Below are 57,671 nucleotides of genomic sequence, written 5' to 3'. Positions count from 1 at the left end.
TCCTCGTGGGCTACTTGAGGCTAAGCTAAGTGGGGTGGCTATTGGTCATGACGAAATCGAGCCGTTAGACTGGCTAGCCCAACGCAATATACTGCTATATTGTCGCACGGGAGGGCGTTCCGCGCTGGCGGCACAATCGCTGACGCGTATGGGGTTCACCCATATCTACTCACTCGCAGGGGGAACCCAGCGCTGGTGTGAACTTGGCTATGCTATTGCTCAAGAATAAGTACGAAGCACATGCCATTCGTTGTAGTGTGTTAACTAATAAAGGTGTTAACTAATAAGAGTGATAGATAACCAGCGTGTTGAATAAAACCTGTTTGCATCAAAGCGCAAACCAAGTGCTAGCGCAATGGCTAACAGCAATAAGCAGTTTTAACGGTGAGTGCTTGCGCTTGCGTTAAGGGTATAACTTGACGATACCGCTTTTTCCTTCCCAGTCCCCCACCATCCATATTTGTTCAAAGGGGTGTGCTGGGGGCACATCAATTTCATGCTGCAACGCTTCAATTTGCTCACGATCCCAAGCCGGGTGCGCATTACGGATAACCAGCCAAACACGTTCAGAGCGGTAATACTTGCCTGACTTATTAAGTAATATTCTGTTCAACGCTTTAACTAAACGCGCCTCAGGCTCGGTATGTGCTGTTAGCTGCCTGAGCTCGGCGCATGTTTTGTCATCAAGGTGACGTCCTAAAATCTGTTTTGCTTCTAGCTCAGTTCCGTATAAATGCGCAATTTCGAGATCTAAGCGTTTACCGTCTAACTTACATGACACATCTGGTTTTCTAGGCTTATTATGCCAAAGATGCCTGATTTCATGGCCGCTTTCACGTTCATAACAACGCATAAAAATTTTAGCCGCCTGATGTTCAAGCCCAACCTTTTCTTGCTCGCTACTACTGAGCTGCTTCACGCGTTTCTCCCGATATTGTACTTCGTTTCATTTAAAACCATTTTCAATAGGTAATTTCGCAAGACCCATTATTTTATTTCAATCATGAACCAACCCTTGAATATTTACCCTATGCAGTTAGACACTAGGTTAATGGTCTGTTTAACAAGTAAATAAATATAATCAAAATACTGAATTAATGTACATATTCTTTAAATAGGCTATTAAAAACAATAATGATTCGATATTACCGAACGGTAAAGTCTATTTATTGCAGCAATAAAACTAATTTTTTTGATTTTTCGTCCCTATCTAGTAGTCTCACATTATCTTAGCTAGAGACACACACATGCGTACACTTCTTATTATTATTGCCTTACTCGGCAGCTACTTTGTTACCCCTTCTGCTCACGCCACAAAGCAAGGCATCGCGGTTGATTACCTTTTAGGCTCAGATGACATTCAAGGCATACGATTAGCCTATCGCCCTTATGCAACACAGTTAACACAAATTAAATGGTTGGGAAATTTAGACATTTACTGGGAAGTCAGTATGAACTTCTGGGAAGTGGGTGAGCAGAACCGCCATGAAACAAACTACGCTGCGGCGATATCACCGGTCATTTCTAAGCAGTTCGCGACCATCGCCAACAAATATCCCCTAAGATGGGAGTTCGGTATCGGTGTTTCGTTAGTAGAAGACACCCGGTTTGCAGGTAAAGATATTGGCTCTCACTATCAGTTTGAAGACCGCTTGGGCTTAGTGACCGATTTTGGTGAGAACATGAATCACTCAGTGGCATTACGCTACATGCACTATTCGAATGGCGGGTTGAACGATCATAACCCAGGCGTGGACTTTCTTAACGTGTCATACGCGGTGTACTTTTAGTTGTTACCTTTACAGCGTCAACACATCGCAAACGGCTCGCCCAAAAGCTTAGCTAAAGTGGGTGGGCGAGCGTATTACTGAGTTACCCTAGCACGTGCTATTTGCTATCATTTTTTACACTTTCAGCATAATCATGAGCTTGTTGTAACACTCTAAGGGCATTGCCGCCCCAAATATCTGCTAAGTCGCTTTTGCTGTAGCCTTCATCAAGTAGACGTTTTGTGATCTTAGGTAGATTAACCACATCCATCATGTCATCAACACCACCGCCGCCATCCCAGTCTGCGCCAATACCAACATGCTTAGGCCCAACAACATTTAATGCATGAAGAAAGTGTTCCATATACACTTCAAACGATGCTTTAACAGCGGGATGCTCATGATCGATTTCTCGTCGTTTCTCGAGTAAAACACTGCGCTCACTTCCCTCTTTAACCAACTTCATCAGCCCTTTATAGGCTTCTTTACGCTGTGGATCGTCAGGCAATTTTTCAAGGTACTCACTGTACGCATTCATCTGAATAACACCGCCGGACTCAGCTAGCTGTTTAAGCAAAGCATCGTCAACGTTACGCGGATGATCGTAAATCGCTTTACTGCCAGTGTGCGACAAAATAATCGGTGTCTTTGACAAGCGGATCATGTCTTTTACCGTTTCATCATGAGCATGGGAGCCATCAAGCACAATCCCTAAACGATTAGCTTCTGCTACCAGCTCTTCGCCTAAAGGCGATAACCCATCCCACTGTGTGCCACCAGGATCGGTGGAGCTATCGCCAAACTGATTGTTTTTGAAATGCACTGGACCTGCCATACGCAAACCAAACTTATAGAATGTTTCAAGCAAGCTAATATCCGTCCCTAGCGGGTAGGCATTTTCCATGCTCATGTACACAATATGCTTGCTGTTCTTCTTTATTTTTGCGGCATCAGCAGATTCAGTGGCAAATTCAAACACTTGTGGGTTTGCCGACACCATAGTACGAATCGCCAAAGCACGCAGTAAGGCGGTATCACGACTTTGCTCATAGCCCCCTTTGGTCAGCTCACCTTGGGGAGAATACACAGCCCAAAAACCGCCATCCAACGCGCCTTCTTGCATACGCGGCACATCCACTTGAGAATAATCATGCCCATAGGAATGCCGTTCAAGAATATTAAAGCCAGGCACAACCAGATTTGCCGGTGTATCTAGATGGGTATCCAAAGTGATTAAGCTGCGCTGAATAGCCGTTGCATCTTCTATTGATACAGCGGCATTTGCTGCCTGACAGCACAATAAACCAAGAGTAATGGAAAGCACCTTTTTATTAAATTTATACATATGTTTACTCATATTTATTAAAACGCCACGGTTAAAGAGGCTTGAAAATTACGTGGATTAAGGGGGCGATAAAAGGCCGAGCCGACAAACGCAAAGGACAACACTTCTTCGTCAAATAAGTTGTCCACATTGAAGCGAAGACTCACGTTTTCCGGCATACCAAACGGATTGACGCCGCCTAAATCCACGTACGCGCTGACAATAGTGTAACTGTCCATCGAATAGGTTTCAGCGTAATCGGTAAATCGGCTACCCGTATACTTTGCTGACATATTCGCCACTAACCATTCTGTTGGCTCATACGTGATCCCAGCGGTCATCAACCATTCTGGGCTGTCCGCTAAGCGGCTTCCTTCGGGATTACTGCCAAAACCATCAGCCAAGGTAGCATCTTTGTAAGATATGTTAGCGTTCAAATACAGTTGCTTGTTAAATGCCTCGGGTTGATACACACCACTTAACTCAAAACCATAGGCTTCTGATGCGCCGCCGTTGATGTAGAAACTTTCTGGTTGCTGAGTCGCGGGGTTAAAAACGTTGCTGGCAAACAGGCGGTTATCGAATCGCGTGTAGAAAAGTGCCAATGCGGCATTAAACGTTTCTTGATTGGTTCGGTAACCCACTTCAAAGTTATCTGCTTCTTCCCCCTCAGGTGTTTCAGGCTCAAAACTCAAGGCGTTATCGTAAATATCGTCGGTGCCGCTGGGGAGCGCATAGTTTTTAGAGTAAGACGCAAAGACTTGATCCGTGTCATTTACACTGTACACAGCGCCGATAGAAGGTAAAAAGTGTTTACTGAACTCTCCGCCGACAGATTGCGGACCATAGCCAGCTTCGCTGTTAATTTCATAATCCGCATAATCTCGATAGCCATCTAGGGTGTAATCCACACTTAAAGACTTAATACCCAGCTCTAGCTTCAACGCATCATCGAGTAAGCTTATGGTGTCTTTTAGGTAAAACTGGGTGGTTTCTCGTACTGCAGTGTAATCACGTCTGTAATAGGCGACTTCATCCCAAATCACATCCCCATCGACGCTACCGCCGGTTTTGTTCAAGCGTTGTTGGGTTCGATTGTAGGTGTCTTTTTCTTGCCAACCACCAAACTCAATCACATTGTTTTCAAGCTCTAAGGTAAAGTCAGCCACAAAGCCTTTACGATCACCGCCCACCGAAGAAAGACCATATTGCACCCCGCGTGGGTGCACTACATCAAGCCCTGCTGCGGCTTGGCGTTCATAAATACCCAGAGTATTTGTATAGGAATCAGGTGATACGCCGTACCCATCCTTGTCTTCAAAGTAATAGGTACCGGCAAACTGCAGATTGTCGGTTAAGTAGGTTTCAAGTTGCAAAGAATAGAGTTGATCGTCTCGTACATTCACTCTGTCTTCATAGTAACTTGTACAATTGCTACCAGTGAATACAGGGGTGAAGTCGCTATCATTTATCGAGCCATCTTGATTGAAATCATATACTTGTGGCATCGCCCCGATACAACCTTCGGGGATCGATTCTAGGTAGCTGTAGTAATAGTCGTTATCAAACGTGGCTTCGGTGCCAGAGGGTGAGTCATAGTCGAAAAAGTCGTTTGAAACATAATTAAATGACAGTTTGGTATCAGCACTAAACGCGTAAACCGCTTTGGCCTCAATATGTTCTCGGTCAATGGTGCCGGGGCCGCGCCATAAATCACTGTCGGTTTTTGAGCGGCTCACAAACGCTTTAAAACCATTGAGATCACCCGTTTCTAATTTAATGAACGAGCGCTGTAAATCGTCATCTCCCACGGTTAGTGACATCATACCGCCCATCTCATCTGATGGGTCAACCGAGTAGTAAGACGCGATAGGGCCAAGTGTGGAATAACTAGGCGCTGACACATCTCCTGCACCGGGTGAAGCAACTACAGAGGCTAAGTTCTCGTTGTCCACGTATCTGAAAATCGGACTACCACCAAATGCGTCTGAACGCCCCATCGGCACGCCATTTAATACGAAGCCCATTTGGCTCAAGTTAAACGCACGCACATTGACCGAGTTACCAAATTCATATAAACCCAAAGCCCCATCTGTTTGCACGTTAAAACCCGGTAGACTCTCAAGCATTTTTAAGCCTGAAATTCCCCCAGGGGCTGACAGCAATGCTTCACGGGTCACGGCCAGCGTGTTAGTTACCTCTCCCGTTCCTATCGCCACTTCGGTTTCAGATATTCGGCGGCCCATCACCTGAATTTTTTCAGGCGCATCTTCCATTGCATTGTCATCAACCTCTTGGGCTAATATAGGGTTAACGGTGAATAACGCGGCAAGCGACACGCTAAGTAAAGTAGGACGAAAATATTGGTTGGCTGTTTTCATGTGCGTGGTTCCTGGTCTATTTACATTGGCGTTAGCTACTTTCAAATACCATTTCGTGGAATAGCGTTTCGATAAATACCTTCTGCGAGGATTAACCAACCCATCACAATAAATGTACCAACCGGATTAAAAGTGCCTGTAAAAAATCAACCGAGGCACGAAAAAACGCGTTTTTACTGCGATTGAACACAGATCTGACGAGTAAATAAACCTTAAACAAAAGATGGTACTGACGTACCACGGTCAACCGAATACCCAACCCCTGCACCACAAAGAATAAAAACGCACCAAAAATGCAAATTGTAACAAATAATAAATTCGGGCAATATAATTGGCGAAAACCCCGTATTTATTAGCCTGAGCAAGGTCTAACCAGTACTAGAAGTGATTGCGCGGCGTGCAAAACAGGTCGAAACTGAGCTGTTAATCCAATCGCGACATTCCTACAAAGCAATAAGAAGGGATAAACCCTCGAGCATATGCAGGTCCGTCATTTGGGAAATTAACAAGAACGCGATAAAGCGATAGGCATCGCTAAAAACAATTCATTGAAAGGGACACACTATGCAAAGCACACACACAATAGATTTCACCTCTACATCTGTCAGTTCATCTGCCGGTCACTCCTATAGCACCAGAATATTACGCCATTCAGCCCTAGCACTGATGGTCAGCGCGGCCTTAAGTGGAACCAGTCTGCACGCTCAAGAAAACAGTGCCCAAGCACAAAAAGAGGCTGAACCCTACGAGCGAGTCATAGTCACATCACGTAAGCGCTCAGAGTCAATGAACGACGTGCCCATTAGTATCAACGTAGTGGGTGAAGGTTTGATTGAAAATTTAGGCGCCGCTGACTTCACTGATTTGCTTGGTGTGGTGCCCAGCCTTACAGCGTACGAGAATGGCCCAGGCCGGACGCGCTTATCTATTCGTGGCGTAGCAAACGGCGGGGGTAATGACAACGATACCCAAAACCAAGAAACCGTGGGCATATACCTAGATGAAATTCCCATTTCAATGGGCGGCATGAACCCAGAATTGGCTTTGTTTGATTTAAAACGGGTCGAAGTATTACGTGGGCCACAGGGCACACTGTTTGGCGCAGGCTCAATGACAGGCACCGTACGCTTAGTGTCTAATGATCCAGACCTATCCAAATTTGAAGGCAAGTACGAACTTAGCGCATCAAAAATAGAGCATGGTAGCAATAATAAATCCGTTAAAGCGTTAGTCAACGTGCCCATTATCGAAAACGAATTGGCCGTACGCGTCAGTGGTTATTACCTCGATAATGGCGGCTATATTGATAACAGCTTAACCGGTGAAAAAAACCTTAACGATGGATTATCTAAAGGAGCCAAAATAGCGGCTTTATATATTCCTACTAACGAATTAAGCATTGAGCTTAGTTACTTACACCATGACTATTCAGATGATGGGCGTCCTGTAGATATCGACTCCACGCCCCTATTTGTGCGCGATTATCCCTCCTTCGATGGTTACGACGATACCATGGACATAGGTAACCTGACCCTAACCTACGATCTAGATTGGGCTGAGTTAACGAGTTCTACATCCTACTTTGACCGTTCTATCGTTAACCCTCGTTCACTGGATCTGTTATTTGAATCAGCCCTACCACCGGGCATAACACCTCATGAATTGGTTGACTTAACGGACTCAGAAGTCTTCGTGCAAGAGTTGCGCTTAGCCTCAACCACCGACAGCGATTTACAATGGACGGTAGGTGCATACGCTGATAAAAAAGACGTGTTTTATGAAAATACCTTCCCTGTTCCTGGGGCTGATGCAATTCTAGGGGTGCCCTCTTCCGCCTTTGGTGCCCCCGAGGATCACTTATTTTATGGCTTTGATGATTTAACCGTGAAAACCTACGCCTTTTTCGGCGAACTCTACTATGACATTGGTGACCTATCCATCACAGCAGGCTTACGTTACTTTAACTGGGAACAAGAGATTGAATTTTATCAGTCAGGCTTGTTCAATGGCGAAGCCAACAGTGACACACGTCCTAAAGGCAAAGTCGATGGCTACAACCCTAAGCTTAATGTGTCGTATCATTTAAATCGCGATAATTTAGTCTACGCGCAAGCCGCAAAAGGCTTCCGTTACGGGGGGATCAACGGCGCTATTCCTGAATCAGTGTGTGCCGATGAGCTGGCACAGGTTGAACGTGATGGTGGCGATACACGCTTCTTCGACCCGGATGAAATCTGGAACTACGAAGTCGGTGTAAAAGGCAGTGACACCCAAGGCACCGTGAGCTACAACGCCACATACTTCCACATTGACTGGAGCGACATGCAAACCAGCCGCAGCTTTGAATGTGGTTTTGGTTTCAAAGAAAATGTTGGGGATGCCACCAGTAGAGGCCTTGAACTAGAAGTCACAGTGAAACCTCTTGATGGCTTGGTGCTATCGGCTGGCGGCGCTTACATCGACACCACGTTGGATGCAGATGTACCCAACCTAGATGCGCAAAAAGGCGACCCAGCCCCTTTCGTACCTGAGTTCTCTTTCACGACATCAGCGGAATACTCAACTGAATTAAACGAAGATCTTGAAGGTTTCGGTTGGGTCAATGTGCAATACACGGATGATCGCTCAACCGAATTCAGTGAGCAAAACTCGAACTATCGCAAAATGGACGCCTACACAGTGGCAAATATGCGCGTGGGTATTCGCTTCTCTGGTTACGAGATATCCTTGTTTGCCAACAACATGTTTGATGACGATGGTGTAGTCAGAGCCATTGGTCGCCCACCGTTTGATCCACCTGCCAGCATACGTGTTACACCGCGTACCATAGGCATGACTTTTAGAGGTGGTTTTTAAGACGTATTACGTCAATCATTAAGCGCGAGATAACCCTATGCGGCACAAGTGCATAGGGTTATCTTTGTGAGTATTATTAGTGAATGACTGAAGTGTGAACCCACAACAGAACAAATTCTGTTGTGTGAATAAAAAGAATAAATAAAGACCACAGCCAAACACAACCACATTCAAATGGAGTGACTGATAATGTTTAACCCGCTACGAAAAGGCGCCATACCATTCATGCTCGCCGCGCTACTATGCTGTTCGTTCAGTGTATTGGCCGACACTAAGAGCGCCCCCAAGGCAACCCAAGCAGTCAATAACGTACTCGATGGCTTGCATGAAGCCGCCAGCCAAGCAGACCTAAGTAAATACCTAGGCTCATTTACCGATACCGGCGTATTTATGGGCACGGATGATTGGGAGCGCTGGTCGCGTCCAAAAACATTAGACAAATACGTGGCTGAACGCTTCGCAGGTGGCACCGGTTGGACGTACAAATCCGTGGAGCGCAACATCAATTTCTCTGCAGAGCAAAACATCGCTTGGTTTGACGAGATTACCGTGTCTGAAAAGTGGGGCCGCTTTCGCGGAACCGGTGTGCTAATAAATGAAAACGGCCAATGGAAAATCGCCCACTACGCCATGTCTGTGCTCGTCCCTAATGAGGCATGGGAAAAGGTCGCCGAAATCAATATTAAGACCTTTGCAGAGCGGGCAAAGAAATAGTTCTTTGAAACATGCAGCACGGTAAAAAAGGAATTTCATGTTAAATAGCCCAGCTTTACGCTGGGTTTTAACTTCGCAAAACTGGCTCCGTTATTTAGATCCATACCCCCTTTCTTGATAAGCTGATCGCTGAACGTTAATCAGCAAAGAGCCTTTATGCGCCAAACACTCATTTATTGTTTACTCAGCCTGCCGATAGTGATCATGCTGGGCTGGTTTTATTTCGACAAGCGCAAGCTAAAGCGCAAAGAAGCGCGGCGCGCTGTATTAAGTGCTAAACCGTTAGCACCTGAATATCTGCAGATTTTAAAAACCCAATACCCACTATATTCGCGCCTGCCTAACGAACTGCAGCGTAAGCTCGTTGGCCACATGCAAGTGTTTTTAGATGAAAAAGACATCATTGGCCGAGGTGAATTTGACGTCACCAACAAAGTGCGCGTGTTAATCGCTGCACAAGCATGCACCTTATTGCTCAATCGCCCGGGTGATTACTACCCAGGTTTTCGGACGATTTTGGTTTACCCCGACACTTATGTGGCCAGCAGCACCCAACATGATGGCTTGTTGCAGGTCACGTCCACCAGCACTCGCGCGGGTGAGTCTTGGCATCGCGGGCCAATTGTTCTCGCTTGGGAGCACGTGTTACAAGGCGCCCTTGATAGCCGTGATGGGCACAACGTAGTAATGCATGAATTCGCCCACAAATTAGATGAAGAAAATGCCGCCATGGACGGCCTGCCATTATTACCCGCAGCCGAGCAATACCAACAATGGTCACAGGTGTTAGGCGCTGAATTCGCCGTGCAACAACAAAAATTGGCCAATGGCGATAACGATGTGATTGACAGTTATGGCGCAACCTCCCCGGCCGAGTTTTTCGCTGTTGTGACAGAAACCTTCTTTGAAAAGCCGCATCAACTGCAACGCCACCACCCGAAACTGTATGAACAGTTCAAGCAGTGTTACCTGCTTAACCCATTGGAGTGGCGGGAATTGAAACAGTCGTAAAACATACGTCCTTTTTAATTGAAAATGGCCTATTCGAGCGCACAATAACGTTTCTATGTATAAGGCTTAAGAGCAAAGGAATGAAATGAATATAAACCTAAGGCCAGTAACTAAAGATAATTTTGAAGAGGTAAGTGATCTAGCGGTAAGTGAAGGGCAACAAGAGTATGTGGCTGATAATAGCTGGTCATTGCTGGAATCAAAATACCATACAGGCTATACCTGTCGAGGCATATACCAAGGTAGCACGCCCGTCGGCTTTTTTATGTGGGTCGCTGAAAGTCCCCGTAAAATATCTATTTGGCGCTTTATGGTAGACGAGCAGTATCAAAAAAACGGTATTGGCCGAGTTGCTATGGAGCTTGCGCTACATGAAATAAAACAAACAACGGGTTTACAAGAAATAGAGATTTGCTATAACCCCGACAATCCTGTGGCAAAGTCGTTTTACCAAAGCTTTGGCTTTACCGAAGTAGGAATGGATGAAGACGACGATGACATGCTTGCCATCATCAGCTTATAGGAAGTTGCCCTTAGGTTGGGGATCTAGAAAGCAAAGTGGTAGCTAGCAAGAAGTGAAACAGGCGCAAAAAACACCAAAGCTGTAGGAAGAATCAAAAGAGCGTGACCATAAGCATCTCTTACGATCACGCGCGATATCTGAAGCGGTCTTGAACAATTACTCTGGCAAAGTAATGTTCAACTCCAAGACAGAACAATCTTCATTATTGTCTAACTGAACAATCACTTGCTCTTCATCTATGTTTACGTATTTACGAATAACGTCCATGATTTCTTTTTGCATCAAGGGTAGGTAGTCAGGCTGTTGGCGCTTGCTGCGCTCGTGCGCCACAATAATCTGCAAACGCTCTTTGGCCAGCGATGCTGAACTCTTTTTCTCTTTCTTTAAAAAGTAATTGAAAATGCTCACTATTTACCTCCTAGTAATCGCTTCAAGAATCCTTTTTTCTGTACATCAAGGAAACGGTGTTTGACGTCTTCGCCAAGCAACCGTGACACAGCATCAAGATAAGCCTGACCCGCTTCAGACTCTTGATCTAAAATAACCGGTGCACCTTGGTTAGATGCTTTTAATACCGCTTCAGACTCAGGAATAACGCCAAGCAAAGGTACGGCCAGAATATCTTCAACATCCGCTACACTGAGCATTTCTGCTGAGGCAACACGTTCTGGGTTATAGCGGGTAAGCAACAAGTGCTCTTTGACCGTTCCGCCCTGCTCTGCTTTAAGTGATTTACTTTGCAAAATACCGATAATGCGATCTGAATCTCGCACCGATGATACTTCAGGGTTCGTTACTACAATCGCTTCATCCGCGAAGTACAAGGCCATTTGCGCGCCTTGCTCAATCCCTGCTGGTGAGTCACATATGATGTACTCAAAGTCTTTGGCTAGGTTCTCTAGCACGGTTTGCACGCCTTCCATTGACAGGGCGTCTTTGTCCCGCGTTTGCGACGCTGGCAAAATAAACAAACCTGGGGTGCGCTTGTCTTTGATCAGCGCTTGATTCAATGTGGCTTCTTTTTTGATGACGTTCACAAAGTCATACACCACACGGCGCTCACAACCCATGATCAAGTCTAGGTTTCGCAAGCCCACATCAAAATCGATTACCACGGTTTTAAAGCCACGCATCGCTAAGCCTGTTGCTATCGCTGCGCTGGTTGTTGTTTTCCCTACGCCACCTTTACCGGACGTTACCACTATAATTTTAGCCACTACATTCCCTCACTAACTGTTTTAGCCAACCCACTGATTGCAGTTTATCGACGACACGTGTTTCTCGCTTTGTTCTCGCTTAGCTCACACGAAATGCCCGTTAAATCACCGCAACCTGTATGGATTCACCCTCTAAAAATGCATGTGCCGGTTCTTTCCAGCACAGCTCACGTAATTTTTCATTCATCACAAAGTAGCCAGCAATCGAAACCAGCTCAGCTTCCATCTGTCGACAAAAAACCCGTGCATTTGTATCACCCTTCACACCAGCCAAAGCGCGGCCTCGTAAAGGACCATAAACGTGTATATGTCCATCGGCTAATACTTCAGCCCCTTCACTGACTGCCGCCATCACGATTAAATCGCAACCCTCTGCGTACACCTGCTGACCAGAGCGCACCGGTTTAGTGATCACCTTACTTGGGCGAACGACCGGCGCCGGCTCGGCAACGGTTCGTTCTGGCTCAACCTGCTTCACTTTCGCTTGCACTGGTTCAGCCGGGATCTCAGTACTTCTGGTCTTGGCTGCTGGCAGTGACGCAAGCCCCAACCCCATTACGGTGTAGCGCAATTCGGGCGTAGCGCCTCTACATGCGATCGGCTGTAACCCTTCCTCACGACACACGGCAACAATATGTTCAAGTTGCTCATCTTCAAGCTGACCTTCGAATGAAGCTAAGTTGAGCACCAAAGGAGACGCATTGAAAAACTGTGGAGCGGTATCAATTTTTTGCTTTAGCTGCGCACGAAATAAGTCCGCGGAATACGCCTGAAGATCCATCACCACTGCTGTAAACGCAGTGCCTTTCATCTGAAAACACACTTTTGCCATTGGGCAACCTTAACCTACGAATAAGAACCAACGCACCTGTCGCAATCTGTGAATTCCCTAGTTACTCAGTAAAATAACTAAAAGACAGCGAAAAATAGCTAACAAGTACAAAAACTGGACGCCACTTTAACAAATAGAATTAACATCCGGAAATGAAACTACAAGAAGAATGAAAGATTTATGCCGAAATGGCTAAAGTCATAGATTTAAGGGCTTTTTAGCGCACATTACGCGCCAACAAACCCCGTTTCGTATCAATTCGGTAACACCAACCGATAAAATATTAATGTCTCAGCCGGATCATAGGATATTGAACGCGACACGTTTTGTCGTAGGGAGGTAATAAGATAGCTCCATTGTAAATTGAAAGGAACTTGATATGTGTGGTTATTGTATTGAAACATCTGCGTGTGAAACTTGGGAATCAGGAACCTTCGAAATAGGGAGCTTAGATGAAAATCTACGAGACACTTCAGCTTTCAATGCTCATATGTTGCCAGAGTTTACTTTTTACCAAGATTTAGGTTTACCTTATCTCCTTGAATACAAAAGTGACTGTGAATTGCTTCCTTGGTTACTTTACAAAAAAAGCATAAACACCCCTCTTTCCAAAGAAGAGATGAACTGTGGGCAGAACCTTTTAACCCAACATAGTATCGCGTTAAATCGCTTAGCCGAAGACGACTTACTATGGGCTTTTCCAGTACTACGTCATTTTCTAAGTAAATTTAATTTCAACTCTCAGATTTCCCCTAAAAATGACGGCTTACAGCAACTCTTACACGAGTGCGAACGATATATAAAAGAAATTTCGAATCATTTTAAAACTCATATGGATAAAAAATACTTCAGAAATGAAACTCAAGCACCCAAAATTCAACAAGAAACCACGGCACAAATTTTTCTACTAGTTGGCACTAATGAAGATGTCATACCCTCTCACCCCGCATTCGAGCAATTTCCACTAGCGTTATACTTTGCCACTGAATTGCTAATGCAATTTAAACCTCATTCAGTGATGCTGGTCAAACCGATATTAGCTATTTTCGATGCTCCTAGCTTTTGCTCGCATATGATGGCTTGGCAACGCTATCTTGCTACTCATGCAATATTACATTTAAAGTTAGCCAACCAACCGCATAACTTGATAAAAGTGCGTTTGTTTCTTCTCTATTACCTTGGACTGCGCTTTTCAAGTAACAAAATAATATTGAAAAAAATAATACAGGCGATTCGAGAAATTCCAATGCCAGATTCTGATTACATATCAAGAGAGCAAGCATTGGAAAAATTGATTCAATTTAATTTTGACTAAATCTTTTATATTTACTGTTACTGTTTATAAAAACTTACAATTTTCAAGAGAAAATCGCTATGCCATCACTATTAAGTTCTTTACGAAAGCAAACATCAACCACTCAACAGAAAATAAAACATCTACATCAGTGGCTTAAGGGAGAATGCCTTGAATCAGCTAGATTAGATGATTTGTTAAATCAGTGGGATGACATATTAGAGGATATATTTTACTTTTTTGAAAGTCAGATTGAGGAATGCATTAGCTCAAATGAGGCTTGGAAAGAAAATGAATTAGATAGAGAAGAGCTATATGAAAACTTTTTAACATTGGGCGATGAACTTAATATCGAGGATGAAATCGAGAACTTGTTTACTATGCGAGAGATCGAAAAAAGTGCTATTCATGCGAAAAAAATTACTGAAATTTCACTGAAAGAATTTAATATATTGCGTGAAAAAATACTGTCGAATATATCAATACTAATCGAAACTGTTTGTAGCATTGTTGAATTTGATGAGACTTGACTGTGAGAATTAGATAAGTCGTAGGGCTACCGACCAGATCTTAAACTAAAATTTCGAATCTGTTATAAGCTCCGCCGAGCTGCTTAATTTAGCGAAATCTTCTAGTTGTTTTTTGTTCATTTACATCCGCCTATCCTTAATTCTGATTAGAGTATGTTGCGATAAGCAGGCACACTAAATTAAGTACAGCGTCTTTCGGGGTTGAATTCGCGTTATAAACTTCTAATACGCCAGACTACGACATGTTCATCACGATAACTTGCCTTTTCAGAATTCTTATATTCAGCTATAGGGATTACTACATGAGGTTTTATTTTTACACTATGTTCTTCAAATCTACTATCTAACTCTTTTTGAAAAAGTTTCCATCGTTTTTTTATGGTACTCTCAGTTGCTCTCGTTACGACAATAAGATAACTATCTTTTAGTGACTTTTTCTTACCTAACACTGCAAAATCAGCTAACCGAACCACATCTTTAATTACAGATCTAAATCCGAGCCTTAATTTTATTTCAACTAAAGTCAATATAGATTTATTTATTGGACTTTGTATAACGAGATCTATACGCCCAGCCCTCGAATCATTCGGTAATTTTATCCCAAGCTCCGATTCCAATTTAGAAGTGCTTTTTTCTAAATCAAAAGCTAGTTTATTTCTTTTAATAGCTTCAGCTAGTTTCACGGTTAAATAGTACTCTGGAAGCTCCCAAAGACTTTTCCCAGTCTGATTTATCGCCTTATTTGATATTTTTCTGACCTCTTCACCTAAACAAAATTTCATATATTTCAATCCTAATTTATTAGTTTACGGAGTAATTAAATGGTAACTATTAATACTTCTATGTTAATAGAAAATCGCTTCTTTTAGTGTTTTATAAACACTACACTTAACTGCTTCAGGGCCGACAATTTTTATATCCTGAATATAACCTTGTAACCAATGCTCAAGCTCCCTAGTGTGAGTTACTTCAACCGTGACCTTGCTCCAAATTGTGTCTAGCTCAGTTATCTGTTGGTTTTCACCGATAATTGACTCTTTCAACAGCCGAAGTACATAGCCTTTAACCTCTAACTTGAGCTTTATGACTCCCACCGATAGCCCACCGCCGACTTCCCCGGACTCAACATACTTAGGCAGATCAAATTGGTTGTCGTAGTGCTCGTTCAATAGCGTTGCACTTCGCACTCTGTGGGCCAAGATCATTCGCGTGTCTTCATACCCCTCATATTGACAAGCAAACACTAATTTATTGTCTCGAACGATAAGTCCTAACAACTTCACCACCGAGCTGCGCTTACTGTTTTTATATTGAAAACTAATTTTTTTGTTTTCAAGTAAGCCGCGATAGAGCGTATCTGTAATATCAGAAGCGACCTCATGTGGTCTGACAGCAATACCCGGAGGCACAATAGCTACTTTATCCAGCCATGTTTTATAGATTTGATTAGATTCAAGGGTCTTATCTGATTTTTGAAACAAAGAAGTTAAGGCGCTAAAAAGGTGCAGAGGAAGATGCTGGCAAAGATGTTTTTGAACCAACTTAAGAGATATGGCCTCTTCCGGAGATAGTGCTGGTAAGTAATTGAAGTTGGAATGCTGTGAATAAGACCATTTGTTACCCTCTGGTGACTCACCTGACACTAACCCAATAAGTGTTGAAAACGTGTTTAAGTCCCGCTCGACAGTTCGCTTCGATACAACAAAACCTTCATCCATTAGTTTATTAAATAATGATTTAGCCGATGTCCATCTAGGGTAGACAGGGATCAAGCGCATCATTGTCAGTATACGTAGTAATGAATCTTTCTTAGCCGCTGGCACTTCGTTCCTCCCTTTGATCTGCATAGGATAGTAGAACAAATTTGCGACACATTACGTCGCTAGCAATCAATGTAGGTATAATTTTTTATACGGCAGACTGAAGCCAAGAAGGTTTCAACATGTTCAAATGACAATACTGGCTAAAATCTGTATCGACTGATGTAGTTAAAGCGCTTAAAGTCAAAAGAAAAGCGATGATAGAAAGAAAATCTACACGCTTTAAAAATCGAGACGTAGTGTAAAGCGCCAAACGCACAAGTTACGCCTTTACTTCACACATCTAACTCGAGCGTGTCTCTGGGGGATAAAAACAGTACAGGTACGCCGGGTTTGACCATTTTTTCGGTGTAGTTTACCCAGTCAATTCTGTTTTTCTGGTCATCATGCAGCTTGATCACGTCCCCTGTATTCGCTAGTCGAATTTTACCGAGCTGTTTTACCACTGTTGATTCACCCGGCTTTAACGTGACCTGCCCCACTGCAACAGCGTTGTCTTGATTGTCAGACAGGCTCCAGCCTGTTAGGTCAATCGCATCCGCGCCGAGATTAATCAGCCCTATCCACTCATTGCCCTTGTCGCTGCCTTTAGGGTTAACCATGGCAGCACTGATAAATATATCCACCACGTCGTCTTTTACCGTTTGCCTAGGCCCTGACGTGTTTTGGATATCACTTGGCTTGGCCACTTCAATCAGCTCAGGCGTTAAAATTGGCTCACCATTAACACTGTTCGGCCCGCGGGTATGAGTGCTCGAATCGCAATGGGTCATAGGGTTAGCGTGGTAAACCTGTGGCTCGAATTGCAACCCTGTCAGCTCTTCAATGTAAGTGACTGTGGTTTGATAAGTTTGGTTATTGTATTTTTTGCGCCCAGATTTGTCCGCTAACGCTTTTTCGTCTTGGAACATGACAAACGCGCGCACCTCCAATTCATTCGCCTGATTAACAAAGCACACAATTTTGAAAAAGCCCGCAGGCACCAATGCCAACGCATGGCCACTTGGGTGCACACTACGATCATAATCCGCATAAAAAGGGCCAGAGAACGAGCTGATCTTACCGTCTTTATCTAAGTCTAAACCGCACACCCAGTCTTCAAGCCCTAGCCATTCATCTTGGTTTAGATTGGCATGTTGCAGGCACGCATTTGTGTAGTAAAACGTTTCGTTAGACGCGCGCTGGGCATCAATTGCGTTATCACCCCACGCGGCCGTGGTGCGCCTTGCCATATGGCCGCGATCCCAGTCGTTATTGCGATAATAGGTATTATCTAACTGAAACTCCCTGCCAATACGGCCGTCAATGCGCCAGCGATTACTGCGACTGGTTTGCTTGTGTTTATTCTGATCAACGTTAAGTGCCACGTAAACAGCGGAGCGCCTTTCTGGCGCACCGTTCATGACCAATGAATAGTGCACATAATCAGCCACATAATGCTCAGTTAAATCATCATCTCGCACGATGTTTTCATCAAGGTGCGGCGCAAAGCTTGGTAAGGGTAAAAGAAAGCCATCAAGAAAATCAGGATCGTAAGCGCTCATCAGCAAAACTCCTTCCACAAATGAATGAAGAGAAGACTGCGTACTACCAACTCTGTAGTGATACCTCAGATATGTTTATGACTAAGATTAGTAAAGGATCTCACTTTACGATGAAACAAATATGAAGCTAAGTTGAAGAGCCAGAGGTAAAAAACGAAAAACTGAAAGGTGAAGAGCTAAAAAGGGAGAGGCTACAAAAACAAAGGATTCTGGTAAATTTGTATGCCCTTTAATAACTCACCAATGCCAGGGGCGTTAATCTGTGCACTTTGGTGGGGATCTATTCTTTTGTACTGAGCAACTTAACGACGTCAAGACGTATGAGAGGGCATTAAAGAGCAATAATCAATATTTGATTAAGGTGCGTGTTTCTATGCTCTTACGGGGGACATTCACGTTCCCGTCCTCTTTCATATCCAGTGCGCTGTGAGCCAAATGTGGCCGCCCTTGGTTGTCATATATATTGAAAATAATCGCTTCATCGGGTCTCATGTGTGATTGATAAAACCACTCATGCTCAGGGTTTTCGGCCACCCCTAATATTTGCCCAGTGCGGTCAGGGTAAATCAACTCGATGTTCATCCAGTCATCTAACTGCATAGAGCTTGGGCGAATAAAGCCAAGTGGCGATGACATTATCGGTTGCGCAACAGGCCGCCACACATTCACAATGCCATAATGCCCTTGTTGAAATTCTTTGGCGCGCTCTGCCCCCACTATGTCAACCAAACGTCTATTAACGCCCGCCTCACTATAATCATTATGCACATTACGCGCAGGTCTGCGCGTAGCGTTTGGGTCATCAACTCGCACTGTGTGATCAAAAATCACCACCTCTTTTGCACCAATAGTATGCTTGAGTAAGCCACTCAGCTCTTGCTCATAAAGGTCTTTCCAACTATCGCCATGTTCAAAATCCTTTACCTGAGTATTCGCCTCAACAAACACAATGCCATCTTGCGTAAAATTGACCGAGTTAGCTTGGCTGCGCACATCACGAACCATTACATTGGCTGGCGTTAGCTCGGGTGAAATAATATTGCCAACAATACCATCAACATCAAATTGGAACGCCTGAGGCGCATCACGTCTAACGTGATAATTAACCCTTGCGGTCGTCATAGTCACCCTCCTCAATCGACTGAAATCAGGTCAGTCATTTGCTTAAATATTTTCCTATATCCTAGGCTGCGAAATATAAGGAGTTAAGCGGCCGGGATAAACAGCAAGCGCGTATAAACAGAATCTTTAAATGAATGATAATGGCGGGGTTAAATCGAAGCTCTGACACTGAGATAGTTTATCTACGTTTGTACTCTATGTTTTCTTTCGGACCAGACGGCCTAATTAATCACCTCACTCGATAAGCGATAAGCGATAAGCGATAAGTCAATGATTAGGCGCTCTATTCATGAAAAAAAGTACCATTGTGCCCGGTAAATCTATAAAAACGAGTACTCACGCTTTTTTAGCAACGAATTTCAGGGGACAGCCATGACAGACTTCAGAGTCAAAACACGCATCACAGATATGCTCGGTATTGAAAAACCCATCATACAAGCAGCAATGGGGTGGATTGCACGCTCACAGCTTTCATCTGCGGTATCGAACGCTGGCGGCATGGGCATAATCGAAACCAGCTCTGGAGAGCTTGATGCCATTCGCGAAGAAATTTTAAAGATGCGTGACCTAACCGACAAGCCGTTTGGTGTAAATATCGCTCAGGCGTTTGTTAGAGATCCTAAAATTTTGGATTTCATTATCGACCAAGGCATTAGGTTTGTAACCACCTCTGCGGGTGACCCAACAAAATACACCACCCAGCTAAAAGAGGCTGGCCTCACCGTATTTCATGTTGTGCCGCACCTTAAAGGCGCATTAAAAGCGGTTGAAGCAGGCGTTGATGGGCTTATCGTTGAAGGCGGCGAAGGCGGCGGTTTCAAAAATGCGGATGACGTATCAAGTATGGTGCTTATTCCGCAAGTATGTGAAGCGGTAAACGTACCTATTGTTGCAGCGGGAGGGATTATGGACGGGCGCAGTATGGCCGCCGCCATGGCATTAGGTGCAGAAGGGGTGCTTATGGGAACGCGTATTTTGAGCGCAACAGAGAGCCCGGTGCACCAAAACTGGAAAAACGCCATCATAGATGCCGATTCAACTGACACTGTATTTCTTAATCGAACTGGTCCTGGCCCTGCCCTTCGTGCCCTGCGCACAGAACGCTCAACGCGTATCCTGAATGAAGGCTCAGCAAATATTTTCAGCGAATTTCAAGATACCCAAGCCGTATATTTCGGCGGTGACTTAGAAGCAGGAATAGCACTAACAGGCCAAGTTGCTGGGCGGATAAAAGAAACAAAATCGATTAGGCAAATATTCGATGAGACAATGATGGAGTTTGGCGAAGTGACCGGACGTTTAGCCGCCTTAAGCAACCTATTAGAGCGTTAAGCAATTGGAGTCATCACAAAAAATAAAGCAGGCACATAGCTGCGCCTGCTCGTTTGGATAAAGCGCTTTAATTAAGCCGAGAGTTCTTTGCGAATAATCTCAGTGCCGGCGCTTAACGCATTCAGCTTAGCGCTTGTTACCTCTTGGGACAAAGGCACCATGCCGCAGTTGGTGCACGGATAAAGATTTTCGGCATCAACATACTGCAGTGCGTTTCGAAGGGTATCGGCCACCTCTTCTGGAGTTTCTATGGTATTGGTTGCCACATCAATGGCCCCTACCATGACTTTTTTGCCACGAAGTAGCCCGATTAATTCCATGGGCACTCGGGAGTTTTGGCACTCCAATGAGATAATATCGATATTGGATGATTGCAGCTTAGGGAAAATCTCTTCGTACTGTCGCCACTCTGTCCCTAAGGTCTTTTTCCAATCGGTATTGGCTTTAATGCCGTAGCCATAACAAATATGGACTGCAGTTTGGCATTTAAGCCCTTCTACTGCGCGCTCTAACGCGGCTATACCCCAATCATTAACCTCATCAAAAAAGACATTAAACGCTGGCTCGTCAAATTGGATAATGTCCACGCCTGCGGCTTCAAGTTCTTTCGCTTCTTGATTGAGTATCTCAGCGAATTTCCACGCGAGCTTTTCGCGACTTTTATAATGATCATCATAAAGGGTATCGACCATGGTCATAGGCCCGGGCAGCGCCCATTTGATCGGTTGCTTAGTTTGCGAGCGTAAGAATTTGGCATCTTCTACGAATACCGGTTTTTGCCGAGTCACGGGGCCCACTACCATGGGTACGCTGGCGTCGTAGCGGTTACGTATTTTAACCGTCTTACGGTTCTCGAAATCTACACCACTGAGGTGCTCGATAAAGGTGGTCACAAAATGTTGCCGCGATTGTTCCCCATCACTGATGATATTAATGCCCGCTTGCTGCTGATTTAACAATGACAAACGCAACGCGTCCTGCTTCCCCTGAACAAGTTCATCGTCTTGCAACTTCCAAGGTGACCAAAGTGTTTCAGGTTGAGCGAGCCAAGACGGTTTAGGCAGGCTACCGGCGATGGTAATAGGTAAAAGTGTTTTCATGCTCTCTCTCTAATCGGGTCTTCATCATTCAGCTTTAATATTCCCAAAGCTGGTTTATTCAGTTTCTATTATTCAATTGCTATTAGTTAAATTGTCAGCCAATGCATTAAAAGGCGCTGTTTGCAGACCACTGCTCAAGAATAGGCTTATAGGGTTTGATGAAGTGCTCTTCAACAAACTTGCCTTGCTCAACCGCTAACTGGTTTCGCTCTTCTCGATCGTATTCAATTTGGGTCAGCGAATGATCTTGATGGCGTAAATTAGGTTGGTAATGCTTACCCGCTACCGCGTTAGCGTTATAAATCTCAGGGCGATAAATTTTCTGAAAGGTTTCCATGGTGCTGATAGTGCTGATTAACTCAAGATTGGTGTAATCATTGAGTAAATCCCCTGAAAAGTAGAACGCCAAAGGCGCAACACTGTTCGCAGGCATAAAGTAGCGAACCGTTAAACCCATCTTTGCGAAGTACTGTTCTGTTAACGACGAACCGTTCGGCTTATATTCATAGCCTAATACAGGATGTTGATTTTCAGTGCGCTGATAGGTTTTGTTTTCTGACACGCTCAGGCAAATAACAGGGGGTTTACTAAAGTTTTTCTGGTACACGTCTGAGTCTACGAAATGCTTAAACAGCTTGCCGTGCAAATCGCCAAAATCATCGGGAATACTAAACGACGCTTTGCCTTTATTGTGCTGTGACAAAATAACGCTAAAGTCATAATCACGCACATAAGAGGAAAAGTTATTACCCACAATACCTTCAATACGCTGGTTGGTGACGTGATCAACAATATTGCTTTTTAAGATCTCAATGGTAGGGAATGTTTGGCCATTTCCTTCAACGTCTATATCTACCGAAATAATCTCAAGCTCAGCCGAGTAACGATCGCCTTTTTGGTTATCCCAAAATGCTAAGGCATTGAAACGGTTATTGATCATCTGTAAAGCATTGCGCAAATTCTGTTGGCGACGCTTCCCTCTGGCCAAGTTAGCGAAATTCGTGGTGATACGGGTATTGTCCGACGGATGGTAATTTTCATCGAAACAAATACGCTTAATGGAAAATGTAAAATGGTTATTCATCGTGACCTGACAATCCGTTTATTGAAATAAAATCTATCGTGTAACTGCTGATAGGTGCACTGGGCGCTCAAGCAAACTCGTCGCTAAAACCCAAATGTAAAAAATGCTAATAACATCAAACGCCTCAAGCGTTAGCAGCAGAGTGTGTTTTATACGTGGAAGGTTAGATGAATAAAAATGATTTGATCTCATTAATGCATGAGCAAAACTCATACATTGAAATTATCAATTGTGGTGGATATTAAATATTATAGGCTCCCCACTGTGAATTCAGCTAAGGGGGCTGGGCAAAGGGAGAGTTTCTGACAGCATCGCCAAAGTCAAAATCAGGCAGTCTAAAACCCCATGCAACAACAAGCCCCATGAAAACGTAAGGCTCCAGTCATTATTTTGCAAAAAGCGAGTGAATCCCTTTCACCGCGCTACAGGTCATAGAATTCATGTTTTTAAGTTCATGTTTTTAAGTTCATATAATGTAAATGTGTCAGAGTAAACTTGCTAAATAACCTTGGAAATTATCAGCTAATTCACTGCCCCAATGGTCTCAAGTTATTTTTATATGTAGAGTGACTCAATACATGCTAGTGATGAGATTCTATTTGAATACAGCTGAAACGATACATGTGTCAACGGCGACTTTTAATGGAGGGATCGTTTGAATATAAATTTACGCGAAAGCCATCTTTGCGATTTGTCAGAATAGTCCAAGCGTTTATTTTAAACGGTAATACGAAATTAAATTAATACCGTTAAAACTTTCATGCAGATAGACCTCCAATAAGTAACCAGTGTTCACCAGATACTCCCTCAGGCTTGTTATCATTATCAAGTAGACATTGTAATTTGAGCATTGACTTCGTTAAAAGAACGTCTTCCGCCATCATTGATGTATAGCCAACATTAGTAACAATATCCACGTTGTCATATTGAAGTAAAATTTCTGCTAACTCATGGGTTTTCATTTCGTCAATAACACCTTACTGGTTTAGTCTTATTTAAAATTGAATACGTCACAATAACTTGCCAAAAGCGTTTACTGTAGCCAAAATTTTTAAACAAAGTGCTTAACCTGATTAGAATAACTCACCCTTTTTTAATATGTTTAGCGTAATAGTTAATCCTGCTTAGTTTCTTGACCCTCATCAATTTTATCCATTTTAATAAACTCCTCTAGCGCTGCGCCAGGGTCTTCTTCTCCCGCGATAGACTCTGCAATCGGACTTGCCGCCTCAGCTTCGGAATCTTCGAGTACAAGGTCTTTTTTATCTTTTACTTCATCATTTTTATTCATCATTAACGTTCCTATATTGGGTTGATTAGACTTGCTGTTAACACTGCTCTGACTGAGTTGCGGCTTTCCTCGCTTTGAGTCCACGGATAAGCTCCTCTAAATAGGGTATGAGCTCCAGCGCTACCGCGATAAATAATACTGTTATTAGATAGGTCGTGGGCAGGGGGGCTTCCTTTAGAGTAAGTGAAAGATCAAGAGGAAAACCACTAGCCGAAAACAGTGACGTAAAATGAGGCCAATGACGTGCAATGATTAGCACTAACGCTAGAAGAGGAATCATTTCTAAAAAGCTGTGCACATGCTGTTCAATAGGACCCACGCGCCTTTTGCTGACTGCATAGGAGACATCCCAAAGTGCGGTTAATTCGTGAAGAATGAAGAGCAAGATACTGATACCAATGATCAGCGCATTAACCTCAAATAATAGGACGAGCATGAGTGGGATCCCGACCTCAGCAAACATTAGTAAATGAATGAAGGACTCTTTTGCACCGCTTGTTTTTGCAATATTGCTGCGTCGATGACAAAACCAGTCTACAACTCCTGCTAGAAGCCAAACCGGAATGACAAAATACATTAAAATCACAAGAGTAGGATCACTCATAAAGACTATCTCCCTACATCTAATAGACGGGGTGTTCACGCGTTATCAGCGAGTACACCACTAAGTTCACTTTAAAATTTCATAATTAATTGGTTTGTATTTAAAGTTATTCGATTCGCCAGCTGAGCACGCCGTTAAACCTACTACTAGGTCCATGGAGGCTTCAAATATAGTGTAATCACCGGCTTTACTTTTCGGTGGAAGAACTTTGAAGCTACCGTCCTCACCCACCTCAACATTCATGAATGTGTTGAAGGTCGTTCCGATTAAATGCTCAGGTATACCGAATTCAGAAAATGCATTCACTAAATTTCCATGACACCCGGGAACAGGCTTTTCATTTGGGTAAAAATGCTTGAATGTATCAACACTGCAAGGCGTTAATAGAAAGTCGTGATCTTCAACCATGTCTTCAACAATTTTCAGCATAACGTTGCTTTGATTGGAGTAAAGTTTACTGCCCACCTTAAATGTCAGTGACTCGTTATAATCTAACGAACGACCAGAAGACAAAAACTCTTTAAAATTATGCTCATTGAAGCAATATATATCGGCGACTTGCTCCCCTAAAGGATCGGTAACTTTCAACCGTTCCCCTTTCTTCAATTTAAATGCTGTGCCACTTCTAGGTTTTATTTCGTTACTCATCTTTTTTCCTCGTTGAAAATGGACATCTCCATGAATTGCTGACCGCCCTACCGCTGTATTGCCGGGCTTCAGAAAGTTCACCATGGTCGTATAAATTTGGGTTAGGTGAGCCAGAAAAAACTTCTTCATTTGTTCGGATTCTGTCTCTTAATGCCGTGAACTTGTTTGTTTCCTTCAATATTTGAAATTGGCTATGCAGGTTAAAAACGATAGTGGGGTGTTCGAATCTTCTCGCTCTTCGCTCTGCAAATGGTGAGAGACCTATGATGAAAAATGCTTCTCCGCCGAGACTAAAGCTAAATTCACTATCATCCGGGTTATCACTCACTCTTCTATCCCACGTGTGGGTCATTGAGTCTCGGTTATACAAATTTTGGAGCTTACTCCACAAGGCGTCTTCAAACTCTTTCTCACTCGTTAATGTCGAGTTTTTAAAAGTGGCCACAAAGCTAAAATATAAAGGCTTACTCGAATTATAAATAGTTATAAATTGATATAGCTCATCAAGTATATTTTGATTATTTTGATTTGAGAAAATATCACCAAAATCACGTGTGACGATTTGATCTTTATTTAATGCTATCTTTGCTCCGACACAGGGAAAACCATCTTGCTTAATGAAGTTTTCTATCGATGAAGGTCGTTCTCCTTGAGAATTCATAAATTAATTCCCCCTCTGACTTAAGTAAGAAATAACAATGAAATTAGGAGTTATTCATTGAAAAATTAAATAATGCTTGTGATCTTGCTGCTGTCTTAAGAAGTATGAGAATTACAATTCAATTGATATGCCATATTTATTGAAGTGGCTCAATTTCGTTGTGGCACAAGGCAGCACAGTAATTGAAGAATTAAAATTTGAGGCTGGGCGTAAATTTCACTAGACAGGTAGAAAATAATACCCCTTCACATGTAAGTTTTTCATTTAATCTTTTTCAATTCGGTAGATATTAATAACTATTTTTAAGGCCGATAGCATCTTAGGAAGTAAAATTAACCCGGCGGTAACTCAACACTCGCGCAACCTATTCGCCTCTTAAGTTGATAAACAAAATGATCGGCCCTCTAGGAGCTCATATTTGCGTCTTTGGGCTTTGGGCTTTGGGCTACACTGCTCGCTTCTGCGCGATACAATAGAGTCTTTTAGCACTGCGGAATGATTGGGGGGATATTGTTATAAGTTTTCAGCCGTATAAGACGTTTATGGCTTGAGAAATCGCAAGAGTGTGGTGGGTTAGAAATAGTGTGACGTGGTGAGAGATGATGTGACGTGGTGAGCTGGGCCCACCACGTCGTGTACTTACACTTCGTGCATTGTCCCGTCGTACTGTTACGCACTAGCAACTTTCACGTCGTCAAAGTGTTTAAATGTTTCTTTAATTACATCTTTTTGATCACTGTTGTCATAATGCACTCCGACTAGCACAGAGCCCTCTTCAATCGCGTCTTCGTAAAATTTCACTTCATGCTCAGGGATTGCTAAGCCTATCGCTCCACCAATGATCCCGCCTGCAGCCGCGCCCGCTCCGCCTGCCGCTAGAGCTGCCACTAATGGACCACTCGCAAGTACCCCTACGCCGCCGGTCGCAACCACTCCAACAGCGGCAAGCCCCCCGACAATCGCCGCCAAGACACCACCTGATGAAGCACCTATGGCAACTCCCTCTGGTAATTTGGATTGGTCAGTCAGGGCGAAACTGTCTTTGGTAATTGAATCGTTAGCCACTAGCGAAATATTCGCGTCGCTGAAGCCTTTGTGTTCAAGCATGGTTATGGCTGCACTTGCTTCGGCGGGATTTTTGAATAGTCCTGTAATGATATCACTCATAATTATCTCCTTTGATTGAGAGCGTTATTGCTCTTGACTTACACCTAGCTACAGCAACCTTCGAGCCATTAATATAGGCAACAAAATATCAGGCTGAAGTGGGCGTAATATAAGGACAAAGCGAATTTTCTGTTAAAAATTAAGGCTTTCAGTAATGGGAATAAATTACCTGACCCATGTGCTTCACCGTGTAAAAAAGTGCTCAAAGCCATTGATTTTTATGGTACTCACATATTTTATACAGTGCCTTTGGGGCATATCAGGCGCTTTACCATGACGTTATGCTGGTAGGTTACAACGCGGTCAACGTTTGCATGATGACCCAGCCTATCTGCCTTTTGGAATTTAGCTAACTGACTCGCACCTTTCATTTGCTTTGATTAAGTAAGATTGCTGCTGGGGTCTTCGGCTCGTGCGCAGTGCGACTTCAATACCAAACTTATGGCGCCGAACTTAAGTTCTTTTGAGTTTTTCGTTCATCTATAACGAACTGCATATAGAACAAACTGCATTTTTAGCGCTATCTATTGAAGTCAGCGGACCAATTAGCCACCACGTGCTGGTTCTGACTGTCATTCATTTATCAATGTGGCTTGCTCTTTGCTGCATAGGCTTAATATTGGCAACTTAAATGCGCTAATAAAATCACTTTCAAGCGTCACCTCGTCGCAATGTGACCTAAAACAAGAACAACAAATTTTATGCATTGGGAGATTAAATGAATGTAAAGTTGGTCGCAAAGCGCGCACTCGTGCAGGCTGTTACAACAGTAGCCGTATTGCTTTTTACGTGGTTGATAATAGGAAACAGCAAAATATTCCTTGTTGCTTTCGGAGGGATCTTGATTGCCGTAATGTTTTCTGGATCTGCTCGTTGGCTAGCGAAAAAGACAAACATCACGGCGAAAGTATGGCTTCCAATTTCTATGCTCGCTCCTGTATTGCTGTTAGGCCTTTTAATGACTTACGCTGCCCCCAAGATATCAACGCAAGCGAATGAATTAGTCGATAGAATGCCCGAAGCGCTAGAGTTCGTTCGAGGCCAATTCACAGAATTCAGCTCAATCGGAAAGTTTAACGATAATCTAGACAAAATCACCAACTATGATCCAAAGATGAGTACAGTAATGAATGCTGTCTCTAGCTTATTATCATCAACCATAAATGGCTTCGGAAACTTCATATTCGCTATTATTTTGGCAATATTTTTATCTATAAACCCCAAGTGGTATGTTAACGGCGGCCTAAGTTTAGTTCCTTTACAGCATAAGAATAAAGCGCGAGATCTTTTAAAGCGTTGCGAGACTGCTTTAGCAGGTTGGCTACTCGCTAAATTAGCATCAATGGTCATGGTCGGCCTGTTTACAACTGTTGGCCTGTGGGCATTGGGGATCGATTTAGCGTTAATACTGGGGATTATTGCTGCTCTTTTATCTTTCATCCCTAACCTTGGGCCTCTGTTGGCATTTATCCCCGCAGGTTTAGTAAGTATTCTTACTGGGATTGATACATTGCTTTACGTTTCAATTTTGTATGTTGGAGTACAAACTATAGAAAGTTACGTTCTAACACCAATACTTCAAGCTGAGATTGCAAGCTTACCCCCCGCTTTAGTTCTGTTGGTTCAAGTGTTACTAGCCAGTATGGTGGGTATGGCGGGTGTGTTACTAGCTGCCCCATTGACCGTCTTACTCATCGTTATTACCAAACAACTTTACGTAAAACGCCTTCAAGGTTATAAAGAACAGGATAGTAGTTAGCATTTTACAACCCGTTTCTTGATAGCCAATGTTGCATGACATCTACACAGCGTAATTAAGGAGATAGACATGTTTGTTAACGATCCACTAGCCGACCTTTTCCTGCGAGCAATAGTGTTAACGGGAATAGCTATGTTCTGGGTCGTTTTACTTGTGCGAGTAAATGGTTTGAGGTCGTTTTCTAAGATGACCAACTTTGATTTTGTTATGACAGTCGCCATTGGCTCTTTGCTGGCAGGAGCGAGCCAGTCAACCGACTGGACCAGTTTCGTGCAGACAATACTCTCTATGGCAATGCTCTTCATCGTCCAATTTACCACCGCCACAATTCGTAAAAAATCATCAACGTTCGAGTCTATAATGCAAAATCAGCCCGCTTTACTCATGAAAGACGGAGTCATTTTGCATGCCGCCTTGAAAGCGACTCGTGTTGCAGAAAATGATCTCATTGCGAAGCTTCGAGAAGCAAATGTTTTGCACCTCTCACAAGTTCGTGCTGTTGTGCTGGAAACCACTGGCGACATTTCTGTCATCCATGGCGACAGCTGCTCTGATGCCATACTACAAGGTGTTCGAACGGTGAAGTGAAAGTAGATGTGGAAGTAAAATTGAAAGTGAAAGTGGAAGCCAACAATCAGTGCACTACGTGTTTACTATCGCAACGACTTGTTAAGCCAATATTCTTCTATGGCTTTTTCCGCTACGGCACTTAACACATCTCTATTAAGGGCTTCTGAGTAACCCATAGTTGATCTTGCTAATTCTCTATCGACAATTGCAGTCGCGACCAAATCGACAGCGTCGTCTAATGACTCACCTACTTCGCAATAACGAACGTGATGCTCACAGTTTGAGATGTGCTGTTGATTGCCAGCAAACCACTTTTTGAAAACCTGTAGCGCTAATGCCTTATATCTAGGTTGGTGTCCGCCGAAGACGATCATAAAGATGTTAGAGCTGGGGTAATCGTCCTCACTGCAGACCCTTTCAAGGTTACTCACAAGGTTATCTATCTCATCATTAACGGCTTCGGTCATCAATTTGGCATATATTGACTCTAGCTCTTGTTGGTACAGGCTCATTGCACTGTGAGGTAGCACATTTGAATGTTCGATTCGTTCTAGCAGTTTCGTGGTTACATCGGCGACTTCTTTACCTAGGCTCAGCGGAGCCTGTTGGCGAATTTGTGACACCCACCTATTCACCTGACAAAGAGTGGCCTCATCTACTGAATGACACAGTTTATAGTACACCGCCAATGTCCCATGACTCATCGCTTTCAGGCTTTGATAGCGCTCATCGTTTATGACATATTCTTTTACCTTACTTCCCGCTTTAACGATAAGCCTGCTATCAATACGACAAATTAGCATGACCTCCCCATCATTAATGCTTGCAACCGCTTTTGCTTTCTCAACTTGGTAAAGTCGATGAAATTGAGCATTAATTTCTCCTAAAGGATTGCCTTTAGGTTCTTGTATCGAGTCTTCAACAATAATTGCCATTATATTCACCTCAAGCGTTCTGCTTCGCGCACAATAATGTGCTCACCTTTATCTTCGCCCTCAACGTAAAAACGAATCCACAGCAAGCTTAGTGCTGTTCACTGAATTGCTCTTGTCATCACAGTAGGCGGTATACAAAACGCATTCCACAACGATACATAATCGTCCATTACATCTAAGTGGCATACAGATTGCGTTGTAGATACGGCAAATTCAATAATATCTAGGAGGACTTTATGAGTAATCAATACGATAAAAATAGTATTTCGGAAACGTTTGCAGATGCCATAAGTGAAGAGGAGAAACGCAAGTTATACCAAGCGGTTTCTAACCAACGTCACAAAGCGATGAGTACGCTAACTGGGGTAAAAACCTTTGTCAAAGCCAACCCTATCAAGGCTACTGGGCTAGCGGTATTAAGCGGGTTATTAATTACGTCCATTTTCAAAGGTAAATCCCACCACTAATTTCACGGTAATCTATGCAGCGGAGCATCCGTGGCTCTCACCACCTGTTTCGCTGCAGTTCTACAATTCCAATAATGTTTTCAATGCCGCCGATACAAGCGCCACTTGACGTATATGACGCATACCATAAACCGCTCAACCTCCCTTATCAGTAGCTATTATTTTTAGCTTAAATACGGCATTGACGTGTAATTTTTTCCTCATGCTTATGCATTAATGACAAAAACCCTTCCACACCTTCATGCTCTGTATTTGGCAACAGTACCAATGAATAGCTAAATCACTCATCGCAAAGTACTTTCACTACTAATCGAGGCCTTTGGCACATCTATTGCTGAATTTCATGTGAGATACCAAACAAGTGAATAGTCATAGCTCTTAAACTGTTAAAGGGGATACAAAGTGAAAACATTCCAAGATAGATATAATTTGCACGTTGATATTGATGCCATTGAAAATCACATAGACGGCACATTTCGCAAGCTCAACCGTACTACCCGCTCATTACATAAACCTATCCCCAGCCACCGTAGAGACAAATGGCAAGACCATAACCTAGAGCGATTATCGAGCCGTTAATCACGTTCAAATAGATCCTATTCATCCATAACAGTTACATTGTGTGAAGGAGTTTTCGAAAATGAAAAAAAATCAATTTACGATGCAGGATCCCAGAAGCCAGTATCACATGAGCGATACTGAAAAAGACAGCGAACAACCTGACCCCGGCTTAGATGAAATATTAAAGCCGAAAGCGGATCATGGTGAAGATACTTATCTTGGAAGTAACAGGTTGAAAGGTCGAAAAGCATTAATAACCGGAGGGGACTCTGGCATTGGCCGAGCTGTTGCCATTGCGTTTGCAAGAGAGGGAGCTGATGTCGTTATTAACTATCTGCCAAGTGAAGAAGAAGATGCAAAAGACACGTTACAGGTCCTAAAAGCAAGTGGCATTAACGCTTTTGGGATCCCTGGGGACATATCTGACGAAGAGTTTTGCAAAAGCTTAGTCACTCAGAGTGCAGAATGCCTCGGGTCAATCGATATATTGGTAAACAATGCGGGGAAACAACAGTTCGTCGCCGACTTAGAAGATTTAACGACTGAGCAATTCTGTCAAACTTACGCGACTAATGTGTTTGGTATGTTTTGGATAACCAAAGCTGCGGTAAAACATATGCCGCCGGGCGCCAGTATTATCAACAGTACGTCAATTCAGAGTTATCAGCCTTCAGCTGGTCTACTGGACTATGCATCAACTAAAGGTGCAATCACCAGTTTCACTAAGGGCTTAGCAAAAATGCTGATTGATAAAGGCATTCGAGTTAATGGTGTTGCTCCCGGTCCCATTTGGACACCGCTGCAGCAAAGTGGCGGACAACCAGCAAAAAAATTACCGAAATTTGGTGAGAACGTTCCCATTGGCAGGCCTGGACAACCAGCTGAGTTAGCGCCTGTTTATGTGTATTTAGCTTCACAAGAGTCTAGTTATGTCACCGCTGAAATCATGGGTGTAACGGGTGGACAACATCTCCCCTAATTGACATCCCCCTGAGCGTGTAGACATTTTTGCTTAGAAATTAAATAAGGGATGTTGAGCATAAAATGGCTTAATGCTCCTAAACTTAGGCGGTAGTGGTTTTATGATGTTCTGGCTCATTAAACCATTACACGCCTTGAATCCACTCCGATGTTATGGGGGACTGTAATGGCTCACTGAGCATCGGAATCAGGGTCATGTTTATTCGTACTCTATAGTTTGCTTGCACAGTAGTACATGCAACGCTATTTCCGCGCTGCAGTGGTGTCGAAATACTCATCAATCATATTGGGTATATAGACTTTTGTTTCACCATCGCTCCACTGCACTTTGACGCTCTCCACGTGTGTACAGTTTCCTAAACCAAACAACAGCTGATTGTTGTAAGAGTCTGCGTAGGCAGAAGATGATGCACCTACTTGTTGCTGCCATTGTCTACCGCAGGCTTGTAGCGTCGCTTTAGCCGCCAATTGCGTCGCCTTACCTGACGGAGAGCCACCTACTACAACACCGAGAAAATGATGGCTAGATTGACCGGATGTGTGATTTTCAAAGAGCCGCCATGTGCCGCGTTCATTGGCGGTAACGAGATCAAGGTCGCCGTCTTTATCGAAATCGATAACGTCTGCGCCTGCTCCCGTTGCCCCTAAGTCGTTAATAACAATGCCGTGCTCCTTATGCTCAACGAAGCCATTTCCTTTATCGTTCATATACATAATCGGCTTGTGAGGCTTCGCCATGTTGCCGTATTGCATAAACAATAAGTCCGTCCATCCGTCATTATCAAAATCAGCGGCCACCACGCTCGCCGTGGGCTGTTGGATATCAATGCCTTTAACGGCAGTCACTTCAACGAAATGCCCATTTTGGTTTTCTAATAATTTAACCGGCAGTCGCTCGATAGTGGTTGGCGTTGGTCCATCTGTCACATTTAACACAACCCCAGCAGTGGGCGAGCGCGTTTGGCTACAGATACGCCATTTATCATCACCTAAATAGCCGATATACAGTCCAGGCTTAGACTCTGGTGATAAATACTTCATCTTAACGCCTTCAGGACAGATATCGCTCGGCCAGCCAAGCGCTTGCTGAGGTTCAATATTCAGCGCCCGACTGCCGCTTAAGTCCGACTCATAGCTTTTGATGTCCTTTCGCCCGGCAATATTAAGCTTGCTTTTATTTTGGCCGAGGTAAATGTCAAAATCAGGATAAGCCATTTGCAAATTAACGAGATGAAAGTTGCCATTAATGGATAGCTCTTCAATATACAGTGGCTGAAACCGGGAAAAGAAGGCATAGCGTTGCTGCGCTTTATCATAAAAAAGTTGATGACTAAATTGGTGCTTAGCGCGACTAATCGCTAAATCAAGATCCCCATCGTTGTCGTAATCAAGCTGAGCAATGGCACTAACTTCAGTCGTCTTGTAAGCGCTACCTAGCACGGCTTTAGTTGCATCGATGAATTCAAAATCTGGCCCGCCGAGGGCAGCTACCATTTTCCCTCCGCCAAAAATAATGACATCGGGGTCATCATCATCGTTAATGTTCGTCACTATGGTTTTATAACTTAACCGTTGTGAGTAGGGTAAATTCCCCTCAAAGGTAAATGCGCCGGTGCCGTCATTTGAATACAGGTGATTCGCACCTGCTTTGGCCTGTTCAGGTGTCGCAAAGCCCGTCAGGAAGAGGTCGACACTGCCATCTTGATTTGCATCCAGCGTTTTCACCGACCGCCCTCGCCCCTTTTCAAAGTGGCTTAACACTCTGTTTTCAGTTAGTTGGCGCGCTTTTGTTATCTCAATATGTTTAGGCTTTCTTGGGTTACTGCCATTGCCGCCGCCTTGAGCAATAATGACCTCAAGTAGGCCGTCGTTGTCAAAATCAGCAATACCCGTGCCGTGCATATCCCCAGTTTGTAACGTGTCAGGTTGGCTAAACTTACCCTTCTCATTCCAAAAAATAAGGATTTTATCGGCGTGTTCCGTCAGCAAAAGATCTTGCCAGCCGTCACCGTCTAAATCACCGACTATGGGGCCGTCCCACTTTCTACTTGCTCGCTTAGGGGATGGCAGTGCATCTTGGTTTTCTGAGAACAAAGTCTGGGCTTGGTTAGATTGTTGCGCCAGTAGTTGACTCGCAGCTTCGTTAGTAGAAGAGCGAGATGGCGACTCACATCCCATCACTATCAATGAAGAGCCAAGCAGTAAAAAGACTTGAGCTGAGATCTTGAACGTCATCATATGTGTCTCCGGTAGTTGCTAGCTAAGCGTCGAACCGTGATGCCTTTTGAGTAAATGACTCAGGCCCAGCTCAGAGCAAGTTAAAGTGCAAAGTTAAGTGCAAATTAAAATATTAAATAAAGGTGAGAATCACTGTGCAAAGAAAAATCAAGCCTTACTTGCTTGCCAAACGGGCCTGGGAATAAGCCAAATATAGAAAAGGCCAATCAAAACGTGAGTGGCGCTTCGATTAGCCTAACGGTGCACATCACCGAAAAAGGGTTAAATCTCTAGAGGCTATTTCCACACAACAGGAACGAACACGGTCATCTCTGCTGTGCCCCTGTTACTCCACGCGTAGTAAGGTATGAATTGCGCCTGGTGTGATCCCCAGGTAGGTTTTTGTACTTCATCATACATGTTTTGTGTATTGTCTTGACGCACCAACAATTGGGTTTTGATAGTCGTCATGCCGCCCAAAAAGCTTTGGTCGAACTGAGCGTCAAACTGTGCGTCAGAAGCGATATAGGCATCCAAAATCCCGGTATTCTCTGGCAAGTCCGGTGTCTCAATACAATAAACAAGTGGCCCACGTTTAACCGCAACTTGATTACGTATTTCTTCTATACGGGGGTGCCCTTCAACAAACGTGGTGTTCATGGGTAGGTCAATAGCAATTTTGTCGCCTTCGCGCCATTGGCGAGACAACGTCAGGTATTCACCGTTCTTAACGCCGTTTATCGTTTCGCCGTTCACGGTAACGGTTGCGTCTTTTGCCCACCCTGGAATACGCACTGCGATGTCAAACGATTCGGTCTTACACGCCTTTACATCTATGCAGATTGCGCCATCCCAAGGGAAATTAGTGACTTGGCTTAAAGACAAGTCACTGCCATCAAGCAGTTTTGTGTTTAAATTATTGCTGCCGAATAAGTTAACCGCTACGCCATTATCCGTAAGGCTGTAAGCCCATGCAGATACTTGCGCTATGGTCCTAACCAAATTTGGTGGACAGCAGAAACATTCGATATAAGCTTCTCTATCTGGAGATTCAGTGCAATCACAGTGGTCAGAATAGTCACGCTGGCCGAAGTTCATACGCAATGGATTGGCGTAAAAGTACTTTTCACCGTCAGCACTGATCCCCACCATCGCACTATTGTGCAGTACTAACTCAACGTTATCTGCATGCTTAGCATCACCGGTTATACCAAGCATGCGCCAGTTGAACATAGCGTTCGATATATTCGCGCAGGTTTCGTTGTAGGCGGTCGAATTAGGCATAAGGTAATCATCAATAAACCCTTCGTGGATCATATTCTGATCGTCATACGCACCGTGATGGCATTGACCTAACGCACCCGTAACATACATTTTGCGCTCGTTGGCACTTGACCAAATGCTTTGCAGCGAGTCAATTAAGGCGGTTTCACCTGTTTCTGCATATACGTCTGCCGCACCAGAGTACAAGTACATGCCGGTAACAGCATGGCCAACCGCTTCTGTTTCTTCCCTTAACGGGGTTTTCATTTGGCACTGATCGCCCGTAAACCAATAAGGCACCGAGTCATGTAATTCCATCGGAACAGAGCCGCGCATTGTCACAAAAATATCCGCTAACTCAAGGTACTTGTTCACACCCGTTTCACGGTAAAGCTCAACCAAGGCCATGATTTGCGAGGGGTTAAATCCGAAACGAGCGAGTTCTTCGTCTTTAGAGGTAAATACACCGTAAAGGTAATCAGCATGCTTGATAGATAAATCGAGCCAATTGGTTTGGCCGGTAACGCGGTGGTGAATAACCCCCCCTAGAATAAGGTGACCACTGTTGTAAAGCTCATGATCACATACCGCTTTCCAGCGAGGCTTGCCGAGTATTTGATTATGGGTATGCAAATAGCCATCGCTACACATGGCGCTTGCGAGCACACGGATGATCTCATCTAATTCCGTTAATAATGCGGTGTCTTTATTGATTCCGTACACATAAATGCAGGCTTCCATCCACTTATAGAAGTCGCCGTCGTGCCACAACATGCCTTTTGCTTCGCCGTCCTGCATTTTCGCAGCAATTTTGAAATTGTTGTAAGCGTGACCAACATCCCCTTTAAGCAATTCCCCCATATGTGGCACCATGATGGTCTCGGCTTGCTTGAATTTGTCAGCCCAGAATCCCTCTGTCCACTGGCAGTCACCAATATTGATGCTTCGAAACTTTACAAACGGGCTTTTGCTATTGGCGTTAATCGCTTTGTTGTGGGCATATTTTGTGTTCACAATACGTTTCCTATTCATTCAGATGCTTTCGCGCCCTTGCAGGTTAGGTTTAACTCAACCTAATTCTTGGGTGCCACACGTCATTCAAATTGTTCATCAGCTATCAATACGGGATAGCATACTGACTGTTCAACAATACATTAACGTGGTTGTATCATAATTGCAAACATATGATGTTTAAATCATTCGAGAAATTTACTATATAGACTAAGTGTTATTTTGCTGTCTACTTGCCAAGATGTGTAACAGACTGAAGTGCTGATTTGCTTAGCGTGTCGGCACAAAAATGAAGAGAGGAATGAGCACATTAGCGAGGGTTGCGTCAAAAGTGCGTGGGGTCAATCAAAAGGCATCGTCGTGATAGCGGCGTATAACAGTACGCTGTTGGCACACACTTCGTTCGCTGGGGCGCAAAGCTTAGCGTAAGAAATTATTATAGGTGGGTGTCAATGTTAGCGTTTCTTTAGCTGTCTCTGTCCATTTTGGAATTATTTCTTTTCTCCTGTTAATTCTACCTAAAATGAAAATAGTCACCATAAGTTCAAATTGGGAAGCTCTACTTGGCGCAATCTTTGACTTATTTGTTGTCCTTTTAACGGCTGGTAAAATCATTTATATTAATAAAAAAACTCCTAGTTTGAATTGGATTTTGGATGAGGATATAGATTGAATTTTTCTATCGACAATAGTTTTATTGATACGCTTTAATCTTTATTTTAAAGCTGTTTATGCAGAGTTTACTCTAAAGCAAAAAACTTGCCCCTGTTAGCCTGCTTTTTTCGCTCCTACTTTATTTATATTCTTCCAGCTAATCCTTTCTTTTTTTGGTAATGGTTCAAGCTATGATATTGATAAATTATTATATCAAGCATTAATGTTAGGAGTAGAAGAAGAACTTATATTTAGAGGTCTTCTTTTATATACCTTCTCACTTGCAATTATCTCCACTCGTTTTGATATGCTTGGTGCACAAATCAATGTTGCAGGTTTGCTATTGTTTGGCTTAGTCCATGGGATAATGTATAACGGTGGAGAGTGGTGTTTTCTTTAATAATTTTACTGCTTACTGGCTGTTATGGTTTTATTTATTGTGGTTAAGTGAAAAAACTGAGAGTTTAATTTCTAACAAGGCGTTCAAACGGACAAAAAACAGCTAGCGGTTGTTCGTGCCTTACACATTTTAGCCCACTAGAATTTGTTCTTAAGGGGCGTCAGGGCTTAGTATTGACTCAATTAGGGGTAACCTTTGACTAAATTGTACTTATTGTTAACGGTACTTGGTATTGCCATTCCTTTTGGCGCATTTATCCCCTGGTTGGTAACCAACGGTTTAGACTTTATCGCTTTATTCAATGCGGCCATTGCCAATCCAATTAGCATTTTTGCTTGGCTTGACGTTTTGGTTTCTGCTTTGGTGCTATTAACATTTATCGTTGTAGACGGTAAAAGAAATAAGGTTAAATACCACTGGTTAGCAGTTCTTGGAACTCTAAGTGTTGGGGTGTCATTTGGTTTTCCCCTTTATTTGTATCTAAAAGAAAAACAGCACCTTAATTCAATAGAGCCTTAACGCGGCGCTGGGGGATCCCCTCATAGAATTGGTCTTCCTTCTTTGTGAACCCAGGTAATGTATTGGGCGATAGCCCATGTCATTTGGGCTGAGTTCATCCTGTAATCTTTTGCCCTTTTCCTGACTTCTCTGCCTAGTCTAATGATAGATAACACGCGCCGATGTCGAGTCGTGTTAGCTTGAAACTCTCTTTCCCAGTTTTGCTTCACGGCGATGATACCGAGTAACCGTAATAGCCATTCTGCGAGCATCGCAATCAGCAGTAATATGTCGAATCGTTTGGTACAGCGACTGTTGCTGTGACGAAGACCCATTCCGTATTGAGGGCTTTTAATATCACGGAAGGTTTCTTCTATTTGCATCCGTCTTGCATAAAGGGAAACCAGCTGTTTTGAGTTAAGTTTATCGTTCTCGGGAAGATTAGTGGCGAGTAGCCAAGGCTCTTTGCTACCCGCACGATAGCTTTGCTGGGCGGTGTGGTTTCGACCTGCCTTTGAAGAGCGTTTATCCTTTCGATGTTTGGCCTTTGCTTTGTACAAATGCAGGTGTGCATGAAGCGGGCTTTTACGCCCCAACTCACCGCAGCCAAGGTATTTGGCGCGAGAATTTGCACTGGGGTAAAACGACTTATTACTTTGCCATGATGCTTGCCCATCACGCTTAAATCCCACATCTCCGCGCACTCGGCCTAGCCAGAACCATCCATGCTTTTCGACTTCTCGAAACCAAGGGTTACGATAGCCTGCATCGGTCACAATCAACGGGCAACAACCCGACGGCAGGATACTCGCCAACTCCCGTAAAAACGGATTATGACTAACAGGTGAATTGTATTCACCGAATGAAAATACGCGCTCATAAAGCGTGACAGAGCGCCCCTGAACACTGACCGATGCACGTAAGGTTAAATGCCTGAGCTGCTCACGCACATCAGACCAATCCACAAGAACAACCGGCATGGGGTTAGCGCCGCAAAGTAGCTTTGCGTGCCAACGATAGATGTCGAGCCGTTCATTATGTAGGTTGTTATTACCAAGCAGCCTGTCGATGCGTTTAATGTTGTGTTTCGGGGCCACGGAGCCTGAGATATTGCGTCCTAATTCGGTCAACGACAGTTGCTGACCATCTAGCAAAGATTGGGTGGCAACCATCAAAGAGGAAAGACGTTTGGCATGTAGATTAGGGCATTGTTTTTTAAGCAAATCGTGTAAGATATGAATATCACGCATGGTGTTGTTATCTAGTTGGTTTTTGGCGAAATTTATTAGATCAAATGGCGCTATGCGTGTCTATATTATTGTTTCTGCTCATAATTATGAGGGGATTCGTTAGAACGCGGCGTTATGTGTAGTGAATTATATAGACACCGAATTATATAGACACCCATCTTTAGAGTTGTGTAAAAAACTCTCCTGCTTAGAACGAAAAAATCCCCCTCAATGAGCGTCAAAGTACTTTTGGGTTTAGTGATTGAGAATTTTCTGGAATATTGAGTGTTGAGTAAGTAAGTGGCGCGTAAGGTCAATTTTTAGGCAAGGGATTAGGCTACAAGATATGCATGATATGTGTTAGTTGTAATGTGTTAGGCGCGCCTTAATAACTCTTTTGCTTTGGTCATTCCTCGCAGCCGTTGATGGTAGGTATGGCGCTTAGACGCATTCATGAATTATATTGACACCCATCTTTAGAGTCGTGCAAAAAACTCTCCTGCTTAGAACGAAAAAATCCCCCTCAATGAGCGTCAAAGTACTTTTGGGTTTAGTGATTGAGAATTTTTCTGGAATATTGAGTATTGAGTAAGTAAGTGGCGCGCAAGCTCAATTTTTAGGCAAGGGGCTAGCCTAAAAGATATGCACGGTATGTACTGTTCGAATGATTTAGCCGCGCCTTAATAACTCTTTTGCTTTGGTCATTCCTCGCAGCCGTTGATGGTAGGTATGGCGCTTAAACGCATTCATCATTTGCTCCGCGCCTGCAGCGTAGCAGAAGTGTCTTTCAAACTCGGTCGTTAATGTTAACCACTGAGCAGCGTCTAATCCCAATCCTTGAAGAATAGGACTGTGAGTGTTATCAATATGACCAGCCTTACCATCACGAATACAGTTTCCTGTGATATCTAAGAGCTCACAATAGTCTTTGGGTGAGTAAGCGATACCTCGAGGCATATTTTCACGATGATTTCCTACAAACGGCATTAAAACACTGGGTTGCTCTCGTTTATTTTTAACCGCCTGAGCACGCTTTTTGATACTGGTGTGCTTTGACGTTTCGGGTGTTTTTGCCATTTTTGCCCGAATGGGGTTTAAATCTACATAGGCCATGCACGCCAGAAGGGCACTCTCATCTAACAGTGCTTGAGATTTAAAACGCCCCTCCCAGAAGCGGCCAGTGCAGCCGTCTTCTTTATTAGCTTCACGAGCAATATACTCATTCAAATCGCGCATAAACCAGCTCATGTCGTATAAACGTTGTCGATAGGTTTCAACGGTTTCATCAAAGGTGATTAGCTCTCCTTGGCTCAGTGTATCGCCGTTCATGAATTTCTGAGTCAGCAAAGTGCCTCTGTGCAGCTTATGATAACGCCTCAACACTTCATAGCTATCCCAATTATCAGCCATTGTTTTATCCACACATAGCACCACATGCGTGTGATTATTCATGACTGCATAGGCACAAATATCGATGGAATATACCGTAGATAAAAACAACAAACGCTCTTCAACCCAGCCTCGGCGATGTTCGTAACTTTGGCCAGAATGCGCATCGACTCCGCACAAGAATGACTGGCGTACGCAGCGGGAAACACAATGGTAATAAGGCGTATCGATTAAACTAATTTGGCTTTTTCGAGGTTGAGGCATAGTCCATCGACCTGATAAAAATGAGACACAAACCAAGTCTAGTTCAGCCCTGAAAATTGACCATTTTTATTATGGGTGTCTTTATACTGTTTATACTGAAGGATATAAATTAGCTATTAACGCTATAGTCTCTTGTTATGCGTTTTTTCGCTGGGCGATATTGTTTAAGACACTATTTTTAAACATGTTGGCAACAGTTATTACTGCTGCTTTTCGTGAAACAAAGCGAGGTACTAATGATGTTAAATAATTAACGCATCCAGATACTACGTATACACGGTTTTTCCCATATGCACTTAATGCATTGTTTACAACTTTTTCTGTTGATGAAAACTTCATTTTTGATGTATCTGCATTTGCTCTTTTCATAAAGTTAGATTCGGTTACACCAGGGCATAAGGCCATAACTCGAATGTTTGTACCTAACAATTCACCTGATAAAGCTTCTGAAAAGTTCAATACGAAAGCCTTACAGGCGCCATAGACTGCTTGATAAGGTAATGGTTGAAAAGATCCTGTAGAGCCAACATTAATAATACCACCACTGTCTAGCTTTTTCATATGCGGGAGAAACAAATGAGTAAGCTCGGCAAGGGCATGCATATTGAGCATCATCATTTTATGATAGTTTGAAAAAGTTTCGTCTGAAAATTCACAAAACTTTCCAAAGCCGGCATTATTTATTAAAAAATCTACTGTTAAACCCATGTCGTCAATTTTTGAAAATAGCAATTGGGCACCATCAGGTTCACTAAGATCAACATCTATTGTTTTTACCCAAATACTCGAATTTTTAGACTGTAATTCTTTGGCTATCTCAACAAGAACACTGTTTGTTCTGGCTGTAATGATTAAGTTTGCATTCTGGCTGGCAAGTTGATGGGCGAACTCTTTACCAATACCAGAAGATGCTCCAGTGATTAGTACCGTTTTGTTCTTGAAAGTTAAGTTTTTCATTATAATTATCTTTGTAATAAATTTAGAAATAAAATATAACCCTTGTCCCTAAGGGCAAGGTCAAGAAAACTTTGTCATTAAATCGATTTTAAATTTTTTTAATTCTCTAATCTTAGATTGTAAGGCTTCGGATTCTTTTTCTAACTCGATTACTTTTTCATCTATATGAGCAGAAACAAGTGGAATAGGAAGTTTTTTTTCAGTGATTTTTTTAGATACAATCTCTTTCAATTCATTGAGACTAAACCCTAGGAATTGAGCTCTTCGAATCATGCTTATGACCATTACATCATGTTCGCTATAAGTACGATAAGTCCCACTTCTTATTGGAGAGGGTATTAATTCTATGGATTCATAATAACGAATTGCTTTACGAGTAGCGCCTGTAATTTCAGCAACTTTACCAATTAACAAAATAGAACTCCCAGATTGATAAACACATAACGCCTCATCCTAATGAATCCCCTCATAATTTTTAGCAGAAACAATAATATAGACGTGCATGGTGATATTTCTATCTTACACGATTTGCTCAAAAAGCAATGGCCTAATCTACATACCAAACACCTTTCCTGTTTGATGTTTGCCACCCTATCCCTGCTTGATGGTCAACACCTCTCGTTAACTGAATTGGCACGAAATATCTCAGGCTCTGTGGCCCTAAATCACATTAAAAACGCATCCACAGATTGCTTGGTAATAGCAACCTACATAACGAACGGATCGATATCTACCGTTGGCACGCTCGTGTGCTTTGCGGTGCCAACCCCATGCCTGTTGTCTTTGTAGATAGGTCTGAAGTGCGGGACCAACTTAGGCATTTAAGGTTACGCCCTTCGGTCGGTGTTCAAGATCGCTCTATTGCGCTTTATGAGTGCGTATTCTCCTTTGGTGAATACAACTCTCCTATCAGTCACAACACCCTATTACGTGAGTTAGCGAGTATCCTGCCATCTGGGTGTTGCCCATTGATTATTACCGATGCAGGTTATCGCAGCCCCTGGCCTCGTTTTGCTTTTGCTTTTGCTTTTGCTTTTGCTTTTGCTTTTGCTTTTGCAACTCAGAGTGGTTTTACTCGCACGATAGTAAAAAATACGGAATAAAATCAGAAGCTAGGAACTTAAAATGACGAAAGCAACAATCAAATCGAGAAGTTACATATACGATATGCTCGGTAATAGGCGTTAGAAATTAAAGGTAAACATCAAGTATGAATAGCGTTTTAGTAATCGTTTTAAGTTTGATTTTAGCCGCATGTGCCGGGCCAATTGCGAAAGGTTCTAAATTCATTAAACATACAGATATAGCGAACAATGCTTCGCTGGTTTATTTGTACAAACCATATAATAATGATGGTGTAACGGTATGTTTAAAGGTGCTTTTAAATGATATTGAACGTGGGTGTTTAAGCGGTAAAGGCTTTATTCGACTCAACCTTGAACCAGGTAATTATAAAGTGGTTTTAAAGCCAAATGCATTTCTGACCCACAACTTGATGGAATTTGATGTTTCACTTCAACCAAATCAGGTCAGCTATTTTGAATATACCACTACATCAGATACTCCGCCCAAAGATGCAGTTGCAAAAAGGTTCTATTCATTTGCAGGTATTTCTGGTCACAATCTAATTGTGGAAATAGAAGAGAATGACGCTTTAAAAACCCTCTCGGGGCTATTTGAATCAAATTAATTGCTAACATGTGCATCATAATGAGAATTTTAATCGCTGGTAAAGCGCTCCTCAAATCCCCAAATGCCAAGCTTAAAACCATCAAGCTAGAACGGCTGTTATATGCTCTTTTAAGCCTTTAGAGGCTGCCCCGTAACGACCAGTTCGGTGCATCAAATAGTGGTGTATCTTTGGGGTAAAAATCAGCCGATAAACCTCTTATAAACAAAAACACCAGCCTAAGCTGGTGTTTCATTATTTGTCGCTTACTTACTGAGTCATGTTAGCTGCGAGACTATTTGTACTTAGCGACTTTATCAAGCAAACGGTGATCTGCATCTTTAAGCAGGTTTGCAGTTAGCTCTTCTGCCAAGTTCGCATTACGGCTGGCAATGGCGTTACACACTTCACGGTGAAATGGCACTGAGGTTTTATTTGCTCTTGGGTCTTTGTTGGTTAAGCGAATACTAACTAACAAAGCAGAGTAAATGACGCCCTCCATCGCTTTTAAAAACTCGTTGTGGGCGGCTCTCAAAACGGCGCGGTGAAACTCAGCATCAGCGATAATGAAGTTCTCCACCGTGCCTTCTTCTTGCTCCATAGCGACACAAGCGGCTTCGATTTCAGCTATGTCTTCATCTGTTGCACGCTCAGCTGCCCAGCGAGAGGCTTTAGGCTCAAACGCTAAGCGGATTTCCATCAACTGCTTTAAGAAAGAAGGGTTAGGTGGTGCAGATAAGTGCCATGCAAGCACATCATCATCCAGCATGGACCATTGATCCCGAGCGCGCACGCGGGTACCAATCCCTCGGCGTACATCGAGTAAGCCCTTGCCGACTAATATTTTGACTGCATCGCGAATAACCACTCGGCTGACCTGGTAACGATTCGCTAAGGTGTTTTCTTCATCGATAAGTGTGCCTGGCTCATAAGTGCCAGCAACAATGCGTCTGCCTAATTCACGTGCCACTTGAACCGGCATACTCGGTGTCATGGTCGCCGTGCGCTTAAGATCGTAATATACGAGTTCGCTCATGATAATTGTCTAAACATAATATGTTAAGTGATGCCATAAATGTATCACGCTTACATCATGATACAAAGCACATTACCCATCAGCCTGGGTAAATTATTGCGAAGTCAATTGTTAACCATACGCTCCTATGGACTGAGACTGTTCATTTGTCATCCACTCACACCTTGACTAAATCACGTTCGATGTCTTCAATGCTTTTGCCCTTAGTTTCCGGCAGTATTTTTGCCATAACCAACATGCCAATAAACGCGATAATGCCGTAGTTTAAGAAGGTATTCGCCGCACCTAAATTCTCAAGCTGCCAAGGGAAAAACTGCTGTATTACGTAGCTTGAAATACTCTGCACGAACGCTGCAACAGGTAAGGCCACGCTGCGCACGTTGTTCGGGAAAATTTCAGAAAATATCACCCACATAACAGGCCCTATCGACATATTAAATGCCGCTAAGAATGCAAAAAGTCCAAACAGAACAAAGAACGCATTGATGCTTATGGTCGAGTTAATAATCGCACCACTGACCAAGGGTAAGTCCTTTTTACTATAAATGCCGGTTAACTCCCGCTTAAGATCGACGTCCGTGGCGTAGGTTTTACCTACTAGCGGTTGCAGAAGTGTCACGTCAATGTCGCTTTGCTGAATTTTTACGATTGCCTCTTGGCTCAACTCATAATGGGCGGACTTAAATCCGTACCAGATAGAAGTATGAGCAATACTGATGAATAGCAACCCGATGAGGGTCAAATTCCGGCGCCCCCATTTTTCTACAAAACGAATGGCGACTAAGGTAAAAATAACCGCTACCAAACCGAGAATAACGGTTTGCATAAAGGTGTCTTCCACCGACATGCCAATTTGCTCGAATACCGTAGGCGCATAAAACAACACAGCATTCATGCCACTTGCACCCTGCACAATGGCATACCCAAACGCCACACATAGTACGAGTGTAAAGCGCTTACTGAAAAGTGTTTTTAACTGAGTAATCGGTGTGTTTTTCGACTCTTTGTTCAGGCTATCTTGCACGGCAACAATTAAGCTTTCTATTTGCTCTTTATGGGCTATTTTTGCAAACGCTTCGCGGGCTTCTTCCAAGTGACCTTTAGCGACCAACCACCGAGGCGAGCGAGGCACAGTTAATAGGAGCAGAAACCAGATGATGTTTGGTACTAGCTCAAAACCGAGCATCAAGCGCCATACGTTTTCGTTGTCAATCCACGCGATAGAGTCCATAGATAAAACAAGGCAATAGTTAGCCAAGAAGGCCATCAAGCTACCTAGTGTGATCAATAGCTGGTTGATAGAGACAAACTTGCCCCGTTTGTCCGCTGGTGCAATTTCACCAATATACATGGCCGACACCGTAATCGAGGCAAACGCCACACCGCCAATGAAGCGCCCCACCACGAGCATGGTGTAACTCGTGGCAAATGCAGAGAGCAAAGTAGACAAAGAATACGTAAGAGCAATGGCAAGCAAGACCTTACGACGACCAAATCTGTCGCAAAAAGACCCGGTGAACAAAAGCGCTAAAATAACGCCTAAAATAGCCACCCCAACCACGGTGCCCGTTTGCATGCTGCTGAGTTCGAATTGCGAGTTTACAAAACGCAGCGCACCCGAAATATTAGCAGCATCTAAACCGAATACAAAGCCGCCAAAAGCAGCGATGATCGCGAACTTAGTGACATTCCTGTCGACTTCACTGTTGCTCATGTTGAATTCCAACTTGGTTAGTGGTCAGTCGATGCGTATACGATCACAGCTGCACAGTGGCTATAAGCGCGGTGCGTTGACTCACCTGATATTTTTATGATGAAATGTAAGAGACGTTGAAGTTTATCCCTTAATTGCCCTTCGTTTTGGCCTGCGCCACGCGACATGCACGTACATACCCTTGAGCATTTTCAGTGACTTGCTCCACAGTCATGCCGGCTTTATACAAGCCTGAGCCCAAACCAAAACCACCCGCGCCAACGTCAATAAAACCACTCATGGTTTCATTTGATACACCGCCTACAGGTAACACAGGTACGTCTTTAGGTAACACAGCCATCATGCCTTTAAGGCCTGCAGCCCCTAGCGTATCAGCCGGGAAGAGCTTTATCCCATCGGCCCCCGCCTCAATGGCGCTAAACGCTTCTGATACCGTGTAAAAACCAGGCACACAATACAAACCTTTGGCTTTTGCGTGGCGTATTACATCGGCGTTAACATTGGGTGAAATAATAATGCGACCACCCACAGCCTGAACTTGGTCAACCTGTGCGCAGCTTAAAACCGTGCCTGCACCGATAATCAACTCATCACCAAAGACCTCGACTAAGCGCTTAATGCTTTCTAAGGGTTGAGGTGAATTGAGCGGTACCTCAATAATATTAAACCCTTCAGCTTTCAATGCTCTGGCCACTGGGATGACTTCATCTGGGGTGATCCCACGTAAAATAGCAACCAGTGGCAGTGCATTCATGGCGGCTTGTAATGTCATTGAACTCATTGTGCTTCCTTTGAAATTTTTGTTAGCCCGTCGGGTGTATAAGTTTGTGCCCGGCAGTGACGCCGCCTACAATTTACCGGCGACTTTGGCAATATTGAGCATGCCCAAGCAAGATGCAGTTTCAGCATCAACGCAGCGTACATTGAGGGATGTGCTGGCAATTACTCGCTTATAAAGTTTGCTCAGTGCGGGCGCTCCCACAAGGATAATCTGAGTATGAGGCCCCCCTGAATTAGTATTTTCGGCAGTATTGATATCATTGGGTTGATACACACTGAGCATGTCAAACACTTCGGTGCCAATCAGCATTCCTGACAAATAACTGTGCACACCCGAGGCGAGCAAATCGTTATTCAGTACTTTGCTGCGCGCGCTGAATAATTTGTGTAGTAACGAACCTGGTGCGCGGGCGGTTTTTACCCCTTCATCAAAGGCTTCACCATCAAACATCTCGCCGCTATTGGTATTTTCAGGATTAGCAACGTGCTGACACATTTTGCCTAAAATACTATGGGTGTTGAGTAGCGCAAACAATTCCCCTGTCATATAAGTACTGAACTGGGTAATGTGAGAGTGCGCAATGCTATTACTGCTAAGGCCGCTAGCCTCGATAGGTGCCATCGTAACCTGCGCCCATTTAGAATGAGTGCCCGGCAAACACACAAGTGGGGTTGCTTGGACGGCATTTGGATAAGTTGCGCATAGCGCCCCAAAAATTTGCACCTCTTCCCCGCGCATCACGTCGACTTGGCCGAAATTGGACAGTCCTTTTACGCCAGGCACAATATAGGCCTGAAACTGTTCATCCCTTGAATCCGGGTTGACTAAAGGCTTTGAGACCGGGCGTGCTACCGAGCGTAAATTCGAAGCTAAGTCAGCCAACGTGGCTGGACAAGCTACATAACCCGCGTCTTGCCAGCCTTGGGCACTGCCAACCATCCCCGCCAACATAACGGGTACTGGTTTCTCCGACAGCCAAGGCTGTAATAACGTGCTCAACTCAGGGCCGTATTGCCCCGCGCTAAAATTCAACACTCCTTTATCGCTTTGCAGGCGTGCTAATACCTCACCCATGCCATCGATAAGATAAGCGCGTAAGTTAGAGCTGCCCCAATCAACGCAAATCAAGACTGCTCGATTAAAGTCAATCATTGGGGTTAATACCCTACTGAGTATTTTTTAATGAAATCGAGGTTCGGCTCAATCCCAAGGCCAGGGCCTTTAGGCAATGCAACAAAACCATCATTGCGTTTCACTTGTTCGTTTATCTCTAATGAGTCGACCAATAACTCCTCACGGAAGCGATTAGGGGTAGTGTCATATTCGAGCATAGGTTGGACTGGGTGTGCCGCTCCTGGGAAGTCCGGCAATGCTGCCAACAGATGCATATTAGTGGCAACCGCAACAGCTGACCCCCAAACATGATTCACAACAGGCACAAAATGGGCTTGAGCCATCGCCAGTACCTTCTGGTAATGGGTAATCCCGCCTAGGCCACACACTTCTGGTTGAAGTATGTCTACGCAGCGATTCTTAATTAAATCTCGGAATCCCCACACAGTGAACTCCCCTTCACCACCGGCAATGTTTACATCAAGGGCCTCGCATAGATCGCGGTAGCCTTGTAAATCTTCTGGCGCAACAGGCTCTTCAAACCAAGCGACGCCTAGACGCTCTAATTCGCGCCCTAAAGGTATTGCTTCACGTGTTGTGTAAGCATGATTGGCATCGACCATTAATGGCACATCTGGCCCAATGGATTTACGCACGGCTTCTACTAGGCGCACGTCTTTTTCCACCCCAAGGCCAATCTTCATTTTCATGGCTTTGAAACCTTTGTCTAAAATAGCGGCGCTTTCAAGCTCAAATCTGTGCTCTAAATCCGGTACACGCTGTAACATCATGCCATAACCGTAAACGCCAATTTTCTCTCTAAAGGCACCACCAAGCAATTGATAAACAGGAACATTATGAATTTTACCTGCGATGTCCCACAACGCGATATCAATGCCTGACAAAGATTGAATAGGCATGCCTTTTTGGCCGTGGTCACGCATCAAGTTATAAGCTTTGTGCCAGATCACTTCGCGATCCAGTGGATTCATGCCCAATATCATCGGCTGAATCACTTTCTCGACAATGGTTTTATTGGCCAGCGCAATATTGCCGCCGCCAAAACACTCCCCCCAACCTGTCACGCCAATATCCGTGCGGATCTCGACTAGGTGCGTCGTGCGCTTAAAATAATATTGCTGGGAATACCCCAACTCTTCGTCTAAGTCGTACTGTAAAACGTGGCTAATAACTTGAGTAATTTTCATTATGCTTGTCCTTTGCCTAACGCAGTAGAGATGCGCTTAACGGTGAAATATTCTTCTAGTGAAAGGTGCGAGCAGTCAACGCCCACGCCGGATTGTTTAACACCGCAATGAGGTAAGTGAATGGCATACTTAACGCCATTAACATGCACCTCACCAAAGCGTAAACGCTTGGCAATGCGCTGTGCGCGCTCTTCGTCTGCAGTAAATATAAAGGATGATAAACCTGCGTCCGTGTCGTTGGCGTCTTTGACGACTTGAGCCTCGTCATCAAAGCTCAATATACTGATCACCGGGCCAAACACTTCTTCGCGGAAGATTTTGGCATCTCGCGTCACATCTTTAAGTACGGTAGGGGCATAAAACGCGCCCTTAGGTAAATGCTCAGGGCGGCCCGAGCCGATAAGCACTTCAGCCCCTTTTGCCACCGCATCGTTGACTAAGCCATCAATGCGTTGCCATGCTTGCTGGTCAATCACCGGGCCCATATCAATAGCGTCATTACGGTCGAAGCCAACCTTTACCGCTTGGGTGCGAGCCAATACTTTTTGATAGAATATTTCAGCCACATCACGGTGCACAAAAACCCGATTCGGCGCGACACAAATTTGACCTGCGTTTTCAAACTTCAATCCACACACAATGTCAGCGGCTAAATCTAGATCTGCATCGTCAAAAATAAGAACGGGTGCGTTACCCCCTAACTCCATGGAATAACGTTTTATCGACGTTGCCCCTTGCTGCATCACATGCTTACCTGTTTCGGTAGAGCCAATAAGGGTGAGTAAGGCCGGAATGGGCGAAGTTGAAATCGCATCACCAATTTCTTGGTCAGGCCCGCACACAATATTCACCACACCTGGGGGCAAGCCTATCTGCTGGCAAATTTCTCCAACCGCGAGGGCAGAAAGTGGGGTCTTCAGAGAGGGTTTGACTACGATTGGGCAACCAGAGGCGAGCGCAGGCCCTAATTTATAGGCCAAATTTAACAGCGGGAAATTCCATGCTAAAAAAGCCGCGACCACACCAACCGACTCTCGCACGAGCACATGGGAATGAGTGCCTTCTTTGTCTTCTAATGTTTCAGCCGCTTGCTTCTGAATGTCGCTGGCGAAAAAGTCCAAGCTGTCTAACAGCATTTCAAAGTCGCCTTGGGTACTTGCCCAGCTCTTACCCATTTCAAGGTGAATACACTCCCGTAGGTGGGTTTCGTTTTCTTTTAGCGCAGCCTTTAACTTCATCATCCATTCAACGCGCTCGCTAATAGACGTGCTTGACCAACTGTCGTAAGCGGCATCTGCTGCTTCTAGTGCCGTTAGCGCAAGAGCACCATCAGCAACGCTAACCTCGGCGACGACTTCATCGTTAGCGGGGTTGATAATAGAGACCGATGCATGACCGCTATGCAAGGTGCCATTGATGTACATTTTTTTAGAAAGAGTCATGTCCGTCCTTTAATGCGAATAACGAAATGGATTAAAGAGTATGAACACATTTAAACATATGATGTTTAAATTAACAATATGTATTCGTAACGAAATTGTTAACTAAATTTGATATTTGGTAGGTGAAACGAGAAAAATTGACTTACACAAATATAAATAAGGCAATGCGCAACGCGAATGACGAAGCGCCGAAAGGAAGCGTCAAAGAAAAGAAAAAGCGCAGGGAAGTGATTAAGGCTGATAAGTCTTGAGCCCAAGACCTAAACGGGAGTAGCCAAAATGACAATTAACACGTTTACACCGTATTGGCGCTCTGTTGCCAATTGCCTTAGCATGTTGGCTTTTACCTGAGCTTGTTAGCCCTTTAGCCCGTTAGAAAAAAATGCCGACAGTAGCAACTGTCAACATTGTCCCTAACAACTTTGTGACTCGTTTATTCTAGACGCTCTGGTACACGGTATTTGTCCATACGATTTAGATCGTATTCCTCAAACTGACGCTTAAGCAGCCATAATGGGCGCTCTAGTGTCATTTCCCAGCTGAAGAAATCTTTGAACATTTGCTTAACACGCTCAGGCTCTTGGGCGGCTAAGTTATGTTGCTCGCCAATGTCACTGGCTAGGTTATACAATTCTGCAGGTCGGTCTGGAAAGCGTAATAACTTCCAATCTCCTTGGCGAATAGCTGCGCGAGTTTCTTTTTTCCAGTACATGCTCTCGTGAGGTGCCTTGTTATTTTGGCCTGTTATATAAGGCATCAAATCCACGCCATCCAATTCAGACATCACCTCTTCACCGCCACCCGCTTTAAAGAATGTAGGTAATAAATCGAGTGTACTAACGGGTTTATCGTACACCTTTCCTGCAGCTAACTTAGCAGGCCATTTAACCAGAAAAGGCACGCGTATCCCCCCTTCCAAGAAGTTAGATTTGCTACCTGCCAACGGGTAATTAGACGAGGCGTTTTTATCCGTTGGGCCGCCGTTGTCATTGCTGAACACCACAAGAGTGTCATCTTCTAAACCTAGCTCTTTGAGTTTGTTTAGCACCGCTCCGCTGGCTCTATCAAGTGCGAGGGTCATGGCTGCAACTTCCTTGCGCTTGCCTTTTAACTGAGGAAATTTCGCTAAATCTTCTAGCGTGGCTTCCATTGGTGTGTGAACAGCGTTAAATGATAAGAAAATAAAGAACGGTTTATCAGGCGCTTTTTCAATAAATTGATTGGCTTTCTCGGCTAACACATCGGTCAAATACCCTTCGTGCTCTTGAAATTGATCAATACCGTGTTCAAGTTTTTTGTCAGTAAATACGGCAGATTTGCGCTCAGGGGCATTGACTTCATAGGCCCAGTAGCTGCGATCGCCGCCGCGAAAGCCATAAAATTCGTCGAAGCCACGGTGCATGGGGTGCAATTCATCCGTACCACCTAAGTGCCATTTACCGTAGAACGCCGTGCGATACCCAAGAGATTTCATGTAGTCACCCATAGTGACTTCATCTAACGGGATCCCCATTTCTGCCCCTTTTATAGCAGAGTGCTCACTCATATAACCCGGCACGTTTATTTCTTCGTAACCGAATTTTTGCTGGTAGCGCCCTGTCATGATGCCCGCCCGAGATGGGCCGCAAGTAGAGTCCGACACATAACCTTGGGTAAATCTAACGCCTTCGCTAGCAAGCTGATCCAAATTGGGTGTTTTCATTGTTTTGCTGCCTTGAAAACCAAAGTCGGCATACCCTGCATCATCGGAAAACAGAAAAACGATATTCGGTTGCTTGGCGTAACTTAACGAAGTGCACGCCACACTGATAGAAAGCGCTGCTACAACGCGATGAAAAACTGATTTCATAATGTAAACCCCAATAAGGTAAGTCATCTTAAAAGCGCCATTCGCGCTAGTGTTTAGTCGACGCTTTCGTCAACCGTGTGTTGCAACCGCTCGCTGGCATCACGCAGTAATCGGTCGGTTAATTGTTCAGCCCTGGCACCATCTCGGTTAGCAATGGCTTGAAAAACTTCGAAGTGAAAAGGCAGAGATGTGCCGTTCTCGATGGGATCTTTATTGGTGACGCGAATACTGACCAATAAAGCCGAATAAATGACACCTTCAATGTCTTGCAAAAATTCATTGTGCGCGGCAAGGAGTATGGCGCGGTGAAACATTGCATCGGCTTTGATGAACTTAGTGACTGACAGCTCATCAGCTTGTTGATACTCGTATTTAACCATGTCTTGATATGCCGCTTCGATATTGGCTATGTCGGTATCCGTCGCGCGCTCTGCCGCCCATCGTGCAGCCTTGGGCTCAAATGCTAATCGAATTTCCATCAGTTGTTTTAAAAAGGCTGGTGCTGGCGGCGCTGATAGGTGCCATGCTAAAACATCATCATCCAGCATTAACCAGCGGTTTCGAGAATTAACCTTGGTACCTATGCCTCGCCTTACTTCAAGTAAGCCTTTGCTGACCAGTATTTTCACCGCATCCCGAACCACTACTCTACTGACCTGATAGCGTTCTGATAATGCGTTTTCATCGTCAATCAAAGTGCCCGGTTCAAATTTACCAGCAACAATACGTCTACCAAGCTCACGAGCAACCTGCACAGACATGCTATGAGATATCGTTCCGGCTTGCTTTAAATCATAAAAAGTCATTTCATTCATAGATTAAATATAAACATATGATGTTTGCATTTCAAGTAATTATTTATTTAAATTGTTTGAATAAATAAATGTGTCTGCTTTGCTAAAAAACGACGACATTAACACCACCAGCGCCCCATAATTCAGGCGCTTTCATGTTTCTGTTTGTTTGGATCTTAGGTTATAGAGCCTATACCTAAGGCTTATCAGTTCTAAGAGGGAAAGTGTAAATCTGCGCTGACTTCACGAGCTCGGCGCTGTCTTGTTCACCATTACTCCAACGTACATCGATTTTATCCACTTGATTACAGTCACCAATACCAAAGTGAACGCTGTTGGGTAGTGATTGAGTGTAAGGCGCTGCAGTAGCACCAAAGTGCTGAGTTTGTGTTCTGCCACAAGCGGTTACTCTAACCATCGCATTTCGAGCTGAGGCCCGGGCTTTGGCTGACTCTGCCACGGCTATTTTTACAAAGTTTCCGGCTTCACTTGCATTGCGAAATAAATGCCATTTCCCGCGCTCGTTGGCATAGACCAAGTCAAGTTTGCCGTCCAAATCAAAATCAATTACATCGGCGCCAGAGCCTGTTGCACCTAGTTCTGGTGAAGTAACACCATGATTGGGGTCCGCTTTGAACGTACTGTCACCTTGATTCAGAAGCACTTTTTGTTGGTTAGCCGTTGCCATATTGCCTCGTGTTACCACGAATAAATCCGCAAAACCGTTGTTGTCGAGATCACCAACGGCCACCCCGGTATTGTTGACGTTATCTAGCAGATTTGCTTTATCGGTTATATCAACAAAATGGCCGTTTTGGTTTTCAAGGAGTATATCGTTAGGACCATTAGCAAGATCCTTAGATGTGTAATGTTTAACGTTTTTGATAACGCCGGTAGTTGGCGGGTTCGTTGTGCCAGCAATACGCCATGTATCATTGCCTATGTACCCAATATAAATGCCTTTCTTGGTCGGTTTGTCTGGCCAGCCCAGCGCCAAGCTGCTCACAAGACGAATGTTCTGTCCCCCATGAAATTCCCCGGGGAATTGATAAGGGTAACCACTTTCACCGATAAAAACGTCTTGATCTGGATAAGATGTTTGCAGATTTTCTATTTCAAGTACTTCACCAATAAGTAAATCATCTAATTGAAATTTCCCCCGTTTAGTATAAAACGCCAGTGTCGATGTTTGTGGGTCGTAAAAGGTATCCCCTGCGTTCAGGCCTCTACCTCGGGTGAGGTACAAGTCAAAATCTCCGTCATTGTCAAAATCAATCTGCGCTATGCCGGTTACATCAGTAATGTCTCTGCCAAGAACACTCTGCGTCACATCTTTAAAACCAAATTTGCCGTTTCCTTGCAGTGCCTTAATCGCACCATTGCCGTATAGCAAAATGTCATTAAACTGATCTTGATTAAAGTCGGTGATCAGCATTTTTTGCCCGTCCCGGTGGGTGCGAGGTAAATTTCCCACTTGAATCATTTTACCGTCGCCATCATTGCGATATAGGTAGTTTTCACCTTTTGGGCCAGTATACATAGAGGGAAACCCTAGTAGCGCCAAATCAAGATCGCCATCATTGTCTGCATCAAAAAACTTGCTGGTGCGGCCACGCATGTTGCGTAGTGGTGGTGAAAACTGCTCACCTTCTGTGATGGTACGATCTCGGCTTATATGAAATAACTTAGCGTTTCGAGCATTAGCCCCTGAGCCGCCACCTCGGGAAATAAGCACATCCATGACACCATCTTTATCGAAGTCTCCTACGCCAATTCCATGCATATCGCCCACGATAAGATCATATCCTTTGCCGAAAACGCCTTTATTGTTCCAATATAACTTGATGCTGTAACCATGGTCGGTCAGCAGTAAATCGTCATAGCCATCTTGGTCTAAATCAGCGATAACCGGGTTATCCCATTTGCGCCTATTCATATCCTCAAGGGAAATAGCATTATCAGCGCTCACAAAGTGCGACTGTTGACCGGCGTGCTTTACGCTTGTTACGGCAATGTTTGAATTTGATTTGTTCGGCGTTAATTCTGAAGGTGTCTGTGTGGCAGTTTGACAACCTACTATTGCGCTAACCAAAACGCTTAAAGTGGCAATAGCGTAGCCTGAAAAATTAGTTTTCATTTGATGTTAGACCTCGTATTTATCCTGCAAGAAGCTTGTCTTTGAGAATGCCGCACTGCGAAGGATCGCCGCAGTATGACCAAAAGGGTAAAGGGAGATTTAGGCGGTGCTTGAGCTGCATTCAAGCACTGCCTAGTTGATTAAGGATTAATGCCCTTTTTTGCTATTGCTGCGTGTGTTGTCTCCAACCTGAAACGTTTGGTCGAAACGTGGCATGGCTTTTAAACGCCACTGGGCACCTTCAGCGGACTGATGAAACCACTTAGGTTGTTGGTTGTTCCATGACCAAGATTCCATAGACGACACCATGTCACGCAAGATGTCAGGGTGCTGAGCGCTAATGTCATTATCTTCTGAGATGTCTTGGGCAATGTTGTACAACTTCCAGTCATCGTTATGATTTTTGACCGCTTTGAACTGGTTACGCCTAGCTGCGGCGTCGCTGTATCCATTGCGATGACGAAGAACGTAAATAAACTCATCTTTGTGAGGCGCGGTATTCGCTTGAATATCAGCCCAGATGTCTTTGCCATCGAGCTTTTTATCCTCTGGTACTACTGCACTGCCTAGCCCTGCAAATGTTGGGTATAAGTCTAACGCCAGAACAGGGTGAGAAAAACGGCTGCCCGCTTTCATATGTTTTGGCCAGTGCACCAACATAGGTGTTCTAAAGCCACCTTCTTGTACACTGCCCTTACCTTCTTTGAGCGGGTAATTGTTAGCGCCTTGACCTAACTTGCCCCCGTTATCACTCATAAAAACGATAACCGTATTGTCATATTGCCCGTTCTTTTTAAGCTGCTCGACAATTCGGCCCACGCCTCTGTCTACCGCATACACCATACCTGCATAGGTGCGGCGCTTTTTGTCTTTGATTTGGCTGAACATAGCCATGTCTTCTTCTTTGGCTTGCAGTGGCACATGAGGGGCGTTATAGGCAAGGTACAAGAAGAACGGCTTTTTCTTAGCTGCTGCTTTATCCACGAAGTTGACTGCTTCGCGGCTTAAACCGTCAGTAATGTACTCGGTTTCTCTCACTTCTTTGCCGTTGTGCTCAAGGGGCGTGAGGTACATGTTTATATTGGTCATGCCTTGGGCAACACGTTTATTGTAAGCCGCTTCAAATTGCTCAGGAAAGTAGTTATGCCCGCCGCCTAAAAAGCCATAAAATTCATCAAACCCGTGTTTGTTAGGGTGATATTCAGGGGCTTCACCCAAATGCCACTTCCCCATGGCGCCAGTGAAATAGCCGGCACTTTTCATAGTTTGTGCAATGAAAGGTTCATCAGCTGACACCCCAACATTGGAATTGTCTTCGGGCAAATTAAATTGGGCACCTATTTTATGCGGGTAACGTCCGGTCATAATAGCGGCGCGGCTTGGTCCACAAAAAGGATGAGCAACATATGCGGCATCAAAGGTCATACCGTTTTTGGCCAGTCCGTCCAGATTCGGGGTTTTAATGTCGGTAGAGCCGTTAAACCCCACATCGTTGTAGCCTAAATCATCCGCTAACACGAAAAGAATATTAGGTTTTTCGTTTGATTCATCTGCTTTACTTTGCCCAGCATCAGCGGCGCTTGCATTGCCAACTGATATAGCAATGAGAGTACCCCAAAGCAGTGAGCTCACTTTTTTATTAAAGGTCATTCTGTTGTCCTTACACAAAACTTATCTATACGGCCCAACCTGTTCTTGAAATGGGCTGAGCTCATTCAATCAAAATTAGTCAACGTTATAGGCTTGGCTTGTGCCCTCTTTGCTTCGATAGCCCGCGACTTGATAGCGGAACTTCTCTATTGATGGGTCTTTGATACGCACGAGCTCGTCTTCCATCAGTTGCACCATATGGCGTAGCTGCTTAGTGTATTTTTTGTCTTTGATGAGGTTGTTGACTTCGATGGGATCATTTTTCAGATCGTACAGTTCGTCACGGTTATCACCTGGGT

At 44.0% G+C, this 57,671-nt stretch carries 53 protein-coding genes and 1 pseudogene (2 of these 54 running past the window's edge); 18 read left to right on the top strand and 36 right to left on the bottom strand.

What is annotated here, in order from left to right; genetic code table 11:
* Positions 1-229: the 3' portion of a rhodanese-like domain-containing protein gene (locus tag AC0L6N_RS02585; protein WP_473478622.1), read on the top strand. It extends 173 nt beyond the left edge of the window; the window shows 229 of its 402 coding nt (coding positions 174-402); its start codon lies beyond the left edge, outside the window; the stop codon is at positions 227-229.
* A 174-nt stretch (positions 230-403) separates the two neighbouring features.
* Here the strand turns inward: AC0L6N_RS02585 and AC0L6N_RS02580 are convergent, their stop codons facing one another.
* Positions 404-919 (bottom strand): hypothetical protein, encoded by a 516-nt coding sequence (locus tag AC0L6N_RS02580; protein WP_473478620.1) that lies wholly within the window; start codon positions 917-919, stop codon positions 404-406.
* 328 nt (positions 920-1,247) lie between these two features.
* Between AC0L6N_RS02580 and AC0L6N_RS02575 the strand changes: the two genes are divergently transcribed.
* Positions 1,248-1,790 (top strand): acyloxyacyl hydrolase, encoded by a 543-nt coding sequence (locus AC0L6N_RS02575; protein WP_473478619.1) that lies wholly within the window; start codon positions 1,248-1,250, stop codon positions 1,788-1,790.
* Positions 1,791-1,887: 97 nt separating this feature from the next.
* Here the strand turns inward: AC0L6N_RS02575 and AC0L6N_RS02570 are convergent, their stop codons facing one another.
* Both AC0L6N_RS02570 and AC0L6N_RS02565 read right to left on the bottom strand, forming a co-directional pair.
* Positions 1,888-3,114, bottom strand: coding sequence for a dipeptidase (locus AC0L6N_RS02570; protein WP_198136259.1), 1,227 nt, complete (start codon positions 3,112-3,114; stop codon positions 1,888-1,890).
* Positions 3,115-3,131: 17 nt separating this feature from the next.
* A complete protein-coding gene (locus AC0L6N_RS02565; protein WP_473478618.1) occupies positions 3,132-5,474 on the bottom strand; it encodes a TonB-dependent receptor in 2,343 nt (780 codons plus the stop codon).
* 564 nt (positions 5,475-6,038) lie between these two features.
* On the opposite strand from AC0L6N_RS02565, the gene AC0L6N_RS02560 reads away from it, so the two are divergent.
* From AC0L6N_RS02560 to AC0L6N_RS02545, 4 genes are all read left to right on the top strand, one after another.
* Positions 6,039-8,330 carry a TonB-dependent receptor gene (locus tag AC0L6N_RS02560; protein WP_473478616.1) on the top strand — a complete coding sequence of 764 codons (2,292 nt, stop codon included), beginning with the start codon at positions 6,039-6,041 and terminating at the stop codon, positions 8,328-8,330.
* A 189-nt stretch (positions 8,331-8,519) separates the two neighbouring features.
* A complete protein-coding gene (locus AC0L6N_RS02555; protein ID WP_473478613.1) occupies positions 8,520-9,044 on the top strand; it encodes a nuclear transport factor 2 family protein in 525 nt (174 codons plus the stop codon).
* A gap of 156 nt (positions 9,045-9,200) precedes the next feature.
* Complete coding sequence (locus tag AC0L6N_RS02550; protein WP_473478611.1) at positions 9,201-10,055, top strand: M90 family metallopeptidase; 855 nt, start codon at positions 9,201-9,203, stop codon at positions 10,053-10,055.
* Between the two features lie 85 nt (positions 10,056-10,140).
* On the top strand, positions 10,141-10,578 hold the full coding sequence (locus tag AC0L6N_RS02545) for a GNAT family N-acetyltransferase (protein ID WP_473478608.1): 438 nt from the start codon (positions 10,141-10,143) through the stop codon (positions 10,576-10,578).
* Positions 10,579-10,734: 156 nt separating this feature from the next.
* Here the strand turns inward: AC0L6N_RS02545 and minE are convergent, their stop codons facing one another.
* The 3 genes from minE to minC form a co-directional block, all read right to left on the bottom strand.
* The gene (gene minE / locus AC0L6N_RS02540) at positions 10,735-10,986 is read right to left on the bottom strand and encodes a cell division topological specificity factor MinE (protein ID WP_011573813.1); all 252 of its coding nucleotides are present in this window, start codon (positions 10,984-10,986) and stop codon (positions 10,735-10,737) included.
* Positions 10,986-11,795 (bottom strand): septum site-determining protein MinD, encoded by an 810-nt coding sequence (minD, locus tag AC0L6N_RS02535; RefSeq protein ID WP_011573812.1) that lies wholly within the window; start codon positions 11,793-11,795, stop codon positions 10,986-10,988. The genes minE and minD overlap by 1 nt, the downstream gene beginning before the upstream one ends.
* Before the next feature lie 100 nt (positions 11,796-11,895).
* Positions 11,896-12,627 carry a septum site-determining protein MinC gene (gene minC / locus AC0L6N_RS02530; protein WP_473478603.1) on the bottom strand — a complete coding sequence of 244 codons (732 nt, stop codon included), beginning with the start codon at positions 12,625-12,627 and terminating at the stop codon, positions 11,896-11,898.
* 379 nt (positions 12,628-13,006) lie between these two features.
* Between minC and AC0L6N_RS02525 the strand changes: the two genes are divergently transcribed.
* On the top strand, positions 13,007-13,942 hold the full coding sequence (locus tag AC0L6N_RS02525) for a hypothetical protein (RefSeq protein ID WP_473478602.1): 936 nt from the start codon (positions 13,007-13,009) through the stop codon (positions 13,940-13,942).
* 59 nt (positions 13,943-14,001) lie between these two features.
* On the top strand, positions 14,002-14,451 hold the full coding sequence (locus tag AC0L6N_RS02520) for a hypothetical protein (protein ID WP_473478600.1): 450 nt from the start codon (positions 14,002-14,004) through the stop codon (positions 14,449-14,451).
* A gap of 212 nt (positions 14,452-14,663) precedes the next feature.
* Here AC0L6N_RS02520 and AC0L6N_RS02515 read toward each other — a convergent pair whose 3' ends face one another.
* From AC0L6N_RS02515 to AC0L6N_RS02500, 4 genes are all read right to left on the bottom strand, one after another.
* Positions 14,664-15,233, bottom strand: coding sequence for a hypothetical protein (locus AC0L6N_RS02515; RefSeq protein WP_473478598.1), 570 nt, complete (start codon positions 15,231-15,233; stop codon positions 14,664-14,666).
* A 63-nt stretch (positions 15,234-15,296) separates the two neighbouring features.
* Positions 15,297-16,274 carry a helix-turn-helix transcriptional regulator gene (locus AC0L6N_RS02510; RefSeq protein ID WP_473478596.1) on the bottom strand — a complete coding sequence of 326 codons (978 nt, stop codon included), beginning with the start codon at positions 16,272-16,274 and terminating at the stop codon, positions 15,297-15,299.
* Between the two features lie 272 nt (positions 16,275-16,546).
* Positions 16,547-17,815: a DNA/RNA non-specific endonuclease gene (locus AC0L6N_RS02505; protein ID WP_473478593.1), complete on the bottom strand. Its 1,269-nt coding sequence runs from the start codon at positions 17,813-17,815 to the stop codon at positions 16,547-16,549.
* A gap of 345 nt (positions 17,816-18,160) precedes the next feature.
* Positions 18,161-18,937, bottom strand: a complete 777-nt coding sequence (locus AC0L6N_RS02500; protein WP_473478591.1) for a CmcJ/NvfI family oxidoreductase — start codon at positions 18,935-18,937, stop codon at positions 18,161-18,163.
* A 372-nt stretch (positions 18,938-19,309) separates the two neighbouring features.
* Here AC0L6N_RS02500 and AC0L6N_RS02495 point away from each other — a divergent pair, with 372 nt between their 5' ends.
* On the top strand, positions 19,310-20,269 hold the full coding sequence (locus AC0L6N_RS02495; RefSeq protein ID WP_011573808.1) for an NAD(P)H-dependent flavin oxidoreductase: 960 nt from the start codon (positions 19,310-19,312) through the stop codon (positions 20,267-20,269).
* Positions 20,270-20,340: 71 nt separating this feature from the next.
* On the opposite strand, the gene AC0L6N_RS02490 is transcribed toward AC0L6N_RS02495, so the two are convergent.
* The 8 genes from AC0L6N_RS02490 to AC0L6N_RS02455 all read right to left on the bottom strand — a co-directional run bounded on the left by AC0L6N_RS02490 (position 20,341) and on the right by AC0L6N_RS02455 (position 26,824).
* On the bottom strand, positions 20,341-21,369 hold the full coding sequence (locus AC0L6N_RS02490; RefSeq protein ID WP_473478590.1) for a methionine synthase: 1,029 nt from the start codon (positions 21,367-21,369) through the stop codon (positions 20,341-20,343).
* Between the two features lie 106 nt (positions 21,370-21,475).
* Positions 21,476-22,453 carry a DUF1852 domain-containing protein gene (locus AC0L6N_RS02485; protein WP_473478589.1) on the bottom strand — a complete coding sequence of 326 codons (978 nt, stop codon included), beginning with the start codon at positions 22,451-22,453 and terminating at the stop codon, positions 21,476-21,478.
* A 758-nt stretch (positions 22,454-23,211) separates the two neighbouring features.
* On the bottom strand, positions 23,212-23,415 hold the full coding sequence (locus tag AC0L6N_RS02480) for a hypothetical protein (protein WP_473478587.1): 204 nt from the start codon (positions 23,413-23,415) through the stop codon (positions 23,212-23,214).
* Positions 23,416-23,567: 152 nt separating this feature from the next.
* A complete protein-coding gene (locus AC0L6N_RS02475; RefSeq protein WP_041713330.1) occupies positions 23,568-23,747 on the bottom strand; it encodes a hypothetical protein in 180 nt (59 codons plus the stop codon).
* A 34-nt stretch (positions 23,748-23,781) separates the two neighbouring features.
* Positions 23,782-24,348: a diguanylate cyclase gene (locus AC0L6N_RS02470; RefSeq protein ID WP_473478585.1), complete on the bottom strand. Its 567-nt coding sequence runs from the start codon at positions 24,346-24,348 to the stop codon at positions 23,782-23,784.
* 66 nt (positions 24,349-24,414) lie between these two features.
* Entirely contained in the window at positions 24,415-24,996 is a 582-nt protein-coding gene (locus AC0L6N_RS02465) for a DUF1989 domain-containing protein (protein ID WP_473478583.1), read from the bottom strand.
* Positions 24,989-25,657 carry a guanitoxin biosynthesis heme-dependent pre-guanitoxin N-hydroxylase GntA gene (gene gntA, locus AC0L6N_RS02460; protein ID WP_473478580.1) on the bottom strand — a complete coding sequence of 223 codons (669 nt, stop codon included), beginning with the start codon at positions 25,655-25,657 and terminating at the stop codon, positions 24,989-24,991. Before gntA ends, AC0L6N_RS02465 begins: the two co-directional genes overlap by 8 nt.
* 669 nt (positions 25,658-26,326) lie before the next feature.
* A complete protein-coding gene (locus tag AC0L6N_RS02455; RefSeq protein ID WP_473478577.1) occupies positions 26,327-26,824 on the bottom strand; it encodes a hypothetical protein in 498 nt (165 codons plus the stop codon).
* A 718-nt stretch (positions 26,825-27,542) separates the two neighbouring features.
* Here AC0L6N_RS02455 and AC0L6N_RS02450 point away from each other — a divergent pair.
* Together AC0L6N_RS02450 and AC0L6N_RS02445 are read left to right on the top strand one after the other, a co-directional pair.
* Entirely contained in the window at positions 27,543-28,583 is a 1,041-nt protein-coding gene (locus AC0L6N_RS02450; RefSeq protein ID WP_473478576.1) for an AI-2E family transporter, read from the top strand.
* Between the two features lie 69 nt (positions 28,584-28,652).
* Positions 28,653-29,171, top strand: coding sequence for a DUF421 domain-containing protein (locus tag AC0L6N_RS02445; RefSeq protein ID WP_473478573.1), 519 nt, complete (start codon positions 28,653-28,655; stop codon positions 29,169-29,171).
* A 65-nt stretch (positions 29,172-29,236) separates the two neighbouring features.
* Here AC0L6N_RS02445 and AC0L6N_RS02440 read toward each other — a convergent pair whose 3' ends face one another.
* Positions 29,237-30,088 (bottom strand): hypothetical protein, encoded by an 852-nt coding sequence (locus tag AC0L6N_RS02440; RefSeq protein ID WP_473478571.1) that lies wholly within the window; start codon positions 30,086-30,088, stop codon positions 29,237-29,239.
* Positions 30,089-30,324: 236 nt separating this feature from the next.
* On the opposite strand from AC0L6N_RS02440, the gene AC0L6N_RS02435 reads away from it, so the two are divergent.
* The 3 genes from AC0L6N_RS02435 (at position 30,325) to AC0L6N_RS02425 (ending at position 32,095) form a co-directional block, all read left to right on the top strand.
* The gene (locus AC0L6N_RS02435; RefSeq protein ID WP_473478568.1) at positions 30,325-30,555 is read left to right on the top strand and encodes a hypothetical protein; all 231 of its coding nucleotides are present in this window, start codon (positions 30,325-30,327) and stop codon (positions 30,553-30,555) included.
* A 402-nt stretch (positions 30,556-30,957) separates the two neighbouring features.
* On the top strand, positions 30,958-31,134 hold the full coding sequence (locus AC0L6N_RS02430; RefSeq protein WP_198136257.1) for a hypothetical protein: 177 nt from the start codon (positions 30,958-30,960) through the stop codon (positions 31,132-31,134).
* A 61-nt stretch (positions 31,135-31,195) separates the two neighbouring features.
* On the top strand, positions 31,196-32,095 hold the full coding sequence (locus AC0L6N_RS02425) for an SDR family oxidoreductase (RefSeq protein ID WP_473478566.1): 900 nt from the start codon (positions 31,196-31,198) through the stop codon (positions 32,093-32,095).
* A 245-nt stretch (positions 32,096-32,340) separates the two neighbouring features.
* Here the strand turns inward: AC0L6N_RS02425 and AC0L6N_RS02420 are convergent, their stop codons facing one another.
* Positions 32,341-34,335 carry a CRTAC1 family protein gene (locus AC0L6N_RS02420; RefSeq protein ID WP_473478565.1) on the bottom strand — a complete coding sequence of 665 codons (1,995 nt, stop codon included), beginning with the start codon at positions 34,333-34,335 and terminating at the stop codon, positions 32,341-32,343.
* A gap of 276 nt (positions 34,336-34,611) precedes the next feature.
* Positions 34,612-36,591: a glycoside hydrolase family 127 protein gene (locus tag AC0L6N_RS02415; RefSeq protein WP_473478563.1), complete on the bottom strand. Its 1,980-nt coding sequence runs from the start codon at positions 36,589-36,591 to the stop codon at positions 34,612-34,614.
* An 874-nt stretch (positions 36,592-37,465) separates the two neighbouring features.
* Here AC0L6N_RS02415 and AC0L6N_RS02410 point away from each other — a divergent pair.
* Both AC0L6N_RS02410 and AC0L6N_RS02405 read left to right on the top strand, forming a co-directional pair.
* Complete coding sequence (locus AC0L6N_RS02410) at positions 37,466-37,642, top strand: hypothetical protein (protein WP_473478561.1); 177 nt, start codon at positions 37,466-37,468, stop codon at positions 37,640-37,642.
* 195 nt (positions 37,643-37,837) lie between these two features.
* Positions 37,838-38,161: a DUF2834 domain-containing protein gene (locus tag AC0L6N_RS02405; protein WP_473478559.1), complete on the top strand. Its 324-nt coding sequence runs from the start codon at positions 37,838-37,840 to the stop codon at positions 38,159-38,161.
* Positions 38,162-38,181: 20 nt separating this feature from the next.
* Here AC0L6N_RS02405 and AC0L6N_RS02400 read toward each other — a convergent pair whose 3' ends face one another.
* The 4 genes from AC0L6N_RS02400 to AC0L6N_RS02385 form a co-directional block, all read right to left on the bottom strand.
* Positions 38,182-39,390, bottom strand: coding sequence for an IS4-like element ISPat1 family transposase (locus AC0L6N_RS02400; RefSeq protein WP_473476437.1), 1,209 nt, complete (start codon positions 39,388-39,390; stop codon positions 38,182-38,184).
* A 648-nt stretch (positions 39,391-40,038) separates the two neighbouring features.
* Entirely contained in the window at positions 40,039-41,022 is a 984-nt protein-coding gene (locus AC0L6N_RS02395) for a transposase (RefSeq protein ID WP_473478557.1), read from the bottom strand.
* A 135-nt stretch (positions 41,023-41,157) separates the two neighbouring features.
* The gene (locus AC0L6N_RS02390; protein ID WP_473478555.1) at positions 41,158-41,979 is read right to left on the bottom strand and encodes an SDR family NAD(P)-dependent oxidoreductase; all 822 of its coding nucleotides are present in this window, start codon (positions 41,977-41,979) and stop codon (positions 41,158-41,160) included.
* A gap of 60 nt (positions 41,980-42,039) precedes the next feature.
* The gene (locus tag AC0L6N_RS02385; protein WP_473478553.1) at positions 42,040-42,393 is read right to left on the bottom strand and encodes a MerR family transcriptional regulator; all 354 of its coding nucleotides are present in this window, start codon (positions 42,391-42,393) and stop codon (positions 42,040-42,042) included.
* Between the two features lie 42 nt (positions 42,394-42,435).
* Here AC0L6N_RS02385 and AC0L6N_RS02380 point away from each other — a divergent pair.
* Together AC0L6N_RS02380 and AC0L6N_RS02375 are read left to right on the top strand one after the other, a co-directional pair.
* A pseudogene (locus tag AC0L6N_RS02380) lies at positions 42,436-42,989 on the top strand (transposase family protein); the annotation flags it as partial.
* Positions 42,990-43,189: 200 nt separating this feature from the next.
* Positions 43,190-43,669, top strand: coding sequence for a DUF2846 domain-containing protein (locus tag AC0L6N_RS02375; protein WP_473478551.1), 480 nt, complete (start codon positions 43,190-43,192; stop codon positions 43,667-43,669).
* Positions 43,670-43,943: 274 nt separating this feature from the next.
* Here the strand turns inward: AC0L6N_RS02375 and AC0L6N_RS02370 are convergent, their stop codons facing one another.
* The 11 genes from AC0L6N_RS02370 to AC0L6N_RS02320 all read right to left on the bottom strand — a co-directional run.
* Positions 43,944-44,684, bottom strand: a complete 741-nt coding sequence (locus tag AC0L6N_RS02370; protein ID WP_011573787.1) for a FadR/GntR family transcriptional regulator — start codon at positions 44,682-44,684, stop codon at positions 43,944-43,946.
* A 157-nt stretch (positions 44,685-44,841) separates the two neighbouring features.
* Positions 44,842-46,398 carry an MFS transporter gene (locus tag AC0L6N_RS02365; protein WP_473478549.1) on the bottom strand — a complete coding sequence of 519 codons (1,557 nt, stop codon included), beginning with the start codon at positions 46,396-46,398 and terminating at the stop codon, positions 44,842-44,844.
* Between the two features lie 130 nt (positions 46,399-46,528).
* Positions 46,529-47,179, bottom strand: coding sequence for a 2-dehydro-3-deoxy-6-phosphogalactonate aldolase (locus tag AC0L6N_RS02360; RefSeq protein WP_473478546.1), 651 nt, complete (start codon positions 47,177-47,179; stop codon positions 46,529-46,531).
* A 66-nt stretch (positions 47,180-47,245) separates the two neighbouring features.
* Positions 47,246-48,331 (bottom strand): 2-dehydro-3-deoxygalactonokinase, encoded by a 1,086-nt coding sequence (locus tag AC0L6N_RS02355; RefSeq protein WP_473478544.1) that lies wholly within the window; start codon positions 48,329-48,331, stop codon positions 47,246-47,248.
* A gap of 5 nt (positions 48,332-48,336) precedes the next feature.
* Positions 48,337-49,500: a mandelate racemase/muconate lactonizing enzyme family protein gene (locus AC0L6N_RS02350; RefSeq protein ID WP_011573783.1), complete on the bottom strand. Its 1,164-nt coding sequence runs from the start codon at positions 49,498-49,500 to the stop codon at positions 48,337-48,339.
* A complete protein-coding gene (locus tag AC0L6N_RS02345) occupies positions 49,500-50,942 on the bottom strand; it encodes an NAD-dependent succinate-semialdehyde dehydrogenase (RefSeq protein WP_473478542.1) in 1,443 nt (480 codons plus the stop codon). Before AC0L6N_RS02345 ends, AC0L6N_RS02350 begins: the two co-directional genes overlap by 1 nt.
* A 433-nt stretch (positions 50,943-51,375) precedes the next feature.
* Positions 51,376-52,791 carry a sulfatase gene (locus AC0L6N_RS02340; RefSeq protein WP_473478540.1) on the bottom strand — a complete coding sequence of 472 codons (1,416 nt, stop codon included), beginning with the start codon at positions 52,789-52,791 and terminating at the stop codon, positions 51,376-51,378.
* A gap of 53 nt (positions 52,792-52,844) precedes the next feature.
* Entirely contained in the window at positions 52,845-53,606 is a 762-nt protein-coding gene (locus AC0L6N_RS02335) for a FadR/GntR family transcriptional regulator (RefSeq protein WP_473478537.1), read from the bottom strand.
* A gap of 175 nt (positions 53,607-53,781) precedes the next feature.
* The gene (locus AC0L6N_RS02330) at positions 53,782-55,722 is read right to left on the bottom strand and encodes a CRTAC1 family protein (protein ID WP_473478535.1); all 1,941 of its coding nucleotides are present in this window, start codon (positions 55,720-55,722) and stop codon (positions 53,782-53,784) included.
* 147 nt (positions 55,723-55,869) lie between these two features.
* The gene (locus AC0L6N_RS02325; RefSeq protein ID WP_473478533.1) at positions 55,870-57,372 is read right to left on the bottom strand and encodes a sulfatase-like hydrolase/transferase; all 1,503 of its coding nucleotides are present in this window, start codon (positions 57,370-57,372) and stop codon (positions 55,870-55,872) included.
* A 75-nt stretch (positions 57,373-57,447) separates the two neighbouring features.
* Positions 57,448-57,671 carry the 3' end of a sulfatase-like hydrolase/transferase gene (locus AC0L6N_RS02320; protein WP_473478531.1) on the bottom strand. Its footprint extends 1,330 nt past the window's final position, so the window shows 224 of its 1,554 coding nt (coding positions 1,331-1,554); its start codon lies off the right edge, out of view; it ends in the stop codon at positions 57,448-57,450.

Source organism: Paraglaciecola sp. G1-13, from assembly GCF_055809255.1.
This window is presented reverse-complemented; position numbering and strand designations above follow the sequence as displayed.

Excerpts from the sequence above, each read along its gene's own strand:
- AC0L6N_RS02425 (WP_473478566.1), top strand. The coding sequence starts at position 31,196 with ATGAAAAAAAATCAATTTACGATGCAGGATCCCAGAAGCCAGTATCAC.
- AC0L6N_RS02550 (WP_473478611.1), top strand. The coding sequence starts at position 9,201 with ATGCGCCAAACACTCATTTATTGTTTACTCAGCCTGCCGATAGTGATC.
- AC0L6N_RS02480 (WP_473478587.1), bottom strand. The coding sequence starts at position 23,415 with ATGAAAACCCATGAGTTAGCAGAAATTTTACTTCAATATGACAACGTG.
- AC0L6N_RS02520 (WP_473478600.1), top strand. The coding sequence starts at position 14,002 with ATGCCATCACTATTAAGTTCTTTACGAAAGCAAACATCAACCACTCAA.
- AC0L6N_RS02545 (WP_473478608.1), top strand. The coding sequence starts at position 10,141 with ATGAATATAAACCTAAGGCCAGTAACTAAAGATAATTTTGAAGAGGTA.
- AC0L6N_RS02395 (WP_473478557.1), bottom strand. The coding sequence starts at position 41,022 with ATGCCTCAACCTCGAAAAAGCCAAATTAGTTTAATCGATACGCCTTAT.
- AC0L6N_RS02435 (WP_473478568.1), top strand. The coding sequence starts at position 30,325 with ATGAGTAATCAATACGATAAAAATAGTATTTCGGAAACGTTTGCAGAT.
- AC0L6N_RS02450 (WP_473478576.1), top strand. The coding sequence starts at position 27,543 with ATGAATGTAAAGTTGGTCGCAAAGCGCGCACTCGTGCAGGCTGTTACA.
- AC0L6N_RS02555 (WP_473478613.1), top strand. The coding sequence starts at position 8,520 with ATGTTTAACCCGCTACGAAAAGGCGCCATACCATTCATGCTCGCCGCG.
- AC0L6N_RS02515 (WP_473478598.1), bottom strand. The coding sequence starts at position 15,233 with ATGAAATTTTGTTTAGGTGAAGAGGTCAGAAAAATATCAAATAAGGCG.
- AC0L6N_RS02465 (WP_473478583.1), bottom strand. The coding sequence starts at position 24,996 with ATGAGTAACGAAATAAAACCTAGAAGTGGCACAGCATTTAAATTGAAG.
- gntA (WP_473478580.1), bottom strand. The coding sequence starts at position 25,657 with ATGAATTCTCAAGGAGAACGACCTTCATCGATAGAAAACTTCATTAAG.
- AC0L6N_RS02410 (WP_473478561.1), top strand. The coding sequence starts at position 37,466 with ATGTTAGGAGTAGAAGAAGAACTTATATTTAGAGGTCTTCTTTTATAT.
- AC0L6N_RS02560 (WP_473478616.1), top strand. The coding sequence starts at position 6,039 with ATGCAAAGCACACACACAATAGATTTCACCTCTACATCTGTCAGTTCA.
- AC0L6N_RS02570 (WP_198136259.1), bottom strand. The coding sequence starts at position 3,114 with ATGTATAAATTTAATAAAAAGGTGCTTTCCATTACTCTTGGTTTATTG.
- AC0L6N_RS02505 (WP_473478593.1), bottom strand. The coding sequence starts at position 17,815 with ATGAGCGCTTACGATCCTGATTTTCTTGATGGCTTTCTTTTACCCTTA.
- AC0L6N_RS02485 (WP_473478589.1), bottom strand. The coding sequence starts at position 22,453 with ATGAATAACCATTTTACATTTTCCATTAAGCGTATTTGTTTCGATGAA.
- minC (WP_473478603.1), bottom strand. The coding sequence starts at position 12,627 with ATGGCAAAAGTGTGTTTTCAGATGAAAGGCACTGCGTTTACAGCAGTG.
- AC0L6N_RS02455 (WP_473478577.1), bottom strand. The coding sequence starts at position 26,824 with ATGAGTGATATCATTACAGGACTATTCAAAAATCCCGCCGAAGCAAGT.
- AC0L6N_RS02335 (WP_473478537.1), bottom strand. The coding sequence starts at position 53,606 with ATGAATGAAATGACTTTTTATGATTTAAAGCAAGCCGGAACGATATCT.
- AC0L6N_RS02575 (WP_473478619.1), top strand. The coding sequence starts at position 1,248 with ATGCGTACACTTCTTATTATTATTGCCTTACTCGGCAGCTACTTTGTT.
- AC0L6N_RS02525 (WP_473478602.1), top strand. The coding sequence starts at position 13,007 with ATGTGTGGTTATTGTATTGAAACATCTGCGTGTGAAACTTGGGAATCA.
- AC0L6N_RS02345 (WP_473478542.1), bottom strand. The coding sequence starts at position 50,942 with ATGACTCTTTCTAAAAAAATGTACATCAATGGCACCTTGCATAGCGGT.
- AC0L6N_RS02390 (WP_473478555.1), bottom strand. The coding sequence starts at position 41,979 with ATGAAAAACTTAACTTTCAAGAACAAAACGGTACTAATCACTGGAGCA.
- AC0L6N_RS02490 (WP_473478590.1), bottom strand. The coding sequence starts at position 21,369 with ATGAAAACACTTTTACCTATTACCATCGCCGGTAGCCTGCCTAAACCG.
- AC0L6N_RS02440 (WP_473478571.1), bottom strand. The coding sequence starts at position 30,088 with ATGGCAATTATTGTTGAAGACTCGATACAAGAACCTAAAGGCAATCCT.
- AC0L6N_RS02360 (WP_473478546.1), bottom strand. The coding sequence starts at position 47,179 with ATGAGTTCAATGACATTACAAGCCGCCATGAATGCACTGCCACTGGTT.
- AC0L6N_RS02445 (WP_473478573.1), top strand. The coding sequence starts at position 28,653 with ATGTTTGTTAACGATCCACTAGCCGACCTTTTCCTGCGAGCAATAGTG.
- AC0L6N_RS02470 (WP_473478585.1), bottom strand. The coding sequence starts at position 24,348 with ATGAGTGATCCTACTCTTGTGATTTTAATGTATTTTGTCATTCCGGTT.
- AC0L6N_RS02350 (WP_011573783.1), bottom strand. The coding sequence starts at position 49,500 with ATGAAAATTACTCAAGTTATTAGCCACGTTTTACAGTACGACTTAGAC.
- AC0L6N_RS02420 (WP_473478565.1), bottom strand. The coding sequence starts at position 34,335 with ATGATGACGTTCAAGATCTCAGCTCAAGTCTTTTTACTGCTTGGCTCT.
- AC0L6N_RS02500 (WP_473478591.1), bottom strand. The coding sequence starts at position 18,937 with ATGACGACCGCAAGGGTTAATTATCACGTTAGACGTGATGCGCCTCAG.
- AC0L6N_RS02330 (WP_473478535.1), bottom strand. The coding sequence starts at position 55,722 with ATGAAAACTAATTTTTCAGGCTACGCTATTGCCACTTTAAGCGTTTTG.
- AC0L6N_RS02400 (WP_473476437.1), bottom strand. The coding sequence starts at position 39,390 with ATGCGTGATATTCATATCTTACACGATTTGCTTAAAAAACAATGCCCT.
- AC0L6N_RS02325 (WP_473478533.1), bottom strand. The coding sequence starts at position 57,372 with ATGACCTTTAATAAAAAAGTGAGCTCACTGCTTTGGGGTACTCTCATT.
- AC0L6N_RS02565 (WP_473478618.1), bottom strand. The coding sequence starts at position 5,474 with ATGAAAACAGCCAACCAATATTTTCGTCCTACTTTACTTAGCGTGTCG.
- AC0L6N_RS02475 (WP_041713330.1), bottom strand. The coding sequence starts at position 23,747 with ATGATGAATAAAAATGATGAAGTAAAAGATAAAAAAGACCTTGTACTC.
- AC0L6N_RS02355 (WP_473478544.1), bottom strand. The coding sequence starts at position 48,331 with ATGATTGACTTTAATCGAGCAGTCTTGATTTGCGTTGATTGGGGCAGC.
- AC0L6N_RS02370 (WP_011573787.1), bottom strand. The coding sequence starts at position 44,684 with ATGAGCGAACTCGTATATTACGATCTTAAGCGCACGGCGACCATGACA.
- AC0L6N_RS02375 (WP_473478551.1), top strand. The coding sequence starts at position 43,190 with ATGAATAGCGTTTTAGTAATCGTTTTAAGTTTGATTTTAGCCGCATGT.
- AC0L6N_RS02340 (WP_473478540.1), bottom strand. The coding sequence starts at position 52,791 with ATGAAATCAGTTTTTCATCGCGTTGTAGCAGCGCTTTCTATCAGTGTG.
- AC0L6N_RS02495 (WP_011573808.1), top strand. The coding sequence starts at position 19,310 with ATGACAGACTTCAGAGTCAAAACACGCATCACAGATATGCTCGGTATT.
- AC0L6N_RS02365 (WP_473478549.1), bottom strand. The coding sequence starts at position 46,398 with ATGAGCAACAGTGAAGTCGACAGGAATGTCACTAAGTTCGCGATCATC.